Below are 55,930 nucleotides of genomic sequence, written 5' to 3'. Positions count from 1 at the left end.
CTGACGATCGGCATTCTCGCGCGCGACCTTCAATGTAAGGGCGGCTTCGTCGCTGCTGTTGACCAGATCGAGATCGGCTGCGGTAAGGCGGCTGCCTTCGGCCATGATCACGGCGCGCTTCATGCGGTTTTCCAGTTCGCGCACATTGCCCGGCCATGGCCAATCGGAGATGGCGGCGATTGCATCAGGGGTAAGACCCTTGAAATCCCGTCCATTTTCACGCGCAAAGCGGGTAAGGAAATACTGCGCCAGCAGCACGGCATCACCGGGCCGTTCCTTCAGCCCGGGGATGCGCACAACGATTTCGGCAAGGCGGTAGAACAGATCTTCACGGAAGCGCCCTTCGGCGATCATCGCGTCCAGATCCTGGTGGGTGGCGCACACGATGCGCACATCAACCGGGATGGTCTTGCGGCCGCCCACCCGTTCAATCACGCGTTCCTGCAGGAAGCGCAGCAGTTTCACCTGCAGCGGCAGTGGAATATCCCCCACTTCATCCAGGAACAGCGTCCCGCCTTCGGCCATCTCGATCTTGCCGGGCTGGGTTTTCACGGCGCCGGTGAAGGCGCCTTTTTCATAACCGAACAATTCCGATTCCAGCAGATTCTCCGGAATGGCGGCGCAATTGATCGCCACGAATGCCTCGCCTGCCCGTGCCGAGGCGTTGTGCAGCCCCTTGGCCAGCAGTTCCTTGCCAGTACCCGATGCGCCCAGCAGCATCACCGAGACATTGGCCGTGGCAACGCGCTCCACCATGCGGGCCACCTTGATCATCTCGGGCGCAGCCGTGACGATGCCACCCAGCACCCTGTCACCCGTGTTGCCGGCTTCGGCGAGACGACGGTTTTCCGCTTCCAGTTCCGCCACATGATAGGCACGGCGCACGATCAGGCCGAGTTCATCAATGTCGACCGGCTTGTGATAGAAATCGAAGGCGCCCATGGCGATGGCGCGCCGCGCGCTTTCGCGGGCGCCGTGACCGGAAGCGACGATCACCTTGGTGTTGGGGCGCGTGGCCAGGATGATTTCCAGCGTGGCAAAGCCTTCCGACACGCCATCGGGATCGGGCGGCAGGCCCAGATCCAGCGTCACCACCGCCGGCTGATGCGTCCGCAACGCCTCCAGCGCGGCCTCACGGTCACCGGCCAGGATCACCTCCTGGTCCTCGTAACTCCACTTCAACTGGCGCTGCAGGCCGGCATCATCTTCCACCACCAGCAGTTTTGGCTTTTCACTCACGCCTGTCCCCCTTGCACCATCAGCGCGGGATCGCCGCCTGCGCCCCCGCCTGCGCCCCCACCTGCTCCATTGCCAGCAAGCGGCAGGGTGATGGTGAAGCTTGTGCCTTCGCCTTCACGGCTGGCCACGTCAAGCCGTCCGCCGTGGGCGCGGGCAATCTCCCGCGCTTCATAGGCGCCGATGCCAAAGCCGCCGGCCTTTGTCGAGGTGAACGGCTGGAACAGTTCCTGCCTGATGAATCGGGCCGACATGCCGTGGCCGCGATCGGCAAGGGCGACAACCAGTTCGGTGCCCGCCACCGCCACGTCGAAGCGGATCGGCGCGCCGGCCGGGGAGGCATCGATGGCATTTTGCAGCAGATGCGCGAACATCTGTTCCAACCGCGTGGCATCGCCGGAGACCATTGCGCGATCAGCCTTGTCGTCCAGTTGCAGGGTAAGGGCGGGCCAGACGCCAGCCCGCGACTTCACCAGCAGGCCAAGCAGACTGGCGATAGGCACTGGTGCATCGGCGGCCGGCAAACCCGTGGCGCGCTGCGACAGCCACGACAACAGGGCGTTCATCTTGCCCACCGATTCCTTCAGGGTTGTCACCATGTCGGCACGGAATTCCGGGTTGTCGGCGTGGCGTTCGGCATTGCGGGCCAGCAGGCTGAGCTGGCTGACCAGATTCTTGATATCGTGCAGGATGAAGGCAAAACGGCGGTTGAACTCCTCGAACCGGCGCGCTTCATCGAGGGCGGACTGGCCACGGCTTTCGGCGACATAGCTGCCAACCTGCCGGCCCAGTGTTTTGAGCAATTCCTCGTCTTCCCAGCCCAGCCGGCGCGGCACCAGGCTGCGGCCGATCAACAGCACACCGGCCAGCGCATCGCGGTTGAAGGCCGGCAGCACCAGCCAATAGCGCCGGTCCGCCGCCAGCCAGGCCGGAAGCTCTGGCGCATCGGGCAGTTCACGATCGCGCACCATTTCAAGATCGAGCAGCCGATCCTGCCGCAGCCAGTCCACCAACGGACTGTCCATGACCAGCGATTCAGGTGGGCGGTCGGCCATCTGCCAGGTGGCACCCGGGTTCAGGCGATCATCATCGGGCACCAGCAGCCAGCCGCCGCGCGCTTCCAGCACGCTGGCCACGGCCTGCACCACGCGTTCGGGCAACCCTTGCGCATCGCCCGGCGCCGAAACCGTGGCGATGAAGCGCAGCCACTCGTTGCGGTAGTCATAGCGGTAGCGATAGAAATTGCGCGCGATCGCGACCCGCAGCCAGGCCCGGAACCGATCCGAAACCAGGATCACCGCGGCCAGCATGATGGTGGCAAACATGAAGCTGACCTGCAGCAGCGTGCCCCAATTGCCGCCCACCAGCTTCAGCGCATAGGCCAGCAGCGACATGGCGATCAGGTAGAAACCAACGCCGGAGAAGGCGACGGTCTGGAAGGCAACGTTGCGCGATACCCGCGCGCCGCGCACCCAGGCGTCGCGCGTGGCAAACAGGAACAGCAGCACCAGCAGCGCATTCACGGCACCGCGGATATTGAAGAGATCGACCGAGGCGGGCGGCAGCAGGAAGGCCAGCGTGTAAAAATTCAGGTCATAGAGGAACAGGCCAGCCAAGCCGATGGCGAGCAGGCGGATGCCGGACAGCTGGCCACCCCGTGACGCGATGTAGAGATTGTGGCTGAGCACCAGACCGGTAACCGACGCCGCAATGCGGATCACCAGGAACAGGCTGGCCACCACATCGCCTTCACCCACAAGGGCGCTTTGCCCGGCGCCCGCAACATCGATGACGAACTGCAGGGTGAGGACGAAGCCGAGAATGCCGCCAACCCAGAAGGCCGAGCGACCCTCGCCCTCGCCGCCCAGCCATGATGGCCGCAGCAGATAGAGCAGGACGCCGATCCAGGCCCCCACCTTCAGGGTTTGCAGCCGCGAGATCCAGGGTTGCAGGCCGGGATCAATCAGCATGGTCGCAGCGAATGTACCCGCCCACAGCGCGGTTACCAACGCGGCGCCAGCCAGCAACAGATTGATGCCGCGGCGCTGCTTGGTGAGGGCGGCGAAAAACAGACCAACATAGGCGATCAACGCCAGCAAATGGCTGAGCAGGCCGACTTCGGTGAGCGCGATCACGCCGGCCCTCCGTGCGAACTGGTCTGAACTCCTGTCACGATCTGCCCCCGCACACGACTGGCCGCAGCCTATCGCCATGCGCGCCAAAGCGCCACCCCGTCCACGACGGCTGATCACTGTGATAGTGGTGATCATCTATCTTGTAATAAGCATGTATGCTATTTTCGAACCATGAACTCACTTGCCGCCACAGTGGAGCCGATCATCGCTCCCTTTGCCGCGCCCGATACGATCGGCGTGCTGGTTTCCGATGTGACTCGCCTGCTGCGCCGCCGGTTTGATGCCCAGGCGCGCTCCATCGGCGTTTCCCGCGCGCAGTGGCGGGTGCTGATTGCACTGGCCCGGGCAGAAGGCATCAACCAGGTTGGATTGGCCGAACATCTTGATGTGGAAACCATCACCGTTGGCCGCATGGTCGATCGGCTGGAAGACGCCGGGCTGGTGGAACGCCGGGCCGATCCCGCCGATCGCCGGGCCTGGCGGCTGTTCCTCACACCGCGGGCGCATCCGATCCTGAATGAACTGCAGGCGGTGGCGGTGGGTGTCCGCGCCGAAATGCTGGCCGGGTTGAGCGCCGATGAGGAAGCGGCCCTGCAGGGGCTGCTGCTGCGCCTGCGCGGTAATCTGGACATGCGCGAAGGATCGGCGACATGAACCAGCGCATCGATCCGCCGGTAGCGAGCACCACGTCTCCCTCTCGCTGGCGCAACCGCGTGGCCATGCTGTCCGTGCCGCTGCTGGTTGTGGCGGCCGGGCTGTGGCTGTGGTTTTCAGGACTGGGCCAGGTGACGACCGACAACGCCTATGTGCGGGTCGACAAGCTGGCGATTTCCAGTGACGTCACCAGCCGGGTGCGGCGGGTGTTCGTGGCCGAAAACCAGCCGGTGAAGCGCGGCCAGGTGGTGATCGAGCTGGTCGACACCCCGTTCCGCATCGCGCTGGCCCAGGCCGAAGCCCGGTTGGCCGATGCGCGCCGCCAGGTGCGCGGTCTGCGCAACGATACCGGTGGCAGCGCCGCCGATGTGGCGGCCAAGCGCGAGGCGCTGGATTTTGCTCTCACCGAAATGGAACGCCAGCAGACCTTGCTCGACCGCGGCTTTGCCACCCGCGCCCGGTTGCAGCAGGCACAATATGCCGTGGCCAATGCCCGCGCCGAACTGAACCGCGCCCTTTCTGACGACGCAGCCGCCCGCACCGCCGCCAATGGCGTGCAGGACGTGGAGCAGCACCCACTGGTGATGACGGCGGCTGCCGTGCGCGACAAGGCGGCGTTCGAGCTGGCGCGGACCAAGCTGATCTCGCCGGCCAATGGTATCGCCACCCAGACCAGCCGGGTGCTGCCGGGCCAGGTGATGGTGCAGGGCGTCGCCGCCTTCAGCGTGATGGTGACCGACAGCGCCTATGTCGAAGCCAATTTCAAGGAAACCGAGCTGCAGGACATGCGCGTGGGCCAGCATGCCGAGGTGCTGCTGGATGCCTTCCCCGATCACGTGCTGCGCGGCCATGTGGACTCAATCGGGGTGGGCACCGGCAGCGAATTTTCGGTGCTGCCGGCACAGAATGCCACCGGCAACTGGGTGAAGGTGGTGCAGCGCGTCCCGGTGCGCATCAAGCTGGATGGCAAGCCACCAGTGCCATTGATTGCCGGCCTTTCGGCTGAAGTGAAGGTGATCACCAAGTGAGCAGCGCTGCCCCGGTTGCGGCGCCTGCATCCGGAGCCTCGCCGGTCACCGTCACCCTGGTGGTGATGCTGGGCAGCTTCATGACCATCCTCGATTCCACCATCGCCAACGTGGCGCTGCCGCACATGCAGCCCAGCCTGAACGCCGCGGCCGACAGCATCACCTGGGTGCTGACCAGCTATATCGTCGCCACCGCCATTGCCACGCCGCTCACCGGCTGGCTTTCGGCGCGCATCGGTCGGCGCATCCTATTCCTGTGGAGTGTCGCGGCCTTCACCGCCGCCTCGGTGCTGTGCGGCATTGCCAGCAGCCTGGAAGAGATGGTGCTGTTCCGCATGATCCAGGGCGCCGCCGGTGCCTTCATCGCGCCGCTGGGCCAGGCCTATCTTCTGGATGTGTGGCCGCCCGAAAAACACGGGCCGGCCATGGCCTGGTGGGGGGTTGGCATCATGGTCGGGCCGATCCTGGGCCCGGTGATCGGCGGCTGGCTCACCGACAGTTTCGATTGGCGCTGGGTGTTCCTGATCAACCTGCCGTTCGGCATCATGTGCCTGACCTGGGCGGCGGCCATCTTGCCGGAACCGCAGCTCGAACAACGGCGCTTCGACATGACCGGCTTTGCCCTGCTCGCCGTGGGCATGGCGGCGCTGCAACTCGGCCTTGATCGCGGCCAGCAGCTGGACTGGCTGGAAAGCTGGGAAGTGCGGGCCGAATTCGGCATCGCCATCGCCGGCCTGTGGGCCTTTGGCGTGCACGCGCTGGCCACGCCGGGCGGCATCATTGATCGCGAACTGCTCACCGATCGCAACGCGCTCACCGGCATGGTTTTCATCACGCTGGTGGGCTTCCTGCTGGTCGCCACCACCGCGCTGCTGCCAACAATGCTGCAAACGCTGTATGGCTATCCGGTGGTATCGGCTGGCGCGCTGATGATGCCGCGCGGCATCGGCATGATGATGGCGATGATGGCAGCCGGGCAACTGGTCGGGCGCGGCGTTGATCCGCGGCTGATGCTGACGGCCGGCTTCACCATCACGGGTGCCGCCTTGTGGGGCATGAGCCTGTTTTCCCCGTCTCAGGGCGCACAGCCGTTCGTGATCACCGGGTTTTTCCAGGGCGCCGGCTTGGGTCTGATCTTTGTGCCATTGAACACGATGGCCTTTGCCAGCCTGCCGATGCGTCTGCGAGCCGATGCCTCGGCCATCTACATGCTGCTGCGGAACATCGGCGGTTCGATCGGGATCAGCCTGGCGGTCGCCCTGCTGGAACGCCAGACCCAGACCGCGCACGCCGATCTGGGCGGCGGCATCACTCCGTTCAACCTGCCCTGGGCCGATCCGGCCACCCTGGCGGCAGCCGGTGCCGGCAGCGTGGTCGCCATGCTGGATGGCGCGGTGAACAAGCAGGCATTGATGATTGCCTATATCGATGTCTATCGGGCCATGGCATTCATGGCCTTTGCCATGCTGCCACTACTGCTGGTGTTGCGCCGGCCGCAGCGGCCCGCATCAAAGGCCGACGTGGTGCATCTGCCCGAGTGACCACTCAGACTGGCGGCGGCGTGAGCCCCACCAGTTTCATCACCACCACTTGGCTTTGCATCACCACCAGCCACCACAGGCAGGCCCGGCCAATGCGGCCCCAACGCTGCCCGGCCATCAGCAGCGATGTGGCCAGCGCCGGCACCACAAAGCCCACCCAGATCACCCAGGCGGTGGCGATGGCCATCACCCACGGCGGGGCACGCGGCGGTGCCAGGATCAGCGCGCCGGCCAATATGGCGCACAGCCAGGCCGTGGCCAACAGCGCCACCAGCCAGCCGGCAATACCCTTGGGCCGATCGACGAACTGGGCAATCAGCAGGCCCAGCAGGGTGGCCAGCGCAATCGGGATGGCGTTGATAACGATATAGATCATTGCGCCAGCTTGCCGGCTTTCGCGCCCCATGCAAGGGAAAGCCGGCTATCGGAGGACTGAGAATGAGCGATTTGCCCCCCCTGCTTTTGGGCCGATTGAACCATGTCGGCATCGCCTGCGTTTCGATTGATGATGCCGTGGCCATGTATGGCCGCTTGTTCGGCGCGACCGTTTCGCGGGCCGCATTCGATCTGCCGGCGCAAGGCGTGCGCGTCGCCTTCATCGATGTCGCCAACAGCCAGCTGGAGCTGATCGAACCGCTAGGCGACGACAGTCCCATCCACGGCTTCCTGAAGAAGAACCCCAATGGCGGGCAGCATCATGTGTGTTTCGAGGTGAAGGACATCATTGCCGCGCGCGATGCGATGCGGGCGCGCGGCGCGACCGTGCTGGGCACCGGCGAGCCGCGCATGGGCGCCCACGGCGTGCCGGTGATCTTTGTCCACCCGCGCGATACCGGCGGGGTGCTGGTGGAGTTGATGCAGGAACCGCCGGAAGGCCATCACTGACAAGGAAAAGGCCGGAGCATTGCTCCGGCCTTTCCAGTCGCGGGTTGTGGGGCAGCCAGAGCCGCCTCGCATCAATCCTTCTTGCGGCCGCTCAGCAGCCAGCCAACCACGAAGCCCAGCGCAATGCCGGCACCCAGCGCGGCGAGCGGCTGTTCCTGCACCGTGGTGCGCACCTTGGCGGTGCCTTCTTCGGCAACCTTCTGGGCGCGTTCCTTGACTTCGCGTGCCTTTTCCGGGGCAGCGTCGGCCAGTTCACGTGCCTTGGCGGCGGCCTTGTCATAGGCGGCGTTGGCGGCATCCTTGGCCTTGCCGATCGCCTTGTCGGCCTCGGCCTTCAGACGATCCATCTTGCTGGCAGCGGTTTCGGCCAAATCATGCGCGGAATCGGAGGCGGTGGTGACGATGTCGTTGATGTCTTCAGCCATGATCGGGGCTCCTTCTGGATGACTCGGGAAATGTGTGCTGCCTGAAGGTAATGCGCGCGCTGCCCGATTTAAAGTCCGTATTATCCCCCTCAATCACTCATCGGTCGTGACCCGGCCACGGCCTGCCTTGACGCCAGACCGCGTGGCCTTCGCCACCAGCCGGCGCTGTTTGGATCCCAGCGTGGGCCGGGTGAGGCGGCGGAACACCGGGCGCACGCAGGCCTGTTCCACCATTTCGGCCAGGCGGGCGCGGGCATCATCACGGTTGCGCGGCTGATCGCGAAAACGATTGGCGGTGATGACGATCACGCCATCACCCGTGGCCTTGCGGCCAGCGATGCGCAGCAGGCGCTGCTTCACCGGTTCGGTCAGGCTGGGAGAGTTCACCACGTCAAAGCGCAGCTGCACCGCCGAGGAGACCTTGTTGACGTTCTGGCCGCCCGGCCCGCTGGCGCGGACGAACGATTCTTCCAGTTCGTCTTCGGGGATGGAAACGGCCATGCTGCGCTTTACCGAATCAGCAGAGGCAATTCCATGATCATCGTTCACCATCTGAACAACAGCCGTTCGCAGCGCATCCTGTGGCTGCTGGAAGAACTGGGCACCCCCTACGAGATCAGGCATTACAACCGCGATGCCGTGACCAATCTGGCGCCGCCGGAACTGAAGGCCGTGCATCCGCTGGGCAAGAGCCCGGTGATTGAAGCCGATGGCAAGATCATCTTTGAAAGCGGCGCCATCACCGACTGGATCATACGCAAACACGGGCAAGGCCGCTTCATGCCGGCGCCGGGGACGGCGGCTCATGAGGATTATCTGATGTGGCTGCATTTCGCCGAAGGTTCGGCGATGACGCCGTTTCTGCTGGCGCTCTACACGGCCCGGTTGGGCGAAGCCGCCGCGCCGCTGACGCCGCGCATCCAGGAACAGATTGGCGCGCACGTTGCCTATTTCAGCCAGTGCCTGGGGGAAAACGACTGGCTGGTGAACAATGAGCTCAGTGGTGCGGACATCATGATGAGCTTCATCGCCGAAATCGCCACCATGCAGGGCCTGGGTGCGCATTTCCCCAACGTGGCAGCCTATGCCAAGCGGCTGCAATCACGCCCGGCGTGGATCAAGGCCGCCGAGCAGACGGAGCCCTATAATTTCCGCATTGCTGGCTGACGCGTCGCCAGCAGATTGAGCGCCAGGCCGCCGATGATCAGCGCGGCGGCCAGCAGCTTCCACGACGGCAGCGGTTCACCAAGGAAAAGCGCGGTGGAGGCCATGCCGAACACCGGCACCAGCAGCGACGTGGGCGCGACGCTGGTGGCGGGATAGCGCGCCAGCAGCCATCCCCAGGCGCCATAGCCGAACAGCGTGTTGCCCACCGCCTGCCATGCCACCGCCGCCCAGATGGCGGGCGTGGTAGCCTGCAGGGCGGTCTCGATTGCCGGCCAGCCTTCGAACCACAGTGCCAGCCCGGCCAGCGGCGGCACCGCGAACAGCGATGACCAGGTGATGAAGCCCAGCATGTCCACCTTGCCGGCGGCGCGCTGGGCCATGTTGCCCAGGCTCCAGCCAAAGGCAGCGCCCAGCACGAGCGCGATGCCCACGATGGTGACCTCACCGCCGGTGTGGCCGGCTATCACCGCGACGCCGCCAATCGCCAGTGCCAGCGCGCCATATTGCAGTGGTTTCAGCCGTTCGCCGCTGGTCATCATGGCCATGGCGATGGTGAAGACGACCTGGCTCTGCACAATCAGGCTGGCGAGGCCGGCGGCGATATAGCCGTTAATTGCGATGAACAGCAGGCCGAACTGGCCGACGCCGATGGCGACGCCATAGCCGGCGAGGATGCGCCACGAAACGGCAGGCCGGCGCACGAAGAAGATAAGCGGGAACACCACCGCGGCAAAGCGCAGGGTGGCAAACAGCAAGGGCGGCAGGCTGTGCAGCGTGGCGCCGATGATGGCGAAATTGCTGCCCCACACCATCACCACCGCCAGCGCCAGCAGCAGGGCGCGGGGGCTGAGCGCGGTGCTGCTCATCGCGGTTTGGCGAGGAGGTGATAGGCCGCCGCCGCCACCAGCAGTGCCACGGCCACATTGGCCGCCAGCGGCCGCGCCGTGCCATCATACATGGCCGCGGCCAGCGCCGATGCGGCAGCTCCCATACCGAAGTTGATGCCGCCCATCAGGCCGGAAATCGCCCCGGCCCGCAGCGGATCGACATTCAGCGCCCCGGCCGAAGCATTGGCGGCAATGAGCCCGTTCGAGGAAAGCGCAACAAACACCAGCGGCAGAAACACCATGAGCGGCGCATCGGCCTGCGCTGCCAGCCATAGCGCCACCCCGGCCACGGCAGCGCCAATCGTGGCCCAGGCCAATATGGCATCGGGTGACCGCCGACGCAGCAGCGCACGGTTGATCTGGCTTGATCCCACCACGCCCACGGCGATCACGGCGAACACCAGCCCGAACTGGCTTTCGGAAAAGCCCCACACATTCACCACCAGATCGGGCGAGGCAGCGATATAGCTGAACAGGGTGGCGCCATTGGCCGCGCCAACCAGCAGATAGCCGATCAACCGCCGATGCTGCAGCAGCCTGGCATAGGCGGCCAGCACATTGTGCCCGCGCGCGGCAGCGGCTGTGGCTTCGGAACGGCTTTCGTCGAGCCGCCAGGCGACAGCGGCGGAAATGGCGAAACCAATGCCGACAAAGACATAGAACACCGCATGCCAGCCGGCAGCAGCCGCAATCCAGCCGCCCACCGTGGGTGCCAGCAAGGGCGCAATCGCGAGCACCAGCATCAACAGGCTGAAAATGCGGGCGGAATCGCGGTGGTCATACCGATCACGCACAATGGCGCGACAGGTGACCATGCCGGCACAGCAGCCAAGCGCCTGGAAGAAGCGCCCGATCACAAGCGCTTCGATGTTCGGTGCCAGCGCACAGGCAACGCTGGCGAGCACGTAGACGGCACAGCCGATCAGGATGGTCGGCCGCCGCCCGATCCGGTCTGACAACGGGCCGAAGAACAATTGCCCGAGCGCCATACCGACGAAGAAGGTGGACAGCGTAAGCTGCACCGCCGCCGCCGATGTACCGTAATCGCGGGCGATGGCCGGCAAGGTGGGCAGATAGAGATCGATTGTCACCGCGCCAAAAGCGGTCAGCGATCCCAGCAGCAGGATTTCACCCAGACTGGGCTGGCGGGAGGCAGGGGGCGCATGCACGCGCCGGGCTTTAGGGGGTGCGGGCCATCCGGTCGAGGGGAAGTTCACCCGGCCTTGCAGCCGCGCCAGTGCGCCGCAAGTGTTTGCGTCCACGCCTCTGCCCCGTTATCAATGCCGGCAAGGCGCAGCCGGAAATCGCGGTATCCGTCATGGTTGGGAATGGGCAACCGCGCTTCGATTATGTGGCCGGCGGCGGCGTCTATCATCAACGTGCCCGCCTTGCCGCCTAGCGCCGGGCCTTCGAGGCGGGACAGCAGCGCAGGCCGGCCCATCCACTGCGTATCGGCCAGGAACCGGCCGTCCAGCGCGCCAAGGTCAGCCAGCGTTGGCCCCTGCGGCCCGATCAGCAACAACGGCAGCCCGATGCGGAAATCGGCGCGCCGGTCCTGCCGGTTGGCGAGCCAGAGGGTCAGGCTGGCAAAATCGAAATCATAAAGATGCCAAGGCCTGGTGCCGACCGCAGTCGCCAGCCTCAGCTCCCCTTCGGGCAGGGCGGCGCGGGCGGTGATCTGGCCGCTGCCGTCCTCCTTGAACCACGCAAACGCCTGCTGCCGGCCATCACGGCCCAACTGGCCGCCAACGAGCTCGCTGGCCTGGCCGCTGACGGGATCGATCCGCGCCGTCACCAGTGCCGCCCGGGTGCAGCGCGCTCGCGCCTTCATCACGGCCAGCTCGCCGAGCGCCGGCACATGGACATGCACGGCCTCTGCCAGGCTGCCGTCGTCATTGCTGCGGCTATAATGCCAGGTGCGGCCCACCTGTCCTGCGGCGGGCGATGCCAGCAGCAGAAGCAGCACGGCGGCGCGGATCACGCCCTTGCGGCGCCCTCATCGACGGCGTTGATGCTGTTGTGGCGCAGTGCATCGAGCACGCTGCGCACGATGGCGGCAGCGTCCAGCCCGGCTTCGGCATATTGCTTGGCCGGGTTGTCGTGATCCTGATAGAGATCGGGCAGGCGCAGCGTGCGAACCTTGAGGCCGGCATCGGTCAACCCTTCATCGCTGGCCAGCGTCAGCACATGGCTGCCAAAGCCGCCGATGGCGCCTTCCTCGATGGTGATCAGCACGTCGTGCGTGGCCGCCAGCTTGCGGATCAGCGCCATGTCGAGCGGTTTGGCAAAGCGCATGTCGGCCACGGTGGTAGGCAGGCCGCGCGCGTCCAGCGTGTCGGCTGCAGCCAGCGCTTCGGCGAGGCGGGTGCCGAGCGACAGGATGGCGACCTTGCTGCCTTGCCGCACGATGCGACCCTTGCCGATTTCAAGGCGGGTGCGGGTTTCCGGAATGGCAACGCCGGTGCCTTCGCCGCGCGGGTAACGCAGCGCGATCGGGCTGCTGTCATGCAGGGCGGCGGTGTGCACCATATCGGCCAGTTCGGCTTCGTCGCTGGCCGCCATCACCACCATGTTGGGCAGGGTGGAAAGATAGGCGACATCGAACGAACCGGCGTGGGTCGCACCATCGGCACCAACCAGCCCGGCGCGATCGATCGCGAAGCGCACAGGCAGATTCTGCAGCGCCACATCATGCACGACCTGATCATAGGCGCGCTGCAGGAAGGTGGAATAGATGGCGCAGAACGGACGCATGCCCTGCGCGGCAAGGCCGGCGGCGAAGGTCACGGCGTGCTGTTCGGCGATGCCAACGTCGAAGCTGCGGTCCGGGAAGGCCTTGGCAAAGCGGTCAACGCCGGTGCCCGACGGCATCGCAGCGGTGATGGCGACGATGTTGGGATCGCGCTTGGCTTCCTCGATCAGCATGTCGCCGAACACGTTCTGATAGGCCGGCGCCTTGGGCTGCGCCTTGTGCTGGGTGCCCGAAACCACATCGAACTTCACCACGCCATGATATTTGTCAGCACTGGCTTCGGCCGGACCATAGCCCTTGCCCTTTTGCGTGACGACATGGATCAGCATCGGGCCTTCGGCGGCGTCGCGGACATTCTCCAGAACGGGGAGGAGGTGATCGAGATTGTGGCCATCGATCGGGCCGACATAATAAAAGCCCAGTTCTTCAAACAGCGTGCCGCCACCCTGGGCGAACCCGCGGGCATATTCATCGATGCGCGCGGCCGCCTTCTGCAGCGGCGGCGGCAGCACCTTGCCGGAAACCTGCTTCAGATATTCGCGCAGTTCCAGGAACTTGCGACCCGAAAGCAGGCGCGACAGATAGGATGAAAGCGCCCCCACCGGCGGCGCGATCGACATGTCGTTATCGTTCAGGATCACCACCAGCCGGTTGCCGGCTTCGCGGGCATTGTTCATCGCCTCATAGGCCATGCCGGCCGACATGGCGCCGTCGCCGATCACGGCAATGCCCTTGCCCGGCTTGTTCATCATCTTGTTGGCAACGGCAAAACCCAGCGCTGCCGAGATGGAGGTGCTGCTGTGCGCGGCGCCGAACGGATCATACTCGCTCTCGGTGCGCTTGGTGAAGCCGCTGAGGCCGCCGCCCTGGCGCAGGGTGCGAATCCGGTCGCGGCGGCCGGTGATGATCTTGTGCGGATAGGCCTGATGGCCAACGTCCCACACCAATTTGTCGTCCGGCGTGTTGAACACATAGTGGAGCGCCACGGTCAGCTCGACGACGCCAAGGCCGGCACCGAGGTGGCCGCCCGTCACGGAGACGGCATGGATCATTTCCTGCCGCAGTTCATCGGCCAGCTGCCGCAACTGCCCGGGTTCCAGCCGGCGCAGATCCGCCGGAATGTTGACCTGGTCGAGAAGCGGGGTTTCAAGCGTCATGAGAACGGCTCGCAGTGGCTGAATCTTAAGGGATTGCCCTTAGCGATTATGGCAGTGCCTGTCACCCGGACTGTCAGCCCCGTATGACAGATTCGTTGCCGCACCACGGCATGTACCTGATTTCACGCACAATTGGCGCAGATGCCGCGCACTTCGATCACCGGGCGCACCGGGGTGAAGCCGGCGGCCCGAGCGGCCGCCCGCACATCACCCGTGATGCGATCATCATCAACATGAGTCGCCCCGCCGCAGCGGTCACACACCAGGAAAATGCAATCGTGCGGGCAATCGGGGTGGACATTGGCGATAAAGGCGTTGGCGCTTTCGACCCGGCTGGCCACGTTGTTGGCCACGAACAGATCCAGGATGCGATAGACGCTGTTAGCGGCAATGCGGCGACCGCTGGCCGTGGAGACCGCATCGGTCACATCATAGGCCGAAACCGGCCGATCATATCCGGCCAGCGCGGCAAACACGGTTGCGCGCAGCGGCGTCCATTGCTCGCCGGCGCCTTTCAGGCGGGCCTGGGCGGCGGCGGCGAGATCGGCCCGGCTGTGATGCTGGCCATGGCTGTGGTCGGGATGTGCCATGATCTGCATATCGGGCTTTGCGGCCCGCCATGCAATACGGTGGCTGCTTCAAGCGACGCGGAGCGCCTTCATGTTCTGCCAGTGCGCAAACGCCAGGATCGCCACGCCGGCCACCGAGACGAGCATTTCGGCAACGGCGCCATGTTCGACAGCCAGCGAAATCGCCATCACCGCCAGACCGACAACACCCATCATCCCGATGTCGCTGCGGCCATGCCGGCGCCAACCGCGCCAAAGCGCCACGGCCGCCAACGGCATGGCCAGCATCAGGCCGATGAAGTGGACGCGATGATCCAGCCAGTCACCCGTGAGCGCGAACACGGTCAGCAGCACGAACCCGGCCATGCAATGCAGCAGGCAAAGACCCGACAGGCCGATGGCGATTCGATCGAGGAGGCTGCTGGGGGACGGCACGTGATTGGTGTTACATTATTACATCCTTGTCGACAACCCCCCTTGGGCTGGCCAAGCTCCGAACGGCGGGCGCGTTGCCATGCAAACTGCCGGCCGCTAGGACAGCTTTGTTCCCTGATCTGGAGATTGCCCGATGCGCGCCCTTGTTGCCCTGCTGCTTGCCAGCGTTGCCGCCCCGACGCTGGCTGCGCCGGATCTGGCGATGGTGGCGCGGATCACCGATGAAGCCATGAACCGTGGTGAAGTGGTGGAAACCGTCGCCTATCTGACCGACCGGATCGGGCCGCGCATGACCAATTCGCCCGGCATGCGCGTCGCCGAACGCTGGACGCAGGACAAGTTCAAGGGCTGGGGCCTGACCAACGTGCGCACCGAAGGCTTTGATTTCGGACGGGGATGGTCGATCGAGCGGGCCAGCGTCGTGATGCAATCGCCCCGCCAGTTGCGCATGCGCACCCTGCCCGTGGCCTGGACGCCGGGCACGCCGGCTGGCGGCATCACTGCGCCGGTGGTGGTCGCACCGCTGAGCAAGCCGAGCCACTTTGCCGAATGGGCCGGCAAGCTGAAGGGCAAGATCGTCGCCGTCAGCCTCCCGCGCCCACCGGCCGATGCCACCAAGCCGGGCTTTGTGCGGATGGACGACAAGGCGATCGGCGAACTCGATGAGTATCAGCAGCCGGTGACCGCGGCCGACGATGGGGACGGCTGGTTCAAGTTCATCCAGTTCGGCAAGCAGCTCGACGAGTTCCTGGCCAAGGAAGGCGCCGTGGGCTGGGTGCGCATGAGTTACCGCGACAACGGCCTGCTGCATGGCGAGGGCTATCAGCACCGCGACACGCCCAAGCTGCCGGGCCTGGAACTGACGGCCGAGGATTATCGCCGGCTGGCACGGCTGGCCAAGCAGGGCGAGGTGGTGCTGACCATCGATTCGCAGGTGAAGTTCGACGACAGCGATCCCAATGGTTACAACGTGTTGGCCGATATTCCCGGCAGCGACGCCAAGGCGGGTTACGTGATGGCCGGCGCCCACCTTGATAGCTGGGTGGCCGCCGATGGCGCTGCCGACAATGGCGCCGGTTCGGCGGTGGTGATGGAGGCCGCGCGCATCCTGGCGGCGCTGAAGGTGAAGCCGAAACGCACGATCCGCTTTGCGCTGTGGTCGGGTGAGGAACAGGGCCTCTATGGCTCGGCCAACTATATCGAACGCCACTTCGCCAGGCGTCCGGCCAACCCCGATCCGATCAAGGCCCGGCTGAGCTATGATTTCAAGCTGGGCCAGTATCCGATCGAAAAGAAGGCCGATTACAATCTGTTGGCGGCCTATTTCAACATGGATAACGGCGGCGGCAAGTTCCGCGGCATCCATGCCGAAGGCAATTTCGCGGCCGTTCCCATCCTGCAGGAATGGCTGTCGCCCTTTGCCAGCATGGGTGCCAGCACAGTCGTCGCCAGCCCGACCGGCGGCACCGATCATGAATTCATGCAGGCCATCGGCCTGCCCGCGTTCCAGTTCATCCAGGATCCGCTGGATTATGGCACGACCGTGCATCACAGCAGCGTCGACACCTTCGATCACCTGCGCCCGCAAGATCTGCGTCAGGCATCGGTGATCCTGGCCTCATTGCTGTGGGAAGCCGCCAATGCCGACAAGCCGCTTCCGGCCAAGCCGTTGCCAAACAAGCCGAAAATGACTGATCCCTTCCGTTATGAGGATCCCGACAAGAAGGATTGATGCGGCATCAGGTGGGGTTGGCCACGGGCGGCTTTCGGCCTAGGGAGGCGGCCATGGCCTCCCTTGCCGCCTCCCTGCCCCGTTCCGATGCCCGCCCGCGCGCGGTTGCGTCGTGGCTGCTCGGCATTGCTTTGCTGGTATTCGCTATGGTCGTGGTTGGCGGCATCACGCGGCTGACGGAGAGCGGTTTGTCGATCACCCGCTGGGATGTGGTATCAGGCACGCTGCCGCCGTTGACAGAAAGCGAATGGTTGCAGCAGTTTACGCTGTATCAGCAATCCAGCCAGTATCAGTTGATGAACCGCGGCATGAGCCTGACCGAGTTCAAGGGCATTTTCTTCTGGGAATATGTCCACCGCCTGCTGGGCCGCCTCATCGGCCTGGCCTTTGCGCTGCCGCTGCTGTGGTTCTGGATTCGCCGCCAGATTCCAGCTGGTTACAAGCCGCGCCTGCTCGCCCTGTTTGCGTTGGGCGGCCTGCAGGGCGCCATCGGCTGGTGGATGGTCGCCTCTGGCCTTGTCGATCGCACCGAGGTGGCGCCGGAACGGCTGGCGGTGCATTTGTCCAATGCTTTGATCATCATGGCCGGCTGTATCTGGACCGGGCTTGATCTCATCGACGGCGATGCGCCCCGCCATGATCGTCCCCGTGCCTGGGTGTGGCCGCTCACCATATTGCTCAGCCTCCAGATCGTCTGGGGCGCCTTCACCGCCGGCTTGCGCGCCGGCCATGCCAGCGACACCTGGCCGCTGATGTTCGGCGTGCTGGTGCCCGACGGGATCCTGGGCAGCGCCATCGACGCGGTCAGCGATCCGGTGAGCGTGCAGTTCATCCACCGCAGCCTGGCCTGGATTGCCGCCGGCGGTGTGCTGGCGGTGGCCGCGCAGTTGTGGCGCGCGGGCGGCGGGGTCCGGGCGCTGGCGATGGGTGGCGTTGTGCTGGCGCAGTTCGTGCTGGGCGTTTCCGTCATCCTGAATCACGTGCCGGTCTGGCTCGGCGTCGCGCACCAAGCCGGCGCGGCGCTGCTGGTGGCAGCCATGGTCTGGGCGGCGCACTGGTCAAGAAGGGGTCCTGCATGACCGCGAAGAATGTGCTCGGCGGGCCGCTCGTCCCCTGCTCGCTGGAACCGCTGACCGGCTGGTATCGCGACGGCTGCTGCAACACGGATGCAGCCGATATCGGCCTGCACACCGTGTGCGCTGTGATGACCGATGAGTTCCTCGCCTTCAGCAAATCCGCTGGCAACGATCTGTCCACGCCGCGCCCGGAATATGGCTTTCCCGGCCTGAACCCCGGCGACCGCTGGTGCCTGTGCGCCCGCCGCTGGGAAGATGCCCGCGTGGCCGGCTTCGCGCCGGAAGTGGTGCTGGAAGCCACCCACGAGACGACTCTGGAAGTGACCATGTTGGGCCACCTCCAGGCCCACGCCGTGTGATCATCCCGTGGGACGGCGCGGACTTCGCCGGCGCCAAGCTGGCGGCGCTGGTTGACGACCACATCCTGACCTACCGCCGCGACACGAAGCCCAACATCCCCTGGCCCGGCCTGATCGATCTGCCCGGTGGCGGCCGCGAGGGCGATGAAAGCCCGGCAGCTTGCGTCCTGCGCGAACTCCACGAGGAATTCGGTCTGCACTTGCCCGAATCCCGCCTCTGGTGGGCCCGCCCCTTTCCGGCGATGGATGCGCGCAGTGGTTCCTTGGGCCGCACCGGCTGGTTCCTCGCCGTCACGATCACCCATGCCGAAATCGCCGCCATCCGCTTCGGCGATGAAGGCCACAGCCCGCAACTGCTTGGGGTGGCGGATTTTCTGGCCGCCAGCGACGCGATTGCGCCGCTGCAACAGCGCCTGCGGCTGGTGCTGGAAACGCCGCGAAACGGCGCGGTGCTATAATACCACAGGCCAAAAACCCCGGTTTTTCCTTGACCTGCGCGGGGCTTTGCACGATACGCCGGCTCGACGCCGGGGCCAAAACCTCGGCCGTTTCGCATTTTGAAGAATGGAATCAACGCCATGCTCTCCCGGACCACCGCCTCGGCCAAACCGGCCGACATTGAAAAGAAGTGGCTGCTGATCGATGCCGAAGGCCTCGTCGTTGGCCGTCTCGCCTCGATCATCGCCAACCGCCTGCGCGGCAAGCACAAGACTAATTACACCCCGCACGTCGATTGCGGTGACAACGTGATTGTCATCAACGCAGACAAGGTGCGCTTCACCGGCAAGAAGACCACGGACAAGGTTTACTATCGCCACACCGGTCACCCGGGCGGCATCAAGGAAACCACTCCGGCCAAGATCCTGGAAGGTCGCTATCCGGAACGCGTGCTGATCAAGGCCGTGGAACGCATGGTGCCGCGCGGCCCGCTGGGTCGCGATCAGATGCGCAACCTGCGCGTGTTTGCCGGTGCCGAGCATCCGCATGTCGCCCAGTCGCCGGAAGTGCTCGACGTCAAGTCGATGAACCGCAAAAACACCACGCTTGCTGGTTGAGGAATAGAGAATGTCTGACAATCGCCAGTCCCTTTCCGACCTCGGCACCATGGATGCCGACGCTCCGGTCAACACTGCCCACACCGGTGGTGGCGGCCCGCCCGCCCCGCTGCGTGAGCAGGAAATCGATGCGCAGGGCCGCGCCTATGCCACCGGCAAGCGCAAGAACGCCATCGCCCGCGTGTGGCTGAAGCCCGGCACCGGCAAGATCACGGTCAACGGCCGCGATCAGACGGTGTATTTCGCCCGTCCGTCGCTGCGCCTGGTGATCAACCAGCCGTTCGACGTGGCCGAACGCCGCGACCAGTATGACGTGGTCTGCACCGTGGTTGGTGGTGGCCTTTCAGGCCAGGCCGGCGCCGTGAAGCACGGCATCGCCCAGGCGCTGACCAAGTATGAGCCCGTTCTGCGCACCCCGGTGAAGCAGGCCGGCTTCCTGACCCGCGATCCGCGCGTTGTCGAACGCAAGAAGTACGGCAAGGCCAAGGCCCGCCGCAGCTTCCAGTTCAGCAAGCGCTGATCCGGATTACCGGTTCAAGATCAACGCCGGGGCAGAAATGCCCCGGCGTTTTTCGTTGTTCGGCAAACACTTCATCGCAGCGAGGCGACCATTCATCAACAAGGCGGACCTGAATCGGGGGCGTTCATCTGCGCTTAAGATAGAAACATTACATGCATGTAATCTTCGCAGCCAAGGAGTATTACATGCGAGTAAGTGCCCCCCTGATCCTCGCCCTCTCCCTTGCCAGTGCCATGCCTGCACTGGCGCAAACCGCCTTTGATGGCCCCTACATCGGCGCCATGGTCGGCCTGCAGGCCCACAGCCAGAACCGCGTCCTCACCGAAGGCACCGCGGGCTTCCTGGGTCTGCCCAGCAGCGTCCGTCCCGATTTTCAGGATCTGCGCTTTGAAGATGGCTGGCAGGGCAGCGCCGTTGCCGGTTACAATTTCAGCAGCGGCAAGATCGTCTATGGCGTGGAAGGTGATTTCACCATCGGCAACGTGAAGGGCGCCAACAGCTTTGTCGGCGCGTCGATCCCGGGCCTGGCGCCGCAGGGCCTGACCACCAACATCAACAGCCGGCTTGGCAATCGCGGCTCGCTGCGGGCGCGGCTGGGTTACAGCTTTGGCGACAAGCTGTTGGCCTATACCACCGCCGGTATCGCCGTGGGTGACACCCGCGCCCAGGCGGCGGTGCTGGTGAACGGCGCCCCCACAGTTGGCTGGTCCGGCGAAGCGGAAGCGACCCAGACCGGTTACACCGTTGGCGGCGGCCTGGAGCACAAGCTGTCGAAGACGATCGGTCTGCGCGCCGAATATCTGTTCACCGATTTCGGCACGCACCGCGTGACCGCCACCGGCAACGCGGCCGTGCGCGGCATCGCGGCGCTGAACGGCATCGATTATGTGGCCGCCGTGCCCAATCGCGGTGGCGCGGCCCGGGTGGGTGTCACCATCGGGTTCTGATCACCCGCGACGCATAGCCCCGGTTGGCCATGGCCAACCGGGGCTTCTCTTCCCCTTTCGGCGCGCCACTGGCACAAGGCGCGCCATGATTCGCAGCCTTATCTCCTTCGTTCTTGCCCTGCTGGCCCTGCCGGCGCTGGCCGCCCCGATCAGTGACCAGCCGCACACGCGGGTGGAACTGATCGCGCAGAGCAGTGCGCCCGCCCCCGGCAAGCCGTTGCAACTGGGCATCGTGCTCACGCCCAAGGCCGGCTGGCACACCTATTGGCTGAACCCCGGCGATGCCGGTGCGCCGACGCGGGCTGAATGGCGCCTGCCGGCCGGTGTGTCGGCTCCGCCAGAACTGCAATATCCGGTGCCGGGCACGCTGGTCGTGTCGGAGCTGATGAACCATGTCTACGAGAAGCGGAACATATTGCTGACGGAACTGGCGGTGCCCGCGGGCCTTGCCGCGGGCACCGCCTTCCCGATCGAAGTGCAGGTCGATTGGCTGGTGTGCAGCCACGAACAATGCGTGCCGGAATCAGCCACCCTGTCGCTACCGTTGGTGGTGGGCGACGGCGCCGATGATGCCACCATGGCGCCGCAGATCGCCGAAGGCCGCGCCGCCCTGCCGCGCGCGCTCGCCGCCGCCGCGACCTGGGCGAAAGCCGGCACGCGTTTCGTGCTGAGCGTGCCGATGGCCGGCCTCGACAAGGTGAAGAGCGCCTGGTTCTTCCCCGCCGGCGATGCCGTGATCACCCATGTGACGCCGCAGAAGGTCACGATTGCGGGCGATGCGCTGCGCATCGAGACGGATGCCGGCACCCCCGGCCCTGAAGGCGAAGTGACCGGCGTGCTGCGCGTCGAGATGGCCGGTGAAGCGCCGATGGGCTTTGCCATCACCGCCAAGGAAGGCAGTGTGCCCGGCCCCGGCGCGGCGTTGGCGGCCACCGCCGCCGGTGGCGACAGCGGCAGTGATGGCGGCCCCGGCCTGCCACTGATCCTCTTGGGCGCGGTGCTGGGCGGCCTGATCCTCAATGTCATGCCCTGCGTGTTCCCGATCCTGTCCTTGAAGGCGCTGGCGTTGGCCAAGGGCAATGTCGGCCCGGCTGAAGCCCGCACGGAGGCGCTGGCCTATACCGCCGGCGTCGTGCTGGTTGTCACAGCGCTGGGCGGCCTGGTGCTGGCCCTGCGCGCCGCCGGCAGCCAGGTCGGCTGGGCCTTCCAGTTGCAGGATCCGCGCGTGATCGCCTTCCTGCTGCTGCTGGTTACCGGCATCGCGCTGAACCTTGCAGGCCTGTTCGAAGTCACGCTGACCACCGGCAATCTGGGGCAGGAGAAAGCCCGTTCCGGCGGCGCATCAGGCGCGTTCTTCACCGGCGCGCTCGCAGCCTTCGTCGCCACTCCCTGCACCGGCCCGTTCATGGCCGGCGCGCTGGGCGCGGCGCTGGTGCTGCCCACGGTGCAGGCGCTTTCCGTCTTCGCCGGCCTTGGCCTTGGCCTCGCCCTGCCCTTCCTGCTGATCGGCTTCAGCCCCGCGCTGCGCCGCCGCCTGCCCAAGCCGGGTGCGTGGATGGTCCGCCTGCGCGCCATCCTCTCCGTCCCGATGTTCCTCACTGCGCTGGCACTGGCCTGGGTGCTGGGGCAGCAGGTGGGCGTCAACGGCATGGCGATGGGCCTTGCCGGCACGCTGATCTTTGGCCTGTTCCTGTGGTGGCTGGGCAGCCGCCAGCATGGCGGCAAATCGCTGGCCATCCCCGGCATTGCCAGCCTCGCCACCATCGTCGCCGCCGTGCTGCTGGTGCCCACCGCCGCCCCGGAAGGCGCCGCGAAAGCCACGACCTCCGCCGCCAGCGAATTGAACGCCGTGAAATATACGCCGGCCGCGCTCGCCGAACTCCGTGGCGCGAACAAGCCAGTCTTCCTCTACATGACCGCCGATTGGTGCCTCACCTGCAAGGTCAACGAAAAGGGCGCCATGGCCGATGCGGCGGTGGCGGACTATTTCAAGGCCAAGGGCATCACCGTGATGGAAGGCGACTGGACCCGCAACGATCCCGCCATCTCCACCTGGCTCGCCGAACACAAGCGGGCTGGGGTGCCGGTCTATGTCTATTACGACCCCGCCGGCGGCGAGACGGAGCTGCCGCAGATACTGACGGTGGACGCGCTGACCACGTTAAAGGTGTAAAAAGGCCTCCGGCGGGCAGGGTCGCAGACCCTGCACCCGTTCGATGGCCCAATGCTGACCGTCCGAGGTGCAGCACGTCAAACCATGACCGTCATCCCGGCGAAAGCCGGGACCCATCTCCTGCACGTCTTCACTGTGGAACATTGGGGAGATGGGCCCCGGCTTTCGCCGGGGTGACGTCCGGGAAGGAAAGCACCGCCCGAAAACGAAAGTGGGTGCAGGGGCTCAGCCCCTGCCCGCTGGAGGCCCACTTTTCTAGGCCAGCGTCAACGAAACCGACACCGGCCGGTGATCGCTCGTCTCCCCTACCTTTCGAGGCCGCATCGCGTTCACTCGTTCGTGGATGGCATGTTCCACCAGGCCGGCGCCGCCGCGGATGCGGGGGAGCTGGTCTTTCACGACGAGGCGCTGGGTGAACATGATGTGATCGAGCAGCAGGTGGGGATCGCGGGTGGGGTCCACCGGGTCCTTGCCGGAGAGCTTGTAGCTCCAGCGCAGGCCCGCTCCGCTGCCAGTGACGGGCGTGCCATAATCGAAAAGTGCGTGATTGAGGAAGCGTTCGGCTTCGAAGATGCTGCCCTGCAAATTGCCGATCAGATCGAAATAGAGGTGCTTGCGCTCGAACACTTCGCGGCCCGGCCCGTCGTTCAGATCGCCCATCACCATAACGGCCGGATTGGCATCCTGGGCGAAGCGGGCGTCGATATATTTGCGGATGTTCTCGGCTTCGGTGGCCAGCTTGATGCGGTCGTTCATCACTTCCTTCAGATAGGGTTCGGTGAATGTGGTGCGGGCTTCATCTTCCCAGATGCCGGTTCGGGTGCTGTTGAGCTTGGAGCGCAGGTGCGCGCCGATCAGTTCGACGCGCAGGCCGGCGATGGTGGCGACCAGCACCTGCGGCTGGCGAACATGGTTCCAGGCGCCGGCCTTGCGTTCGGCCCAATAATAGAGGCCCCATTTGCCATCGTCACGCGCCTGATCGGCGGCATCGGCATATTGGCTGGCGGCGAAGCGGCGCCAGATCTTCGGATCCTGCAGTTCCGCCTGCAGATTGAGCGACGCCTTGACCAGGAACCAGATCCACTGGCCGCCGGTGATCGGATTATCCGGATAGCCATACAGCTTGCACAGCGCCTTGCGCGGGTTGTTCGGCAGTTTGGCCAGTGCCTCGGCGGTACCGGGGATGGTGGGCACGACATAGGGCACGTGCAGCGTGGCCGCCCATTGCTGCAGCAGCGGCAGATCGGGCGTGGCTTCGGTGATGCACAATATATCCGGGTCCATCTGCGCGATCTGTTCGCGGATGAACGGCAGCCGCGCCGCATCCTTGCCGCCCGGCGCAATCGCGTCGTGCATGTGCTTGATGTTCCAGCTGGTGATCTTGAATTGCGCCATGGCCGCATCATCCCCGGTTGCGGCAGGCCTGTTGGCGCTGCCGGTGGTGCGACCCATGGGATGAGTGTCGCTGTTCGCTGGTCAGCTGGCAAGTGTGGTTGAGGCCTCAAACTTCACCAGCAAAGCCCAGCACGCGCAGCGCGCCATCGGGCAACGGGCGTTGCAGGGTGGCGGCTTCGGCCCAATCGGCGGTGAGCCAGCGGCGCTGCTCATCGGTCGTGGTGAGGATCACCGGCATGGCCTTGGGGTGATGCGGCGCGACATCGGCGTTGGGTTCGCAAGTGAGGAAGCCGAACAGGGTGAGCGTCACCTCGCCTTCGGCCTTCTTGCGCACGCCGGTCCAGCGGGTGGCGAGGCCGGCGAAGCAAGCCAGCGGATCGTCTGTGGCCGGCGCGAACCACAAAGGCTGGAAGCCCTGATCCGTCTTCACATGCTCGGCGAACGCCGTGAACGGCACCAGGCAGCGATAGGCCGGCGCCAGCCAGCGGCGCCAGTGGGGGGAGGCGGTGTTGCGGATGTTGGTGATACCGCGATCCACCGTCTTGCCTTCCAGCGCAAAGGCCGGGCTTGGCATGCCCCAGCGCGCCAGGCAGAGGCTTGGGCCAGCAGTGTCGCCGCGGGCCAGGCCGATGATCGGCGCTTCGGCATCGGGATAGAGGCCGCTCAGTACCGGCAGATTGCCCAGATTATCCTGCACCGCGCCCAATTCCAGCGTGCGCGCCAGATCGCGCAGGGCCTGCTGACCCTTGGTGAGCGCATAGAGATTGCACATGGCCAGCCCCTTTCAGCGCCCATCAAACCCGGCGGGCACGGATTGGCAAGACACCCTGCGGGCGGGGATTGGCAAGTGGCCCTGCGGCCCGGCGGAAACATTCGCCGGGCCGCAGGGTGAAAGCGCCTGAAGCGGGCGGCTTCCGGTCCGCACGGTTCAGGGCCTTGGTGGCTGCCGCATGCAGGGGTGCGGGGCAGGCACCAATGGTGGGATGGGCTGCTCAGAGCGGCGGAGGCGCCAGAGTCCACATCCACAAGATCGTGGCCAGTGTGCCAACAACCCCCAGGCCAAGGCGGCGGGCAACGCGATCCCTGCCCGGTGCCGGCGGTGGCCCGAGGCCCAGCGCGGCGCCACTGTTGGGGACCGGCGCATCAAACGCCGAACGCCGGCGCACGGAAAACAACAGATCGGACCGCGTTGCAGTGGAGTGCAGCGGCGAACCGGGGCGCCGCACCGGAGACGATGAACCACGATGGACTGGCACGGCGACACCTCAACCCTTGATGACAGGGTGAAATGTGCCACAGGCCCCGGCCGCCAGCGCGGCAGAGCCGGTCCATCATGGAGGGTTCAGCTGCGGTTTCCGAACCAGATTGGAGGAAGTCGCTGCGCCCACGGTGCCGCCGCTTCCAACTGGAACGCCAGATCCAGCAGCCGCGCATCATCGCCGCGCCGGCCGGCGAAATGCATGCCCAGCGGCAGCCCGTTGGTGGCTTGCATGATCGGTACGCTCATTGCCGCGGCACCCGCCATGTTCTGCACCGGTGTGTAGGCCACCAGCCGCATCATGTCGGCCACCACATCGGCCGGCGGGCGGCTGTGTGACAGATACCCAATCGGCACCGCATGGCGGCTGAGCACCGGAGTGAGCAGCACATCGTGATCGCGGAAACTGGCATCATAGGCGGCGCGATAGGCCAGCAGCCGGCCGATCAGCGCCTGGAAATCGGCTGGCGACAAGGCGGCGCCCTGTGCGGCCAGGTGGCGGGTGAGCGGCTCCAGCTGGGCAACGCCATCGGCCCCCATCGCCTTGCTGACGAAGCCCACCGACTGCGCCGCGCTGAACGCCCAGAAGCTGAGGAAATCCCGGCCGAAATCTGCCGCGTTGAACGGCCAGCTGGCATCGGAAACATTGTGGCCCATGCCGGTGAGCAGCGTGCGGGTGCGGGCGATGCCGGCCAGCACTTCCTGATCCGGCTGGCTGCCATCGGCGGTCACCGTGATCACCCCGATGCGCAAGCGTTCCCCCACCGGGCCGGCCAGACGCGGCACGGCAGCACCCAGCCCATCGGCACCGGGCGCCTGCAGCGCCGCCATGGTGAGCGCAGCATCACGCACGGACCGGGTGAGCACATGATCCACCGCAATCTCGCCGGGATCATCCGCCGTCTTCTGCCCCGCCATGCGGCCGCGGCTGGGCTTGAAACCGAACAGGCCGGTGAGCGCCGCCGGAATGCGGATCGAGCCGCCGCCATAATTGGCATGGGCAATCGGCACCACGCCGGCCGCCACTGCCGCCGCACTGCCGCCCGACGAACCACCGGGAGAGAAATCCGGATTCCACGGGTTGCGGGTGGCGCCGTGCGACAAGGGCTCGGTCACGCACATCAGGCCGAATTCCGGCGTTGCCGTCTTGCCGAGCGGCAGGGTGTTCATCTGGGCAAAGGCATCGACAAAGCGTTCGTTGGCGGTGGCCGGGGGTGCTTTCTCAAACGCGCGGCTACCGTTGCGGGTGGGCCAGCCCTTGTAGTCGTTCAGATCCTTGATGAAGGTCGGGATCACCGGCTTGCGGTCGTCCGTGGGCAGCGCACTGATCGCCCGCGGCCGATCGATCAGAACGGCAAAGTTCAGCTTGGCCTGCGCCGCTTCGGCCCGCTCCAGCGCCGCCAACACCGTCTCGCGCGCGCTCGCGTCCCCACTGCGGATGCGCGCGGCGAGACCCATGGCATCATCGGGCGCAGCCGCGGCCGCACGCGCCGGCACGGCCGTCGCTGCCACGGCGCCGGCCAGCAGATGCCGGCGGTTCAGGGTGAAATCGGCCATGGCTGTGCTTCCCTTGTCGTTTCACCAAGGTTGGCATGGGAGCGATGGACGGGGAAGAGGAAAGAAACAAACTCCGGCGGGCAGGGGCTGAGCCCTGCACCCACTTTTGTTTCAGTGCGCGAATGGCCGGAGGGCAGAGGCCACGCCCCTACCCGCCTGCGATCAGTTCAGATCAGGCCGAAACCGTCTGGCGACGGCGGCGCGCGGCGGCACCAACAAGGCCGAAGCCGGCGATCAGCATCGCCCAGCTCGCCGGTTCGGGAACGCCCGGGGCACCGATGGTCAGGCCAGACCAGTTTTCCACATTGTTGGTCGTCAGGGTCAGGCTGGTGAACTTGCCCTTGAACTGGATCACGCCGTGCGCTTCACCGGCACTGATGGTGTTGCCGTTGATGGTGAAGACACCATTGCCCCAAAAGCCCCGGCCCTGATCGACAAGGCTGAAGGGCGCGCCGAAGGTCCAGTTGGTCTGGATACCGCCCTGGCCCAGGCTGATGATGGCGATGTAGGGGTCGCGCACCGCCTTGGAGAAATTGATGGTGTGCACCACACCATTGCCCGACGGCGCGACGAAATCATTGTTGGTGGGCAGGTTGGACAGCGCATCATAGGCCGCCCATGGGTTACCGCCGGTGCGCCAGTAATCGGTTCCGCCTGAAACCTGGAAGGTGTGGAACGGGCCGTTCATGGTGACAGTGCCACCGGCGAAGGAGCCGGTGGCGGTGCCGCCGGCAACGCTGGTCCAGTCGGTCCATTGAATTGCGGCACTGGCTGATGTCGACATCAGCGCGGCCACGGCGACGGCAAGAACCCCACTGCGCATAACAAACCCCCTCAAAAAGCCACCAATCGGCAACCAACGCGCGAGTCGCACGCCCGATGCCGAGAAGTTAACCTTTTCTTAGCAAATTATGCAAGATTGAATCCGCAGGAGCCGGGGGACCACCGGCAGCAAGGGCGGATACGGGAAAAGAGGAGGACACGAGCCTCCGGCGGGCAGGGTCGCAGACCCTGCACCCGTTCTATTCAGCGTGCGCTTGTCAGCAGCGCGTGAGTCATGATGGCGCGAGCTGGCATCCACTGCGCCGCAATTGGTGCGAGCACCACGGTGGATGCTGGCCTGCGCCAGCATGACGACGGTGTTTTGGCCAAGGAGCAACCCGACATCCAACGGGTGCAGGGTCTGCGACCCTGCCCGCCGGAGGCTGTTCTTCTACTTCCGCTTGAACACCTGTTTCCCGGCCAGCCAGGTGGCCGTCACCTTGATCTTCCACAGATCGCCTTCCGGCGCCGTGAACGGATCGCGTTCCAGGGTGATGAAATCGGCATATTTGCCCGGTTCCAGCGTGCCCACCTTGGTTTCATTGTGGCCGGCGCGGGCGGCCCAGGTGGTGAAACCGGCGAAGGCATCGGCCATGCTGACCTTTTCCCACGGGCGCCAGCCGCCGGCGGGCAGGCCATCGCGCGATTGGCGCGTCACGGCGGCGTGCAGGCCGAACATGGGATCGGGCGGTTCGACCGGGAAATCGCTGCCGAAGGCCAGTTCGGCGCCGGATTTCTTGATCTGCTGCCAGGCATAGGCGCCGCCCAGCCGGCCTTCACCCAGCCGCGCTTCGGCCATGCCCTTGTCGGACGTGGCGTGGGTGGGCTGCATGGAGGCAATGACCTTCAGGCTGGCAAAGCGGCCGAGATCGGCCATGTCGACAATCTGGGCATGTTCGTTGCGGTGGCGGCGAGCCAGACGCTCGGTCAGCGGCACGGCGGCAAAGCCATCCATCGTGGAACGGTTGGCCTGATCACCGATGGCGTGGACATTGACCTGGAAGCCTTCCTTCGACGCTTCGGTGATATAGGTCTTCAGCTTGTCGGCCGGGGTGATTTCCAGCCCGCGCGTGTTCGGCATATCGCTGTAGGGCGCGATCAGATAGGCGCCGCGACTGCCGAGTGCGCCATCGGAAACCAGCTTCATCGATTGCATGGCGATGAGGTCATCATGGCTCCACGGGATCGGACCGACCGGCGCGATCGCCTTGCGGTTGTCGGGGCCGCCGGCCATCGCATAGATGCGCGCGGTCAGCTTGCCCGCCTTGGCAAAGCGGACGTAGCGATCCCAGGTCGGCTTATCCATGCCGGCATCATGGGCGCCAGTGAGGCCGACTTCGGCCATGGTTTCAAGGGACTTTTCCAGCACCAGATCCAACCGCTTCTCGTCGTCATCGGGGATGACGCGGGTGATCAGCGCCATGGCCTTGTCCACGAACACACCGGTGGGATTGCCGGCGGCATCGCGGATGATCTCGCCGCCATCGGGGGCCTTGGAATCACGGGTGATGCCGGCGGCTTTCAGGGCGGCCGTGTTGGCCCATCCGGCGTGGCCATCAACGCGCGTGAACCAGGCTGGGCGGTCACCGGTGACTTCATCCAGTTCGGCAGCGGTGGGGAACCGGTTGATCAATTTGCCATCGGCGTACCAACGTTCCTGATTCCAGCCGCGCCCCATGATCCAGCCGGCAGCGGGAATGCCCGCCTTGATGCGGCCCAGCGCTTCGGGGATGGAGGCGGTGTCGCGCAGATTGACGATCAGCTTCAGCTCGCCCAACCGCATCACATGGCCATGGGCATCGATCAGGCCCGGCCACAGCGTGGCGCCGGCCATGTCCACCTTGGCGCCGGCGGGCAGCGCGGTGCCAGCCTTCAGCGTGGCTTTCACCTTACCGGCGTCGTCCACCACCAGCGTCGCAAAACGCTGCAATTCGCCCTGGCTGTCGAGCGTGTAGCCATTGGCATTGGTGTAGAGCGTGTCGGCAAACCCCGGCGTGGCGGTGGCGAGCAGTGCGGCAAGGATCAGTTTCTTCATTTCGGGTTTTCCCCTGTTTTCAAAGGTCTTTGGCCATGAACACCCAGTGCGGGAACATGATTTCCGGTACTTCCACTTCCGGATAGGCCGAAATGCACTTGAATCCCAGCCGCTCATAAAGGCCAATCGCGGTTTCCAGCGTGGGCGACGTATCGATGAACATGGTGCGATAGCCAAAGTCGCGCGCGTCGGCGATCAGCCGCTCGACGAGGCGGCGGCCCAGCCCCTGCCCCTTGGCAATATCGCGCACATAAACGCGCTTCATCTCGCACACGCCGTCCCGCACGCGGCGCACACCGCCCATACCGATTGGCTGGCCGTCCTGTTCCAGAATGTAGAAACAGCTTTCCGGCGGACCGGGGCCGAGCGTCTTCGGCAAGGCCGCAGGCAGATAGGCGCGGATATCGCCGTCGGGGAAAATGTCGGCCAATGTGATGGCAAAGCGCGCAGCAACGCCGGAGAACACGAAGTGCAGATATTCGGCGTTGAGATCGATCAGCAGCACTTCGTCATCCGGCAGGCGCGCAGAGCGCCAGGTGATGCTCACCGCACCAGCCGCCGGATCAGGCTGGACGTGTCCTGCCGCGCGCCGCCCATGCCCTGCACATCGGCATAGAATTGATCGACCAGCGCGCCCATCGGCAGCGGCACGCCCAGCCGGCGGGCTTCGTCCAGCGCCAGGCCAAGATCCTTGCGCATCCAGTCCACCGCGAAACCGAAATCGAACTGACCGAGCGTCATGGTGCGGGCGCGGTTGTCCATCTGCCAGCTCTGGGCGGCACCCTTGGAGATGACGTCCACCACCGCATCCATGTCCAGCCCGGCCTTCATGCCCAGCGCCAGGCCTTCGGACAGGCCCTGCAAGATACCGGCGATGCACAGCTGGTTGACCATCTTGGTGAGCTGGCCGGAACCGGCCGGGCCCATGTGGCCGATGCGCTGGGCATAGGCGCTCATCACCGGTTCGGCGGCGGCAAAGGCCACATCCGTGCCGCCGACCATGATGGTGAGCTTGCCATTCTCCGCGCCGGCCTGGCCGCCCGAAACCGGCGCATCCACCACGTGCAGGCCGCGCGTTTCGCCTTCGGTGGCCAACCGGCGGGCGATGGCGGCCGAAACCGTGGTGTGATCGATGAACAGCGCGCCGGGCGCCATGGCGGCGAAGGCGCCATCGGGGCCCAGCGTAACCGCTTCCAGATCGGCATCGGCACCCACGCAGGCGATCACCACATCGGCGCCTTGCGCTGCCGCCGCCGGTGTGGGCGCGGCGCGGCCACCATGGGCAGCGACCCAGGCGGCGGCCTTTTCGGCGGTGCGGTTGTAAACGGTGAGGCTGTGGCCAGCGGCAGCAAGGTGGCGTGCCATCGGCCCACCCATCACACCCAGCCCCAGATATGCGATCTTCTTGCCCATGCGCCGGCCTTAACGCCAGCAGGGCAGGTGCGCAATCAGGAGGCGGTTGGCGCGGCCGGCAGGAATAACGACACCACGTCGCGGGCCAGCCGCGCCGGGCGCATGGTGGCGACATCGATGCAGCACCAGGTGCTCTTCACTTCGGCGATCACCTGCTCGCCGCGCTTGAACATGGTGGTGAAAAAAGCGCGGGCGCCCTGCACGCCTTCGGCAACCACGCTGGCCACAACATCATCTTCCAGAAACGCCGGCGCCCGGTAACTGATGTTGTGGTTCAGCGCGACCCACAGATGATTGGCCACCGCATCGGCCGGCGCGGTATTCTGCCAATAGGCCACCACCGCATCCTGCACCCAACGCAGGTAAACGGCGTTGTTGACATGGCCCATGTGGTCAATGTCTGCCGGCGCCACTGCTACGTCATGCCGGTACATCGAACACGAATCCCTTTGCAATAAACATGATGAATTGCTCATGTTTGGGCCGACTGGTCAAGGCTTGACGGCGACCGGTGCCCGGTTCCATGCGGTGAACGGATGGCCCAGCCGCTCCCTTTCCGCCGCCAGCCGGTGCAGGCCCGCGCTCGCGCCCGCGTCGATCTGATCCTCGCCACCGCTGCTGACATGGTGGCCGAAGCCGGCACCGGGTCGCTGAACACCAATCACCTTGCCGCGCGGGCCGGGATTCCGGTGGGCAGCGTCTATCAGTTCTTTCCGGACAAGACCGCGCTGCTCACCGCCCTGGCGCAAGCCCAGGTGGCCGCCTTCGAAGCGACGCTGGTGATGCCGGCCGATCCCGATCCGGCCAACTGGAACCTTGGCGAAGAAGTGCGACGCGGCGTCTCGGCACTGGCGGCGTTCATGACGGCGCACCCGGCCTATCCGCAGCTTTATCTGGCGGCGCGCGCTGGCGGCGGGCCGGCGGCCAGCATGCTGGAAGGCGGCGCCGCGCATTTCGCCGCCATCTTTGCTGCGCGTGCGCCCCAGATCGCACCGGCCGATCGTGATCGTCACGCCCATATCGTGGTGGAAACCGCCCAGGCGCTGCTAGCGCTGGCCGCGGCCGGGCCAGACCGGGCCACGGCGCTGCCCATCACCACGCGCGAAGTGATCGAACTGATCGCCCGCTATCTCGCCCCCTTCTACGGGTAGCGCAGCCCGCCCTGCGGCGTTATGGAGCAGGGATGAACGCTACCGCTCCCGTTTCGCCGGCCCCGCTGCCGATCTGCCTTGCCGATGTGGAGGCTGCTGCGCTGGCCATTGCCGGCAAGGTGATCCGCACGCCGTGCCTGAAATCGGAAACGTTGAGCGCGATGACCGGCGCGCAGGTGTGGCTGAAGTTCGAAAACCTGCAGTTTACCGCCGCCTACAAGGAACGCGGCGCGCTCAACCGCCTGCTGACGCTGACCGCCGAGGAACGCGCCCGGGGCGTGATCGCAGCGTCCGCCGGCAACCATGCACAAGGCCTGGCCTATCACGCCCGCCGGCTGGGCATCCCGGCCACCATCGTGATGCCGCGCTTCACGCCGATCGTGAAGGTGCAGCAGACCGAAAGCCACGATGCCAATGTCGTGCTGTTCGGCGAGAAATATGATGATGCCAGTGCTCACGCGCTGGAACTGGCCGCCAAGAAGGGGCTGGTCTACGTCCACCCGTTCGATGATGCCAAGGTGATGGCCGGCCAGGGCACCGTTGGCCTGGAAATGCTGGAAGACGTGCCGGAACTCGATACGCTGGTCGTCCCCATCGGCGGCGGCGGGCTGATTTCGGGCATCGCCACCGTCGCCAAGGCGCAGGATCGCGAGATCAGCGTGATCGGCGTGCAGGCGGAGCTTTACCCGTCGATGTATGCCGCGATGAAGGGCCAGAGCGCCACCTGCGATGGCGACACGCTGGCCGAAGGCATCGCCGTCAAGAACCCCGGCAAGCTCACCCAGGAAGTGGTGCGCGCGCTGGTGGATGATATCGTGCTGGTGGGTGAACGCGATCTGGAACGCGCCGTTTCCCTGCTGCTCGGCATCGAAAAGACCGTGGTGGAAGGCGCTGGCGCTGCTGGTCTGGCCGCCCTGCTCGCCCACCCGCGCCGCTTCAAGGGCGCCAAGGTTGGCCTGGTGCTGTGCGGCGGCAATATCGATACGCGCCTGCTCGCCAACGTGCTGCTGCGCGATCTGGCCCGCTCCGGCCGGCTGGCGCGCCTGCGCATCCGCCTGAAGGATCGGCCGGGGCAATTATTCGAAGTCGCCCGCATCTTCGATCAGCAACAGGTCAACATCCTGGAAGTCTATCACCAGCGCGTGTTCACCAACCTGCCGGCCAAGGGCCTGATCACCGATATCGAATGCGAAACCCGCGACCGCGATCACCTCGATCGGCTGGTGGAAGCCCTGCGCGCCGCCGGATACGAAACAAGGATGGTCGAAGCGGACTGATCTGGCGTTGGACGGACTCGCCAGCCGCGCAAAGCGTTGATAGGTTCGCCGTTATGGGGGGAACAGTCGCAGGCGAGGGCCTTCACGGGTGACGGACCAAAGTTATCGATTTCCGCGTTTCTTCGTGACGGCCCCTTCGGCCTGCCCCTATCTGCCGGGGCGGACCGAACGCAAGGTGTTCGCCGAACTGAAGGGCGATGACGCGCCGGCCATGGCCGAAGCCCTGGGCCGCATCGGTTTCCGCCGCAGCCAGAATGTTGTCTATCGGCCCAGCTGCGATGGCTGCAACGCCTGCATCTCCGTCCGCGTCCCCGCCAGCCGTTTCAAACCCGGCCGCAGCCAGAAGAAACTGCTCGCCCAACACGCCGATCTGGATGTGCATGCCTGCGAACCCTGGGCCACCGAAGAACAATGGGCCCTGCTCCGCCGCTACCTCGCCGCCCGCCACCCCGATGGCGGCATGGCCGCAATGGACGCCCATGATTTCTCCGACATGGTGGAACAATCGCCCGTTGATACCGTGATGGTGGAATATCGCGAACGGACCACGGATGGCCGCCTCGGCCGCCTCATCGGCTGCTGCCTCACCGACAAGCAAACCGACGGCCTGTCGATGATCTACAGCTTCTACGATCCCGATCTGGCCTCGCGGCCCGGCATGGGCAATTTCATCATCATGGACCACATCACCCGCGCCGCCCGCGCCGGGCTGGCCTTCGTGTATCTGGGCTACTGGATCGAAGGCTGTTCGCGCATGGCCTACAAGACGAAATTCCGCCCGGTGGAAGCACTGATCGGCGGCCAGTGGCGGGAAGTGGAATGAAGCGCGGATAATCCCGCCCGTCCCCGCACCTTATTTGCCCATCACCGGAACATGACCCTGCCGGGCGCGTTGTCATCGCATCGCCCCAGCAGAAGGCCTTTTGCCATGTCCAAGCCCACGAATTCATCGCCGCCAACCGTCAGAACCGGGACTGGTGGCGAACCGCACCAGATTGCCGGTTCCGACCAACCGGTGCTGACCACCAATCACGGCATGATGATCTCCGACGATCACAACAGCCTGCGCGCCGGCCCGCGTGGGGCGCTGTTGCTGGAAGACATGGTGCTGCGTGAGAAGCTGTTCCATTTCGATCATGAGCGCATCCCTGAGCGCGTTGTCCACGCCCGTGGGTTGGCCGCGCACGGCTATTTCGAGCTGACTGACAGCCTGGCCGAACTGACCATGGCGCAGGTGCTGGGGGAGGTGGGCCACCGCACGCCGGTGTTCGTGCGGTTTTCCACCGTGGCCGGCAATCGCGGCTCGGCCGATCTGGCGCGCGATGTGCGCGGCTTTGCGGTGAAATTCTACACCAAGGAAGGCAATTGGGATCTGGTGGGCAACAATATCCCGGTGTTCTTCATCCAGGATGCGATGAAGTTCCCCGATCTCGCCCACGCCGTGAAGGAAGAGCCTGATCGCGGCTTTCCGCAGGCCGCTTCGGCGCACGATACGTTCTGGGACTGGATCGCGATGACCCCCGAAGCCATGCACATGGTGATGTGGCAGATGTCTGATCGCACCATCCCGCGTTCGGTGCGGATGATGCGGGGTTTTGGCGTGCACAGTTTCCGGCTGGTCAATGCTGCGGGCCAATCCACCTTCGTCAAATTCCACTGGACGCCCAAATTGGGCCTGCAATCGGTGGTGTGGGATGAAGCGGTGAAGATCAACGGTGCCGATCCGGATTACCACCGCCGTGATCTGTATAATGCCATTGAATCAGGCGATTTTCCCGAATGGGAACTGGGCGTGCAGCTGTTCAGCGAGGAAGACGCCGCTGGTTTCGATTTCGATCATCTCGACGCCACCAAGTTGATCCCCGAAGAAATCGTGCCGCTGCGCGTGGTCGGCCGGCTGGTGCTGGATCGCAATCCGGCCAATGTGTTTGATGAAACCGAACAAGTGGCCTTCTGCACCCAGAATCTGGTGCCGGGCCTTGATTTCTCCGATGATCCGCTGCTGCATGGCCGCAATTTCTCCTATCTCGACACCCAGCTCAGCCGGCTCGGCTCGACCAATTTCCACCAGATCCCGATCAACGCGCCGAAATGCCCGTTCACCAACATGCAGCGCGACGGCCATATGCAGATGCAGGTCCACCCGCAGCGCGTCACCTACACGCCCAGCCTGCTCGATCCCTCCGGCCCGCGCGAAAGCCCCACCCAGGGCTTTCGCAGCTTTCCCGCCGCCTTGATGGGCACCAAGCAGCGCGAACGCTCTGCCACGTTCAGCGATCACTACAGCCAGGCCCGCCTGTTCTTCGAAAGCCAGAGCGTGCCGGAACAGGATCATATGGTCGCCGCGCTGGTGTTCGAGCTTTCAAAGGTGGAGGCCGATATCGTGCGCGACACCATGCTGGGCCATCTGGTGGTGATCGATGCCGATCTGGGCAACCGCGTCGCCGCTGGCCTGGGCCACAGCGAACCCACCACCGCCGCCACCCCTGCCGTGGCCCCGCGCACCGATCTCGCCCCCGCCCCAAGCCTCAGCATGCTGGCGCGCGGCGTGCCACCGCTCACCGGTCGCCAGATCGGCGCCCTGGTGACAGACGGTGCCGCCGCCGGTGCCATAACATCATTGCTGAAGGCCGCCCGCGGCGCCGGCGCCAAGGTGAAAATCATCTGCCCCACCATCGGCGGCGTAACGCTGGACGATGGCACCCGCCTGAAGGCCGATCACCAACTCGCCGGCGGCCCATCGGTGCTGTTCGACGCCGTGACCGTCCTAGCCTCCGAAGCTGGCACCACCGCCCTGCTCGGCGATGCCGCCGCGGTGGCCTGGGTGCACGATGCGTTCGCCCACCTGAAAGTGATCGGCGTGACACAGGCCGCCATGCCCCTGCTTGCGGCCGCTGGCATCATGGAAGATGAGGGCATTTGTGATCTCGACTCCGGTGCCGGAGTCTTCATCGAAACCGCTTCCGCCGGCCGCATCTGGGCCCGCGAACCCTATGTGCGCCCGGTGTATTGAAGGCGGGTTCAAACGGGCGGAATCAGCCGGTCCAACATCCCCGTCGCCAGTGCGGCCTTCACATGATCGATGAACGCCCGCAGCTTGGGGAGCACCTGGGCATGGCCGGGGTAGTGGAGAAAGAGCCCGGGGCTGGAGGGGCAGAGGGGGCTCATGACGATTTCGAGGGTGCCGGCGGCAAGATCGTCGAGCACGAGCGGTTCGCTGACTTGCGCAAGGCCAAGGCCGCGGCGGGCCAGCGCGAGGACGGCGGCATTGTCGCTGACGATGACGCGGCCTTTTGCCGGCACGTCGATGCTGCGGTTGCCGTCCATCACCCGCCAGGGGAACAGGTTGCTGCTGCCGCTGATGCGCTGGCGGATGCAGTTGTGAGACTTGAGATCTGCGATTGACTGCGGCCGGCCGTGGCGGGCGAAATAGTCCGGTGTGCCGACGATGACGAAGCGGAAGGGTGGCGTAAGGCGCACACTGATCATGTCCGCTTCCAGCAGTTCGCCGGTGCGGATGCCGGCGTCGTGCCCGCTGGCGGCGAGATCGATGATGGCGTCTTCGCCGGCCACTTCCACGTCCACATCCGGATATTTGTCGCAGAAATCGGCAATGATCGGTTCGATCAGGATGGGCACCACGGCGCGCGGCATGTTGAGCCGCAGCAGCCCGGCCGGGCGTTCGCCGTAGGTGCGTGCGCCTTCCCACGCGCTTACCAGGCTGGCGAAGGCGGGGGCGGCCTGGGCGTGGAACAGCGCGCCGGCTTCGGTGAGGCCGACGGAGCGCGTGGTGCGGATGAAGAGCGGCACGCCGATGCGGTCTTCCAGCTGGCGCACGGTCTGGCTGATGGCCGATGGCGACACGCCCAGATCCTCGGCGGCTTCACGGAAGGAGCGTCGCTCCGCCACGCGCAGGAAGGCTTCGAGGCCATCAAGCAGGTTCCGCGGAATTGTGTAGCTGTGCTTCATGGGGTGACAATCATTGCGTGGATTAACTTGGGTCTGAGTGTGACTTAAAACCCAGTCATCGGCAAGCCACTGCCGCCGAGCACTGAAAGGACCCAGACCATGATCGCACGTTCCACCATCGACCGCCTGACCATCGCCGCCCTGATGCTGACCGCCACCCTGCCCTTCGCCGCGATCACCCCGGCGCAGGCGGCGACCGCCACCAGCTGCGCCGTCGAAGCCCAGCAGCTGCGCACGGAAATCAGCACGGCCCAGCCGCAGCATGCGGCCAAGGTGCTGCGTACCGTGAAAACGGCCGAGATGATCTGTGCCGAAGGCAATCGCCACGAAGCCACGAAGAAGTTCGCCGCCGCCCGTGAACAGCTGGCCACCACTGTCCAGCTCGCCGATCGGCGTTGATACAAGCCCGCCGGCCGCCCTCCCGCCGGCAGGTCTTGCGGCGGCCACCCAGACCCCGGGTGGCCGCCGTTTTTTTGGTTACAGCCCGGCCCGCGCCACCAGCCACGCGGTGGAGGGATCGAAGCTCAGATCCTCGCCCGCCAGCAGGGCATTGGCCAGTTCCTTGCCCAGCTCCACGCCCCATTGATCGAACGGGTTGATGCCGAGCAGCACGGCGGCCGTGAAGGTGCGGTGTTCGTAAAAGGCGATGAGCGCACCCAGCGTGGCCGGATCGAGGCGATCGAGCAGCAGGGTGGAGGATGGCCGGTTGCCACTGAACGTCTTGGCGTGGGCCAGCGCTTCGTCGCCGCCCGAAAGCGCCAGCGCCGCCTCGAAACTGCGGCCCTTCAACAGCGCGGCGCCTTGCGCGAAGCAATTGGCCAGCAATTGGCGATGGTGGGTGGCGGGCAGATCATGGGCCGGTTCCAGCACCGCCACGAACTCGACCGGGCCCACGCACGTGCCTTGGTGGATCAACTGGAAAACGGCATGCTGCGCATCGGTGCCGGTGCCGCCCCAGGTGATGGCGGCCGTTGGCCCGGCCAGCGGGCTGCCGTCGCGGCCAACACTCTTGCCGTTCGATTCCATTTCCAGCTGCTGCAGATAGGAGGGCAGCAGCCGCAGCCGTTCATCATAGGCAAACACGCCCCGCGTCTGCTGGCCCTGGCCGTGGGCGGCCCACACATCGGCGAGCGCGGCGAGCACCGGCAGGTTGCGATCCAGCGGGGTATCACGGAAATGCGCGTCCATCGCGGCGGCGCCGGCGCGCAACTGGCTGAGCGCCTCCGGCCCGCAACGAATGGCGAGCGGCAGGCCGACGGCAGACCACAGCGAATAGCGCCCGCCCACCGACTCGGCGAAGGGCAGCACATGGCCGGCGCCCCACGCGGCGGCACGATCAGGCCGGGCGGTGATGGCGATACAGTCGGAGCGGCGACCGGCCAGCTGTTCCAGCGCGGTTTCGGCGTTGATCATGGTTTCAGCCGTCGTGAAGGTTTTCGAGACGACCACCAGCCGCGTTGTTGCCGGCTGGCAGGCGGCCAGTGCGCGGTGCAGCGCCTCGCCATCGATGTTGGAGACGACATGGATGCGCGGACCATCGCCATCGCGGCCAAGCGCATCGTTGAGCAACGCCGGCCCCAATGCCGAACCGCCGATGCCGATCAGGATCACGTCACTCACGCCCTCAGCGCGCAACTGGGTGGCGATCCGCGCCACATCTGCGGCGGCAGCCTGGGCAACGGCCACATTCGCGGCATTGCCGACGCCGCGCTCGGCCGTGTGAGTGGCGGCGCGGCCTTCGCTTGGGTTCACCACCTCGCCGCCCAACAGCCGCGCCCGCCAGCCGGGCAGATCGGCGGCCGTGCAGGCGGCGAGCAGTTGATCCAGCAGCGGCAGCGGCAGCGCGAGGCGGGACAGGTCCAGCGCCAGGCCGCAGGCGCTTGCAGACAGGCGGGCCAGCCGGTCTGGTTCCATCGCGAACAGGGCACGAATATCGACCGGGGCAGCTCCGGCAGCGCGGATGGCAGCAAGATGATCCATGCGCGCTGTTTTCCGGCCTTGGGCGTGCGAAGTCCAGCCCTGTTGCGGCCAAAGGCTTGACCGGGTGGTGCAATCGGCCCACGGCGAAGCCGATGACTCGAAAGCGCAAGGCAATGCCCGATCCGGGGCCCGGCCCCGAACTGGCCCGTGCCGACCGGATGGAACGGCTGGCGGCCTTTGCACGTGATGTGCTGGGCCATGAATTTGCCGATCTGGCGCTGCTCGATCGCGCGCTCACCCATGGCAGCGCCACCCGCCAGGCCGGCGCCAGTTACCAGCGGCTGGAATTCCTGGGCGATCGCGTGCTTGGCTGCGTGGTCGCCGGCCTGCTCTATGGCCAGCATGATGAAGCCGAAGGCCGATTGACGGCGCGGCTGCACGCCATGGTGGAAGGCCCGGCCAACGCCCGCGTGGCGCGCGGCTGGAACGCCGGGCCACTTATCGCGATGGAACCGGTGAGCCGCGGCAAGGGCTTGGCCGACAGTGACAATGTGCTGGGCGATGTGGCCGAAGCGGTTACGGCGGCGGTGTTCATCGATGGCGGCTGGACGGCGGCCTCGGCGTTTGTCACGCGCCACTGGGGCCCGATGATGCAGGCCGAACAGCCGTTCCTGAACGATCCCAAGAGCGCCCTGCAGCAATGGGCGCTGAAACGCCGGCTGGGCATGCCGGATTATCTGGTGGTAAACCGCGATGGCCCCGATCACGCGCCGGTGTTCACCGTGGAAGTGACGGTGCGCGGCGCCCCGCCGGCCAGCGCCACCGGCAAATCCCGGCAAGAGGCCGAAAAGGCCGCCGCCACCCTGTTGTTGAAAAGCCTTGAAGCATGACCAGTGAACTGACCCCCATCACCACCCGCTGCGGCACCATCGCCGTTGTTGGCGCGCCCAACGCGGGCAAATCCACCTTGGTCAACGCGCTGGTGGGTCAGAAGGTCGCCATCGTCTCGCCCAAGGTGCAGACGACGCGGCAGCGGCTGGTGGGCATCGCCATCCATGAGAGTGCGCAGATGCTGCTGGTGGATACGCCCGGTATCTTTGCCCCTCGCCGCCGGCTGGACCGCGCCATGGTGAAGGCGGCCTGGGATGGCGCGACTGATGCCGAGGTGATCGTGCTGGTGATCGATGCCAAGGCCGGGCTGAAAGGCGATGTGCCCGAGATCATCGCCACCTTGGCCAATCGCCGTGAACCGAAACTGCTGGTGCTCAACAAGGTTGATATCTGCGTGAAGGAGCGGCTGCTCGATCTGGCCAGCCGCTGCAACGAGCTGGCAAAGTTCGAGGAGATCTTCTTCATCAGCGCCAGCACCGGGGATGGCGTTACCGAACTGAAGGCGGCGCTGGCCGCACGCCTGCCGCTGAGCCCGTGGCATTATCCGGAAGACCAGTTGAGCGATGCCACCACCCGCCTGATGGCGACCGAACTGACGCGTGAGCAGCTGTATCTGCAGCTGCACGCCGAGCTGCCCTACGCCGCCACCGTTGAAACCGAAAAGTGGGAGGAACGGCGCGACGGCAGCGTCGCCATCCACCAGCAGATCATTATCGAGCGGGACAGCCAGAAAGCCATCGTGCTGGGCAAGGGCGGCAGCCGCATCAAGGAAATCGGCGCGACGTCGCGGGCCAACATTGCCGACCTGCTGGGCCGCAAGGTCCACCTGTTCCTGCACATCAAGGTGCGCGCCGATTGGGGGGATGACCGCAGCCTCTACAGCGCAGTCGGCCTCGATTTCGTCGACTGACCGGCATGAAAAGGCCCGGCCGCAGGGAAACTGCGACCGGGCCAATTCAAACCTTTACTGCTGCGATCAGGCGGTCGCCGACAGGCCGAGCTGCTTGCGGCGGCGCATGGTGGCGCCGACCAGGCCGAAACCGGCGATCAACATCGCCCAGCTGGCCGGTTCAGGCACGCCGCCCAGCGGATCAAGCGGGCCATCGCCGACAATGCCGACGCCCGAGCCGCCGTTCAGGCCACCAACCGTATTGATGCTCTGGTAGCGGACCACGAAGCGATCAAGCTGGATCGCCGACTGGGCCTGGGCGAACAGCAGCGTGAAGGTGTTGTTCGGGAAGGCGCCATTGGGGATGGCCTGGCCGATCGACAGGCCGCCACCACCGCCGCCAGCGCAGTTGCCGCCAGTGTCGCGGAAGCAGACTTCCACGTTGATGCCGTTGGAAATGCTGGAACCGATGCTCTTCAGATCGAACATGCCGGACGCCGAAGCATCCGCCACGTTGGGATCGACATTGAAGCCGAACGACACGAGGCGCGAATTCGTCACCGAGCCGCCCGATGTGTTGGCCAGATTGTCGATCGTGAAGGTCCAGCCGGTCCAGTTGGTCGTGCCATTGCCGCCGTTGCGGCTGGACAGGCGGAAGGTGGCCGCACCGTCAAGGCCGGGCTGCTGCACATCGTTGGCATAGCCGTCACCAAAGCTCAGCGACACGCTGTCGTTGAGCGCGGCGAACGAAGCTGGCGTGGAGGGCACCGATACCGCCGCAGCGGCCGGGGCTGCAACCAAGGCAGCAGCGAAAGCGAAAGCAAAGTTGTTCATACTTATTACCCCGTTACTAACGAAAACAACTTCTATCCGGATTCGGGTCTGAATCAAGTGTAAATTTACGGTTAACAACAGTAACGCGTGGATTTTCCGGGCGTGCCGCTATGATGGCGGCCATGATCCGCGTTGAACCGGCATTGGTGGTGGCCCTTGCTCCCCACGGCGAACATGCCGTGGTGGCGCGATTCCTGTCGGCAGATCAGGGGCTTGTGGCGGCTTACGTGCAGGGCGGACGCGGACGCAAGCTGCGGCCGGTGCTGCAGATCGGCAACCGTGTGGCGCTTGATCTGGTCACCAAGGGGGCCGGGCAATTGGCCTTTGCCACCGTCCACCCGCTCGGCACCAACATGGCGATGCTGCATGGGCCGGCCGCACTGGCGCTGGTCGATTATCTGGCCAGCCTGGCCGCCGCCACCCTGCCCGAAGGCGAAGCCCAGCCGCGACTGTTTCCGCTGTTCGATGCGCTGTTCGGCGGCGCGGCAGCGGGCGCCCTGGCGGTAGATGTGGGCCCGGCGCTGGTGCGGCTGGAACTGGCGCTGTTGGCGGAACTTGGCCTCGGCCTGGATCTGGCCAGTTGCGCCGCCACCGGCGCTACCGAAGATCTCGCCTTCGCATCGCCCAAATCCCGCCAGGCGGTCAGCCGCGGCGCCGGGCTGCCATGGGCGGCGAAATTGTTGCCCCTGCCCGGTTTCCTGCTGGGCGTGGTCGGGAGCGGGGGCCAGACCGATGCCGCCGCCATTGCCGACGGCCTGGCGCTGACCGGGCACTTCCTTGCCCGCGAGGTGCTGCAAGGCGGCGTGGCAGCCAAACGCACCTGGACGGCGCGGGAACGGCTTGTATCGCTGTTGCTGCGCTGAGGGCGCTTGCCGGCAACCGCCACCGCCGCTAACCCATCGCCATGGCCAGCCTTCCCCCCGAGAGCGACAATATCATCGAAGCCCCGTTCGGCGCCGCGCTGGGCGATCGCTATCTCGTCTATGCCCTCTCCACCATCACCGCGCGATCATTGCCCGATCTGCGCGACGGCCTGAAGCCCGTGCACCGCCGCCTGCTGTGGGCGATGCGACTGCTGAAGCTGAACCCCGATCAGGGCTACAAGAAATGCGCCCGCGTTGTTGGCGACGTTATCGGCAAATATCACCCGCACGGGGACCAGTCGGTCTATGACGCGATGGTGCGCCTGGCCCAGAGTTTCGCGCTCAGGGTGCCGCTGGTCGATGGCCAGGGCAATTTCGGCAATATCGACGGCGATAACGCGGCCGCCATGCGCTATACCGAAGCGCGGCTGACCGATGCCGCCATCCGCCTGATGGACGGGCTGGACGAGGAATCCGTCCCCTTCCGCACCACCTATAATGGCGAAGAGGAAGAGCCGGAGGTGTTCCCCGGCCTGTTCCCCAACCTGCTGGTCAATGGCGCGGCCGGCATCGCCGTCGGCATGGCGACCAGCATCCCGCCGCACAACCCGGTCGAAATCGTGGATGCCGCCCTGCACCTGCTGCGCGCGCCTGACGCGGCCGACACCGAACTGCTGCAGTTCGTCACCGGGCCGGATTTTCCCACTGGCGGCGTGCTGGTCGAACCGCGCGCCAGCATTGCGGAATCCTACCTGACGGGCCGCGGCAGTTTCCGCCTGCGCGCGCGCTGGAGCGTGGAAGACCAGGGCCGCGGCACCTGGACCATCATCATCAGCGAGATCCCCTACCAGGTGCTGAAGGGCAAATTGATCGAGCAGCTGGCCGAACTGATCACCGAGAAGAAGCTGCCCATCCTGGCCGACGTGGCCGACGAGAGCGACGAGCAGTTGCGCATCGTCATCACGCCGAAATCGCGCAACGTCGATGCCGACGTGCTGATGGAAAGCCTGTTCAAGCTGACCGATCTGGAAGTGCGGATTCCGCTCAACATGAACGTGCTGGATGAAGGCCGGCCGGGCGTGCTGGGGCTGAAGCCGGTGATCGCCAAGTGGTTGGTGCATCAGCGCGAAGTGCTGGTCGCCCGCTCCCGCTATCGCCTTGGCCGCATCGATGCGCGGCTGGAAGTGCTGGGCGGGCTGCTCAAGGCCTATCTGAACCTGGATGAAGTGATCCGCATCATCCGCGAGGCCGATGATGCCAAGGAAGAGCTGATCGCGGCCTTCGATCTGACCGCGGTGCAGGCCGAAGCCATTCTCAACATGCGGCTGCGCAGCTTGCGGCGGCTTGAAGAGATCGAGATCACCCGCGAGAACAAGGCGCTCACCGAAGAAGCCAAGGGGCTGCGCGGGCTGATCGATAGTGAGGCGCAGCAAACCGAACGACTGGCCACCGATCTCGCTTCGCTGCGCACCGCCTATGGCCCCGCCACCCTGCTCGGCCGCCGCCGCACCAGCATCGCCGATGCGCCGCAGGTGAAGTTCGTGCCGATCGAGGCGATGATCGAGAAGGAACCGCTGACCATCATCTGTTCGGCCAAGGGCTGGATTCGCGCGATGAAGGGCCATGTCGATCTGGCCAGCACCGAAGCGCTGAAGTTCAAGGAAGGCGACGGGCCGGCCTACGCCTTCCACGCCTCCACCACCGATCGCCTGGTGCTGGCGGCCAGCGATGGCCGTTTCTACACGCTCTCTCCCGATCGCCTGCCCGGCGGGCGCGGCCTGGGCGAGCCGTTGCGCCTGATGATCGATCTGGCGGAAGGGACAGAGATTGTCAGCCTGTTCACACACCAGCCCGATCGCCGCCTGCTACTCGTGGCCAGCGATGGTCGCGGTTTCCAGATCGACAGCGCCGAGCTGCTGGCGGAAACCCGCAAGGGCAAGGTGATCATGTCGCCCAAGGGCGATGCGCGGCTGGCCATTGTGCGCTGGATCTCCCCGGCTGACGACATGGTGGCGGTGATCGGCGAGAACCGCAAACTGCTGGTCTTCCCGCTGGAAGAACTGCCGCAGATGCAGAAAGGCCAGGGCGTCGCGCTGCAGAAATACAAGGATGGCGGCATGAGCGACGTGCGCACATTCGTGATGGCGGAAGGGCTGAGCTGGCCAATGGGCGGCGACAGTGGCCGCACCCGCACGGAAGCCGACCTGACGTTCTGGAAGGGCGCCCGCGCCAGCGCCGGGCGGATGCCACCCAACGGCTTCCCACGCGACAACAAGTTCACCGCCTGAGCACTCGCCAGCACCGCCAGGCCGGGGTAAGGATGGTGCCATGATCGGTGTCATCCTTATTGCTGTGCTGAACGTCGCCATGTTCGCCTGGTTTTTCTACCTGGCGGCCAAGGATCCATCGAACGTGTTCAAGCGCCGCCGCCCGCCCTCGGGCGAGGATACCAGTGGCACGCCCACAGGTGCTCGCAGTGAACAAGGCGGCGAACAGCCGCCGGTGCAGGGTTGAACGGACATGGTGGTTGTCATCCTCATCCTGCTGTCCCTGGGCGTCGCCGGCTTCATCATGGTCAGCGACGCGCGCAAGAACGACAGCTTCAAGCGGCTGGAACAGCGGGCCAGCGATGGCACCGTTGTGGACAGCAGCAGTGACGGCGATGGCGGCGGTGATGGCGATGGTGGCGGCGGGGGCGATTGACCCCGGCAGGCGCCCGGCCGTGAACGGCGGCTGAGACGATGACAGCGATCATCATCATCGTTGTGGTGATTGCCCTGTTCCTGCTGTTTGGTGCCCGCGCCAGCCAGGCGGCACCGCGCCCGCCCCTGCCCCGCCCTCCTCTGTCGCCCCGCGATATTCCGCCTGATCCGATCATCGATCCCGCTCTTGATCCATTGATCGAACCCTGGGCGAATGATGTGCCAGAGCGGCTGCGTTCCGACGAATTGATCAGCGATGACACGCCGTTCGCACCCGGTGGCGGTGACTTTGGCGGCGGCGGCGCCAGCGGAGACTGGGACGACGACAGCAGCGATGACAGCGGCAGCAGCGACGACTGATTCCGCTTGCCCGTTCGCTTCGAATCGATATAATTATGATATCGTATTTAAATCGAGGAGATCAATGTGACGACCCATGATCCGGCGCGCCAGCCCAGCCTTGAGCGGGCCGGCGTTGGCAGCAATGGCATTGCCATGCTGTTCCTGTTGCTGATCAATCTGGTGACGTTGGGTGCGGCCTTGCTGGCGCTGGTCGGCGGCGGTGGGCCGCTGGCAGTGTTGGGCGTGATCGCGCTGTCGCTCACCTTCGCTTTCATCGCCACCGGCTTCTACATGCTGCAGCCCAATGAGGGTGCGGCCATCACCCTGTTCGGCGACTACAAAGGCACCGATCGGGTGAACGGCCTGCGCTGGACCTGGCCGTGGATGGGCAAGCAGAAGATCAGCCTGCGCGCCAACAACCTGATTTCGCAGCAGATCAAGGTGAATGATCTGCGCGGCAACCCGATCGAGATCGCCGCCCAGCTGGTGTGGCGTGTTACCGATACGGCGCAGGCGCTGTTCGACGTTGATGATTATCGCGGCTTCGTCACCGCCCAGGTGGAAGTGGCGGTGCGCACCATCGGCGCGCGTTACCCTTATGATGATTTCGAGCACAAGGAGATCACCCTGCGCGGCGATCACGATCGTGTGTCGGGCGAACTGCGCGCCGAACTGATCAACCGGCTCAGCGTTGCCGGCATCACGGTGGATGAGTGCGGCTTCACCCACCTCGCCTATGCCCCCGAAATCGCCGGTGCCATGCTGCGCCGCCAGCAGGCAGCCGCCGTGGTCGCTGCGCGCGAAACCCTGGTGGCGGGCGCGGTAGGCATGGTCGAAATGGCGCTGGCGCAGTTGAGCGAGAAGAACGTCGTCGAGCTGGATGATGAGCGCAAGGCGGCCATGGTCTCCAACCTGATGGTGGTGCTGTGCGGCGAGCGCGAGACCCAGCCCATCGTCAACGCAGGCAGCCTCTATTGACGCTGCGATGACGGCGAAAAAGGCCTTTCCCCTGCGGCTCGATCCAGCCCTCCACGAGGCGCTGGAACGGGCCGCAGCGGCTGATTTGCGCAGCCTCAATGCGCAGATCGAAGTGCTGTTGCGTGAGGCGCTGGCCAAGCGCGGCGTGAAGGTGGCGGTGACGCCGGGGCCAAAGCGCGGGCGCCCCCCCGCATCTGAACAGCCTCAGGACTGAGCGGCAGCGTCCAGCAGCGCGGCGACCGTTTCCCTATCGTTGGGGAAACCCGCCGCCACCCAGGCGCGTTCGAACGCACCCAATCGCTTTGCCACTTCCGGCCCGGGCGCGACGCCGCGGGCGATGATGTCCTTGCCTGTCGCCGGTGGGCGGGGGCGGTGCCAGCCAATCAATGGAACAGCAGCCATCGCATCACCGGCAATCAGTAACCGGTCGATCACCGCCTCGCCGCCATGCGCGTAAGCCGCCTCCCAGTGCGGCGCCGAACCTGCCGGTTGCACCGCCGCCACCAGCCGGATGCGCTGGACATTGGAGAGCTTCAGCCGCGCGCCAACCTCCGCCGCCACGCGCGTCTCACCCGCCGGCAGCAACGCCGCCAGCCGGCGTTCCCAGGCGGGCGGCAGACCAGCTGCGGCTTCGGCCACCATGGTCTGTACCAGCACCGGCAAACGGTCAGGGCTGAGTTCCGGCAATACTGGGCGGAAAATGCCGGCCTCCAGCATCAGCGCCAGCGTCGCCACCGGATCGGGCAGCGCCAGCAGCAGCCGCAATTCCATCGCGATACGCTCGCGGCTCAGCGCCATCAGATCATTGGCGCGGGCGGTACAGGCCGCCAGCCCATCGGCATCCACCACGGCGGCAAACCGCGCGGAAAAGCGGAAGAAGCGCAAGATGCGCAAATGATCCTCGGCAATGCGCTGCAGCGGATCGCCGATGAAGCGCACGTGGCGCGCCGACAGATCATCCAGCCCGCCCCAATAATCATGCAGCGCGCCGCCCGGCAGATCGGCATAGAGCGCGTTCACCGTGAAATCGCGCCGCGCCGCATCCTCGCGCCAGTCATCGGTGAAGGCGACCTGCGCGTGGCGGCCAAAGCTTTGCACGTCGCGGCGCAGCGTGGTGACTTCGGCGACCAAATCATGCCCCACCACCGTGACCGTGCCATGCGCGATGCCAGTGGGCACGGCTTTCAGGCCGGCGGCCTTCACGCGCTTCATCACCTCATCCGGCGCAAACCGCGTCGCCAGATCGATATCGGCCCCACCCAGCCCGAGCAGCCCGTCGCGCACCGCGCCGCCGACCAGCCTTGTCTCACCCGTTGCTGCATCAAGCGCACCCAGCAGCGCGACGCCGGCCGGCGTGGCGGCCCAGGGTTGGGCTGGCAAATGATCGGGCAGGCTCACAGCGTTTCCAGTCGGCGCGACAGGGCGACGATCATGCCGGCGGTGGCGCCCCAGATATAATGGCGATCATGGCGGATCGACCAGTAATGCCGCGTCTGGCCCTGCCACTGGCCGCTCTGACGCAGATGGTTGGCCGGATCGAGAACATGAGCGAGCGGCACATGGAACAATTCGTCCACTTCATCCGGATGAGCGCGCAGGGTGAGGCCGGGCGGCACCACCCCCACCACCGGCGTCACCAGATAGCCGGTGCCGGTACGATAGGGATCAAGCGTGCCCAGCACCTCCACATGCCGGCGCGGCAGGGCGACTTCTTCCTCCGCCTCACGCAGCGCGGCCGCCACGGCATCGGCATCCTCGGCATCCTGGCGGCCGCCGGGAAAGGCGACCTGGCCAGGGTGGCGCTTCAGATTCGCGGTGCGGCGGGTGAAGAGCAGCTGCGGCGCGGCTTCATCGGAAATTGCCATCAGCACGGAGGCTGGCGTGAGCGCATCAGCCGGCGGCGGGCCGGCGCGGTCCAGATCCCAATCGCCATGTGGGCGCGGGGTGAACGGCCCGCTGAGCAGGGAGCGCACGCGATCAAGCGGCATCGTCAATGCCCTGCATGAACGGGAAGAAGGCGCCGTCGCTCCACAAGCCGGGAGGCTCACCACCTTCGGCCAGCGCCAGATCGGCCAGGCGATAGAAGGTGGCGCGGTTGACGAGCGCATGGAGCCCGCCCCGCACGTGCAGATAAGGGCGCGGGGTGCCGTCGCCACCGATCTGCACGTCCAGCATGTTGTACGGCCCGGCGGCAACCACATCATCCGTGTTCAGGCGGAACAGGATGCGCCTTGCCTCGCCTTCACCTTCCCAATCGGCATCCACCGCGATGAACGGCGCATCCTCCACATCGATGTCCAGCTTCTCCACCGGCGTCACCAGCACATGGCTGCCATCGGTTTCCCGGCGCAGGATGGAGGAAAACAGCTTCACCAGTTCCTTGCGGCCAATGGGTGAGCCAGCGTGGAACCAGGTGCCATCGGCAGCGATCCGCATGTCGCTGTGGCCGCAATGGCTAGGGTGCCATTTTTCCACGGGCAACCGCTTGCCGGCCCGCGACAGGGCCAGCAATTCGGCAAAGCGATCAGCAGGAGATTCGGTGCTCACGGCCCCTAGATAGGGCAAGAAGCGGTTCAGGCAACCTTGGCGGTGCGGGGCGGGTTGCCGCTGGTGGCGGCTTCCACCCAGGCGATGCGTGGCAGGCCGGTGGTGGGCCCGCGCAGCAACAGCCGATCATGATCGACTGGGCCGGGCAGTTCCCAGTGCCGCGTTGCCGCCGCCGAGAAACCGAAGCGGCCATAGAAAGGCGCATCGCCGATGAGCAGCACCGGCGGACTGTCTGCTGCGTCCAGCGCGGCAAGGCTGGTGCGCATCAGGGCCGAGGCAATGCCCTGCCCTTCGCGCGCGGCCGCCACCGCAACCGGGCCGAGCAGGATCATCGGCAACCGCGCGCCGCCCACGCTCTTCAGTCGGATCGGCCAGCATTGCAGGCTGCCCACCAGCGTATCGCCGTCCATGGCCCCATCAACGGCAACGAACGAGAAATCGCCCAGCACGTCGGCGCGATCACGCAGGCGATAGGCCGTGCGCTTGTGGCGCGCCGGGCCGAATCGATCGTCGAGCAGGGAGTCGATGGCAGGCTGGTGCGCGGGCGCCAGCGGAAGGATGGTGATCACGGAAACGACGGCTTTCTGCAGAACGGGACGACAAACGCAAACGGGCACTGCACCATCAGGGGCGCAGTGTCAGATTCGTCGGCCAAGTCGCAGCAGATGCGTCATGATCGGCTTTCTATCAGCCGGTCGATGAACACGCAATGGATCGATGAGTGGACTCAGTGCAGGCGGCGGTCGAGGCCGGCGATGGCCTCGTCGGTCAGCCGGGTCTGCAGGTCCTTGTCGGCGCGGGCGGCGATGATCGCGGCGGCGGCCTTGGTCACCTGGGCGGCAACTTCCGCCTTCAGTTCCGCTGTTGCGGTGCGTTCGGCAGCGGCGATTCGGCTGGCAGCAGCGGCCGTGCGGCGCGCAATGGCGTCGCTGGCAGCGGCTTCGCTGGCCTTCACCAGATCAGCAGCTTCGGTCTGCGCGCGGGCGCGGATGGCGGCGGCTTCCGATTCGGCGGCGGCCTTGGCGGCCTGCGCATCGGCCAGCAGCTTTTCGGCTTCGGCGCGCAGCACGGCGGCTTCATCCAGCTGCTTCTTCACGCCGGCAATCCGGTCATCCAGCGCCTTGGCGATCAGCGACGGCGCCTTGAACACCACCACGGCCAGCACGATGAAGATGGCAACGCCGGTATAGACCCAGCCTTCGGCACCAACGCTGAGCAGCGTCGGTTCGGCGTGATGGCCCCCATCGGCGACGGTGCCGGCAACAGTTTCAGCGGTGTGGATCTGTTCTTCAGCCATGATCGATCCTTAGCGGGCCGCGATCGCTGCCGACACGTCGGCAGGGGTGATCTCGATGCCCACCAGCTTGGCAATGGCTTCGCTGGTCAGTTCGGCAACAGTGGTTTCGAGGCCGGCGCGGGCACTGCCCAGCGCCAATTCCAGCGAGGCCGCAGCCGCTTCGGCATCCGCTTCAAGGCGGGCGCCAAGCGCCTTCAACTGGGTGTCGCTGGCCTTGGCCGCCGTTTCACGGGCCTGGGCCACCGCCGCCTGGGCGGCATCGCGGGCCGCCTTCATGGCGGTTTCATGATCAGCGCGCAGCGTATCGGCCGCGCCCTTGGCTGCTTCGGCCCGATCCAGATCACTGCCGACCTGCGCTTCACGCGCATCGATCACCTTGCCCACCTTGGGCAAAGTTGGCCGCACCACAGCGAAATAGAGCAGCGTGAAGATCACGCCGAACCAGAACAGCTGCGATACGAAACTGGCAGGATCAAATTGTGGCACGGATCATCCCCGGCTTTTCAGCGGTAAAAGGCTGGCGCCCGGTGGTTACCACCGGGCACCAGAGCCGAAATCAGCCGAACGCCAGCGCCAGCGCGACAACGGCGGCGATAAGGCCCAAAGCTTCGGTCACGGCGAAGCCGAAGATCAGGCGGGCGCCGAGCTTGTCGGCAGCGGCCGGATTGCGCAGCGCGCCCTGCAGGAACATCCCGAAGATGAGGCCGACGCCGATGGCGGCGAAACCAGCACCCATGGCGGCCAGGCCGGCGCCGATCAGCTTGTAAGCAGCAACAGTTTCCATTGTTCGTCCTCTACGGTGATCTAGTGGTTGGATTGATTAGTGAAGATTGACGGCGTCGTTGAGATAGATGCTGGCCAGCAGCGCGAACACATAGGCCTGCACGACGGCGATCAGCAGTTCCAGCGCGGTGAGCGCCACGTTGACGCCCAGCGGAATGATCCCCAGCCCGATATTGACCGCGCCCAGCGACACCACGAACCCGCCAAACACCTTCATCAGCACGTGGCCGGCGGTCATGTTGGCAAACAGTCGGATAGCCAGCGTGAACGGGCGCGACAGGAACGACAGGAATTCGATCGCAGCCACCAGCGGCGCCACGAACAGCGGCGTGCCTTCCGGCAGGAACAGCGAGAAGAAGTGCAGGCCGTGGCGGGCAAAGCCGACGATCACCACCAGAATGAAGACGATCATGGCCAGGCCGAAGGTGACGGCGATGTGGCTGGTGGGAGTGAAGCTGTGCACGAACGGCACCATGCCGATCAGGTTGCACGACAACACGAAGATGAAGACAGCAAAGATCAAGGGAGCGTAGCGCAGGCCATCCTTGCCGACATTTTCGCGCAGCATGTCGCGAATGAAATCATAAAGCAGCTCGACGGCGGCCTGCATCCGGCCCGGCACCAGCTGCGGGCGGGCGGTGCCGATGAACAGGAAGGCCGAAACCGCCAGCAGCGTGATCAGCATCCACAGCGAGCTGTTCGTGAACGACAAATCAAACCCGCCCGCGTTCAGCGGGACGATGGTTTCGATCTTGAACTGCTCCATCGGGTTGGCCACGGCCGTTTATTCCTCGTCCCGTTTGGCGGACTCTTTGTCCATCCGCTTCTGCCGGCGCAGCGACTGGGTAAGACCCGTCACAAACCCCAACAACAACATCGTGATCAGACCCCAGGGGCCGGTTCCGGCCTGCCGGTCGATGAACCAGCCGATGAAACCGCCTGCCAGCATGGCGCCGATGAATTCCGACGCCGCCTGCCAGCCCTGATTTTCCTGCAGCTTGGCGCCATCCTTCCGGCTCGGTTCCGCCGCCCGGGCCGCAGCAATGCGGCGCGCGAGGCTATCCTCGTCGGTGGGTGGTTTGGCCAAGGCGCAAATCCCTGTGATCCTACTGCCTGTCGCATATGACAGACGGCCCCGCCAGCGATGCCGACAAGACTTGGCGCGCGTCCTAGATGCGGGGGGTGGGCCTGTCAACCGTTGTGCAGTGCAACCTTGGTGCAATTGCGAGCGTTGTGACAGTTACGCCATGGCCACCAGTCTCTCGGCGGTCTGCAGGTCAACGCTCACCAACTGGCTCACGCCGGGCTCGCCCATGGTGACGCCGAACAGGCGGTGCATGCGGCTCATCGAAACGGCGTTGTGGGTGACGATCAGGAATCGGGTGGCTGTCTCAGCCGCCATCCGGTCGAGCAGGTCGCAGAAACGTTCCACGTTGGCATCATCCAGCGGCGCATCGACTTCGTCGAGCACGCAGATCGGGGCGGGATTGGAAAGGAACAGCGCGAAGATCAGCGCCGTGGCGGTGAGCGCCTGTTCGCCGCCCGACAACAGCGTGAGCGATTGCAACTTCTTGCCCGGCGGCTGCGCCATGATCTCGAGGCCGGCTTCGAGTGGATCATCGGATTCGATCAGCGCCAGTTGCGCCTCACCGCCGCCGAACAGATCAGAGAAGAGCGTGCGGAAATGGCCATCCACAGCGGTGAAGGCCGCCTGCAGCCGCTGTCGGCCTTCGCGGTTGAGGCTGCCGATGGAGCCGCGCAGGCGGGCGATGGCGGTATCGAGCTCGGCCTTCTCCGAGGCGGTCAGCAGGGCCTGCTCTTCCAGCTCCTTCAGTTCGATATCGGCGCGCAGGTTGACTGGGCCCAGCCGGTCGCGCTCGGCGGTGAGACCATCGAGTGCTTCCGCCAGCGCAGCCGGATCGCCGGGTTCGATGCCGAAGCCGAAGCGGCCGGGCAGCAGTGGTGGCGGGCACTGGAACCGCTCCCCGCACAGGCGTTCCAGTTCGAGCCGGGCGGCATCCTGATGCTCGGCCTCGGCGCGGGCGGTGGCACGCAGTTCGCGGGCTTCGCCCACATCAGCGTCAGCAGCGCGGGCGCGGGCAGAAACGGCGTTCAGGGCGGATTCGGCGGCAGCCAGCCGATCCGCAGCCGCAGCACGGGCGGCGTCTGCCGTTTGCGTGGTGGACGCCAGGCCAGCCAGATCGGTGGCAATGGCGCGGGTGCGGGCGGCGAGCCCGGCGCGTTCATCCTCGGCGGCTTCTCGGCGGTTGGCGAGTTCGCTGCGCTGGCCGGCGCTGGCATCGGTCCGGCGCTGCCAATCCACCTGTTCGGCCAGAATCGCGGTACGGCGGCGGGCGGCAGTGTCGGCATCGCGGCCAGCCGTGTCCACGGCGGCGCGTGCGGTGGCCAGCGCGGTGCGGGCGGTGTCATTCCCGGTTCGGGCCGCAGCCAGCGCCGTTGACAGGCCGGCGAGTGCATCGGCCGCCGGCACGGCAGCACACGCCGTCTCGGCTTCGGCGGCCAGCCGCTCCCGGTCGGCCTGGCCTTGCGCGGCGGCGGTCTTCAGGCTGGCTTCCTCGCCGGCGGCGCGGGCCGCGGCCGTTTCGGCCTGCGCCAGCCGGCCGCGCGCTTCGCCGAGCAATCGGGCTGCCGCATCGCGGGCCTGGCGCGCCGTCCGTTCGGCGGCAGCGGCGGCGCTCGCGGCGGCTTCGGCATCGCGCTGGCGGGTGGTGGCGGCCTCAACCGCAGTGGCCGTGGCCTGACGCTCGGTCTCCAGTTCGGCAGCACGGCGGCGGGCGCGCAGGCGAGCAGCGGCGGCATCGGTGCGGCCACCGGCGTCCACCAGCCCGTCCCATCGCCACAATTTGCCATCCCGGCTCACCAGCCGCTGTCCGGGCTTCAATGCGGCCAGCAACGCCGCATCGGGCGCGGCATCGACAACGCCAGTTTGTGCCAGCCGGCGCCCCAATTCGGGCGGCGCCTGCACCTGGCCAGCAAGCGACGTGACGCCAGCCGGCAACGCCGGATCATCAGCGGCCGCACTGCCGGCAAAGCGGCGCGGTGCCGTCGAATCGGCAGGGCCAGCCTCCATATCCTCGCCAAGCGCGGCAGCCAGCGCGGCCTCATAGCCGGCGGCAACCACCAAGCGATCGGCAATGCGCGGGGTCTTGCCCTGATCGGCGGCGAGGCGGCGGGCCAGCGCCTGCGCTTCGGCCTCGAGGCTGGCCAGCGTGGCGCGGGCAGCAGCCAGCGCGGCGGCGGCCTCGCTGCGCGCGATTTCGGCGGCGGGGCGGGCCGCTTCGGAATCGGCGACACCGGTTTCGCAGGCGGCAACATCGGCCTGGGCCTTGGCGACGGCGGCGCGGAACGGCTCCAGATCCGGCGCCGGCGCCAACCGTGCCAGCCGATCGGCCAGGCTCTTTGCTTCGGCCTCGGCCCGGGCAGCGCGGGCGGTGGCGGCGGCGGCGGCATCGCCGGCGGCACGGGCGGCCGCCGCCGCAGCGGCATGGGCGGCCATCGCATCGGAGAGGGCGGTTTCGGCGGCCAGCGCGGCGGCTTGCGCCAGCGTCAGCCGCTCGGCCAGCGCCGGGCGTTCTGCCGCCAGCGCCGCCAGGCGTTCAGCCAGCGCCGCATCTTCAGCCGCCAGCCGCCCGCCAGCGGCAGCGGCATCATCGGCCAGCGCCGCTTCGCGCGCCGCATCGCGATCAATGCTGGCAATGCTGGCGGCCAGCGCGGCATCGCGGCGGGCCAGTTCCTGGGCTTCGGCGTCCAGCAGTGCACGGCGCTGGCGCAGCGCCTGAGCGGCGGCGGCGGCTTCGGCTTCGGCCTGACGCAGCGTCGGCAGGGCAGCATTGGCATCGGCGGCTTCGGCGGTGAGTTGCGCTGCCAGCCGTGTACGTTCGGCGGCCAAGGTTTCGGCGGCCACGGCGGCCTTGCGGGCGCGTTCGCTCAACGCCACAGCGGTGTGCCAGCGGGCGTGGATCAGCGCGGCTTCGCCATGGCGGATGCGATCAGACAGGCTGCGATAGCGCTCCGCCGATTTGGCCTGACGGCGCAACGTATTGGCCTGCGTCTCCAGCCCACGGATCACGTCGTCCAGCCGCGTCACATTGGCTTCGGCGGCGCGCAGGCGAATCTCCGCCTCGCGCCGGCGCACGGCAAGCCCAGCGATGCCGGCGGCTTCTTCCAGCAACTGGCGGCGTTCGGCCGGCTTGGCGGCGATGATGGCGCTGATGCGGCCCTGGCCGACGATCGCCGGGCTGTGCGCGCCGGTG

The 55,930-nt window shown here is 66.0% G+C and carries 59 protein-coding genes (1 of these 59 cut by a window edge); 27 read left to right on the top strand and 32 right to left on the bottom strand.

What is annotated here, in order from left to right:
* Together prsR and prsK are read right to left on the bottom strand one after the other, a co-directional pair.
* A protein-coding gene (gene prsR, locus RT662_RS03145) for a PEP-CTERM-box response regulator transcription factor (RefSeq protein ID WP_313669080.1) crosses the window boundary here: on the bottom strand, positions 1-1,239 show its 5' portion. 123 nt of this gene lie to the left of the window's left edge; the window shows 1,239 of its 1,362 coding nt (coding positions 1-1,239); the start codon lies at positions 1,237-1,239; its stop codon lies beyond the left edge, outside the window.
* On the bottom strand, positions 1,236-3,371 hold the full coding sequence (gene prsK / locus RT662_RS03140) for an XrtA/PEP-CTERM system histidine kinase PrsK (RefSeq protein WP_313669079.1): 2,136 nt from the start codon (positions 3,369-3,371) through the stop codon (positions 1,236-1,238). Before prsK ends, prsR begins: the two co-directional genes overlap by 4 nt.
* 171 nt (positions 3,372-3,542) lie before the next feature.
* On the opposite strand from prsK, the gene RT662_RS03135 reads away from it, so the two are divergent.
* From RT662_RS03135 to RT662_RS03125, 3 genes are read left to right on the top strand one after another with little or no spacing between them, the layout of a single operon-like run.
* Entirely contained in the window at positions 3,543-4,025 is a 483-nt protein-coding gene (locus RT662_RS03135) for a MarR family transcriptional regulator (protein WP_313669077.1), read from the top strand.
* Positions 4,022-5,053, top strand: a complete 1,032-nt coding sequence (locus tag RT662_RS03130; protein WP_313669076.1) for an HlyD family secretion protein — start codon at positions 4,022-4,024, stop codon at positions 5,051-5,053. Before RT662_RS03135 ends, RT662_RS03130 begins: the two co-directional genes overlap by 4 nt.
* A complete protein-coding gene (locus RT662_RS03125) occupies positions 5,050-6,594 on the top strand; it encodes a DHA2 family efflux MFS transporter permease subunit (RefSeq protein ID WP_313669075.1) in 1,545 nt (514 codons plus the stop codon). The genes RT662_RS03130 and RT662_RS03125 overlap by 4 nt, the downstream gene beginning before the upstream one ends.
* A gap of 4 nt (positions 6,595-6,598) precedes the next feature.
* Here RT662_RS03125 and RT662_RS03120 read toward each other — a convergent pair whose 3' ends face one another.
* Complete coding sequence (locus tag RT662_RS03120; protein WP_313669074.1) at positions 6,599-6,970, bottom strand: hypothetical protein; 372 nt, start codon at positions 6,968-6,970, stop codon at positions 6,599-6,601.
* A gap of 62 nt (positions 6,971-7,032) precedes the next feature.
* Between RT662_RS03120 and mce the strand changes: the two genes are divergently transcribed.
* The gene (mce, locus tag RT662_RS03115; protein WP_303781322.1) at positions 7,033-7,479 is read left to right on the top strand and encodes a methylmalonyl-CoA epimerase; all 447 of its coding nucleotides are present in this window, start codon (positions 7,033-7,035) and stop codon (positions 7,477-7,479) included.
* A 71-nt stretch (positions 7,480-7,550) separates the two neighbouring features.
* On the opposite strand, the gene RT662_RS03110 is transcribed toward mce, so the two are convergent.
* Positions 7,551-7,904, bottom strand: coding sequence for a hypothetical protein (locus RT662_RS03110; RefSeq protein ID WP_313669069.1), 354 nt, complete (start codon positions 7,902-7,904; stop codon positions 7,551-7,553).
* Positions 7,905-7,997: 93 nt separating this feature from the next.
* On the bottom strand, positions 7,998-8,405 hold the full coding sequence (gene arfB, locus RT662_RS03105) for an alternative ribosome rescue aminoacyl-tRNA hydrolase ArfB (RefSeq protein WP_313669068.1): 408 nt from the start codon (positions 8,403-8,405) through the stop codon (positions 7,998-8,000).
* Between the two features lie 33 nt (positions 8,406-8,438).
* On the opposite strand from arfB, the gene RT662_RS03100 reads away from it, so the two are divergent.
* Entirely contained in the window at positions 8,439-9,071 is a 633-nt protein-coding gene (locus tag RT662_RS03100; RefSeq protein ID WP_313669066.1) for a glutathione S-transferase family protein, read from the top strand.
* On the opposite strand, the gene RT662_RS03095 is transcribed toward RT662_RS03100, so the two are convergent.
* The 6 genes from RT662_RS03095 to RT662_RS03070 form a co-directional block, all read right to left on the bottom strand.
* Entirely contained in the window at positions 9,047-9,937 is an 891-nt protein-coding gene (locus RT662_RS03095; protein WP_313669064.1) for an EamA family transporter, read from the bottom strand. The genes RT662_RS03100 and RT662_RS03095 overlap by 25 nt on opposite strands.
* Positions 9,934-11,127 carry a multidrug effflux MFS transporter gene (locus RT662_RS03090; protein WP_313669062.1) on the bottom strand — a complete coding sequence of 398 codons (1,194 nt, stop codon included), beginning with the start codon at positions 11,125-11,127 and terminating at the stop codon, positions 9,934-9,936. Before RT662_RS03090 ends, RT662_RS03095 begins: the two co-directional genes overlap by 4 nt.
* Before the next feature lie 44 nt (positions 11,128-11,171).
* Positions 11,172-11,939 (bottom strand): hypothetical protein, encoded by a 768-nt coding sequence (locus RT662_RS03085; protein ID WP_313669060.1) that lies wholly within the window; start codon positions 11,937-11,939, stop codon positions 11,172-11,174.
* Complete coding sequence (dxs, locus tag RT662_RS03080; protein ID WP_313669058.1) at positions 11,936-13,867, bottom strand: 1-deoxy-D-xylulose-5-phosphate synthase; 1,932 nt, start codon at positions 13,865-13,867, stop codon at positions 11,936-11,938. The genes RT662_RS03085 and dxs overlap by 4 nt, the downstream gene beginning before the upstream one ends.
* Before the next feature lie 122 nt (positions 13,868-13,989).
* Entirely contained in the window at positions 13,990-14,457 is a 468-nt protein-coding gene (locus RT662_RS03075) for a transcriptional repressor (protein ID WP_313669057.1), read from the bottom strand.
* 48 nt (positions 14,458-14,505) lie between these two features.
* Positions 14,506-14,871: a MerC domain-containing protein gene (locus tag RT662_RS03070; RefSeq protein ID WP_313669056.1), complete on the bottom strand. Its 366-nt coding sequence runs from the start codon at positions 14,869-14,871 to the stop codon at positions 14,506-14,508.
* A 133-nt stretch (positions 14,872-15,004) separates the two neighbouring features.
* Here RT662_RS03070 and RT662_RS03065 point away from each other — a divergent pair, with 133 nt between their 5' ends.
* The 8 genes from RT662_RS03065 (at position 15,005) to RT662_RS03030 (ending at position 22,733) form a co-directional block, all read left to right on the top strand.
* Positions 15,005-16,603: a M20/M25/M40 family metallo-hydrolase gene (locus tag RT662_RS03065; protein ID WP_313669054.1), complete on the top strand. Its 1,599-nt coding sequence runs from the start codon at positions 15,005-15,007 to the stop codon at positions 16,601-16,603.
* 53 nt (positions 16,604-16,656) lie between these two features.
* On the top strand, positions 16,657-17,682 hold the full coding sequence (locus tag RT662_RS03060) for a COX15/CtaA family protein (protein ID WP_313669052.1): 1,026 nt from the start codon (positions 16,657-16,659) through the stop codon (positions 17,680-17,682).
* Complete coding sequence (locus RT662_RS03055) at positions 17,679-18,038, top strand: DUF2237 domain-containing protein (protein WP_313669050.1); 360 nt, start codon at positions 17,679-17,681, stop codon at positions 18,036-18,038. The genes RT662_RS03060 and RT662_RS03055 overlap by 4 nt, the downstream gene beginning before the upstream one ends.
* Positions 18,035-18,496 (top strand): NUDIX hydrolase, encoded by a 462-nt coding sequence (locus tag RT662_RS03050; RefSeq protein ID WP_313669049.1) that lies wholly within the window; start codon positions 18,035-18,037, stop codon positions 18,494-18,496. The genes RT662_RS03055 and RT662_RS03050 overlap by 4 nt, the downstream gene beginning before the upstream one ends.
* Positions 18,497-18,616: 120 nt before the next feature.
* Positions 18,617-19,093, top strand: coding sequence for a 50S ribosomal protein L13 (rplM, locus tag RT662_RS03045; RefSeq protein WP_313669048.1), 477 nt, complete (start codon positions 18,617-18,619; stop codon positions 19,091-19,093).
* 10 nt (positions 19,094-19,103) lie between these two features.
* A complete protein-coding gene (gene rpsI / locus RT662_RS03040; RefSeq protein WP_313669047.1) occupies positions 19,104-19,613 on the top strand; it encodes a 30S ribosomal protein S9 in 510 nt (169 codons plus the stop codon).
* A gap of 185 nt (positions 19,614-19,798) precedes the next feature.
* Positions 19,799-20,560 (top strand): outer membrane beta-barrel protein, encoded by a 762-nt coding sequence (locus RT662_RS03035; RefSeq protein WP_313669046.1) that lies wholly within the window; start codon positions 19,799-19,801, stop codon positions 20,558-20,560.
* An 85-nt stretch (positions 20,561-20,645) separates the two neighbouring features.
* Positions 20,646-22,733, top strand: coding sequence for a thioredoxin family protein (locus RT662_RS03030; protein WP_313669045.1), 2,088 nt, complete (start codon positions 20,646-20,648; stop codon positions 22,731-22,733).
* 255 nt (positions 22,734-22,988) lie between these two features.
* Here the strand turns inward: RT662_RS03030 and RT662_RS03025 are convergent, their stop codons facing one another.
* From RT662_RS03025 to RT662_RS02990, 8 genes are all read right to left on the bottom strand, one after another.
* Positions 22,989-24,185, bottom strand: coding sequence for a hypothetical protein (locus RT662_RS03025; protein WP_313669044.1), 1,197 nt, complete (start codon positions 24,183-24,185; stop codon positions 22,989-22,991).
* Between the two features lie 49 nt (positions 24,186-24,234).
* Complete coding sequence (locus RT662_RS03020; protein WP_313669043.1) at positions 24,235-24,900, bottom strand: SOS response-associated peptidase family protein; 666 nt, start codon at positions 24,898-24,900, stop codon at positions 24,235-24,237.
* 570 nt (positions 24,901-25,470) lie between these two features.
* Positions 25,471-26,943, bottom strand: a complete 1,473-nt coding sequence (locus RT662_RS03015) for an amidase family protein (RefSeq protein ID WP_313669042.1) — start codon at positions 26,941-26,943, stop codon at positions 25,471-25,473.
* A gap of 172 nt (positions 26,944-27,115) precedes the next feature.
* Positions 27,116-27,766 (bottom strand): PEPxxWA-CTERM sorting domain-containing protein, encoded by a 651-nt coding sequence (locus RT662_RS03010; protein ID WP_313669041.1) that lies wholly within the window; start codon positions 27,764-27,766, stop codon positions 27,116-27,118.
* A gap of 390 nt (positions 27,767-28,156) precedes the next feature.
* A complete protein-coding gene (locus RT662_RS03005; RefSeq protein WP_313669040.1) occupies positions 28,157-29,800 on the bottom strand; it encodes an amidohydrolase family protein in 1,644 nt (547 codons plus the stop codon).
* Between the two features lie 19 nt (positions 29,801-29,819).
* Positions 29,820-30,347, bottom strand: a complete 528-nt coding sequence (locus RT662_RS03000) for a GNAT family N-acetyltransferase (protein WP_313669039.1) — start codon at positions 30,345-30,347, stop codon at positions 29,820-29,822.
* On the bottom strand, positions 30,344-31,213 hold the full coding sequence (locus RT662_RS02995) for an NAD(P)-dependent oxidoreductase (RefSeq protein WP_313669038.1): 870 nt from the start codon (positions 31,211-31,213) through the stop codon (positions 30,344-30,346). The genes RT662_RS03000 and RT662_RS02995 overlap by 4 nt, the downstream gene beginning before the upstream one ends.
* Before the next feature lie 35 nt (positions 31,214-31,248).
* On the bottom strand, positions 31,249-31,647 hold the full coding sequence (locus tag RT662_RS02990) for a thioesterase family protein (protein WP_313669037.1): 399 nt from the start codon (positions 31,645-31,647) through the stop codon (positions 31,249-31,251).
* Between the two features lie 102 nt (positions 31,648-31,749).
* Between RT662_RS02990 and RT662_RS02985 the strand changes: the two genes are divergently transcribed.
* The 4 genes from RT662_RS02985 to RT662_RS02970 all read left to right on the top strand — a co-directional run bounded on the left by RT662_RS02985 (position 31,750) and on the right by RT662_RS02970 (position 36,654).
* Positions 31,750-32,364 carry a TetR/AcrR family transcriptional regulator gene (locus RT662_RS02985; RefSeq protein ID WP_313669035.1) on the top strand — a complete coding sequence of 205 codons (615 nt, stop codon included), beginning with the start codon at positions 31,750-31,752 and terminating at the stop codon, positions 32,362-32,364.
* 32 nt (positions 32,365-32,396) lie between these two features.
* On the top strand, positions 32,397-33,641 hold the full coding sequence (locus RT662_RS02980; protein ID WP_313669033.1) for a threonine ammonia-lyase: 1,245 nt from the start codon (positions 32,397-32,399) through the stop codon (positions 33,639-33,641).
* Positions 33,642-33,729: 88 nt separating this feature from the next.
* Positions 33,730-34,464: an arginyltransferase gene (locus tag RT662_RS02975; protein ID WP_313669031.1), complete on the top strand. Its 735-nt coding sequence runs from the start codon at positions 33,730-33,732 to the stop codon at positions 34,462-34,464.
* A 105-nt stretch (positions 34,465-34,569) separates the two neighbouring features.
* Positions 34,570-36,654 carry a catalase gene (locus RT662_RS02970; RefSeq protein WP_313669029.1) on the top strand — a complete coding sequence of 695 codons (2,085 nt, stop codon included), beginning with the start codon at positions 34,570-34,572 and terminating at the stop codon, positions 36,652-36,654.
* A gap of 8 nt (positions 36,655-36,662) precedes the next feature.
* Here the strand turns inward: RT662_RS02970 and RT662_RS02965 are convergent, their stop codons facing one another.
* Positions 36,663-37,610 carry a LysR family transcriptional regulator gene (locus tag RT662_RS02965; protein ID WP_313669027.1) on the bottom strand — a complete coding sequence of 316 codons (948 nt, stop codon included), beginning with the start codon at positions 37,608-37,610 and terminating at the stop codon, positions 36,663-36,665.
* A gap of 99 nt (positions 37,611-37,709) precedes the next feature.
* Between RT662_RS02965 and RT662_RS02960 the strand changes: the two genes are divergently transcribed.
* The gene (locus tag RT662_RS02960) at positions 37,710-38,009 is read left to right on the top strand and encodes a hypothetical protein (protein WP_313669026.1); all 300 of its coding nucleotides are present in this window, start codon (positions 37,710-37,712) and stop codon (positions 38,007-38,009) included.
* A 78-nt stretch (positions 38,010-38,087) separates the two neighbouring features.
* On the opposite strand, the gene pgi is transcribed toward RT662_RS02960, so the two are convergent.
* A complete protein-coding gene (gene pgi / locus RT662_RS02955) occupies positions 38,088-39,590 on the bottom strand; it encodes a glucose-6-phosphate isomerase (RefSeq protein WP_313669024.1) in 1,503 nt (500 codons plus the stop codon).
* Between the two features lie 92 nt (positions 39,591-39,682).
* Here pgi and rnc point away from each other — a divergent pair, with 92 nt between their 5' ends.
* Positions 39,683-40,420: a ribonuclease III gene (rnc, locus tag RT662_RS02950; protein WP_313669022.1), complete on the top strand. Its 738-nt coding sequence runs from the start codon at positions 39,683-39,685 to the stop codon at positions 40,418-40,420.
* On the top strand, positions 40,417-41,331 hold the full coding sequence (gene era, locus RT662_RS02945) for a GTPase Era (protein WP_313669020.1): 915 nt from the start codon (positions 40,417-40,419) through the stop codon (positions 41,329-41,331). The genes rnc and era overlap by 4 nt, the downstream gene beginning before the upstream one ends.
* A 66-nt stretch (positions 41,332-41,397) precedes the next feature.
* Here era and RT662_RS02940 read toward each other — a convergent pair whose 3' ends face one another.
* Positions 41,398-42,144 carry a cistern family PEP-CTERM protein gene (locus RT662_RS02940; protein ID WP_313669019.1) on the bottom strand — a complete coding sequence of 249 codons (747 nt, stop codon included), beginning with the start codon at positions 42,142-42,144 and terminating at the stop codon, positions 41,398-41,400.
* A 122-nt stretch (positions 42,145-42,266) separates the two neighbouring features.
* Between RT662_RS02940 and recO the strand changes: the two genes are divergently transcribed.
* The 7 genes from recO to RT662_RS02905 all read left to right on the top strand — a co-directional run bounded on the left by recO (position 42,267) and on the right by RT662_RS02905 (position 47,243).
* The gene (gene recO, locus RT662_RS02935) at positions 42,267-43,007 is read left to right on the top strand and encodes a DNA repair protein RecO (protein WP_313669017.1); all 741 of its coding nucleotides are present in this window, start codon (positions 42,267-42,269) and stop codon (positions 43,005-43,007) included.
* A 41-nt stretch (positions 43,008-43,048) separates the two neighbouring features.
* Positions 43,049-45,295 (top strand): DNA topoisomerase IV subunit A, encoded by a 2,247-nt coding sequence (gene parC, locus RT662_RS02930; protein ID WP_313669016.1) that lies wholly within the window; start codon positions 43,049-43,051, stop codon positions 45,293-45,295.
* A gap of 40 nt (positions 45,296-45,335) precedes the next feature.
* The gene (locus RT662_RS02925; RefSeq protein ID WP_313669015.1) at positions 45,336-45,521 is read left to right on the top strand and encodes a hypothetical protein; all 186 of its coding nucleotides are present in this window, start codon (positions 45,336-45,338) and stop codon (positions 45,519-45,521) included.
* 6 nt (positions 45,522-45,527) lie between these two features.
* Positions 45,528-45,710 carry a hypothetical protein gene (locus RT662_RS02920; RefSeq protein WP_313669013.1) on the top strand — a complete coding sequence of 61 codons (183 nt, stop codon included), beginning with the start codon at positions 45,528-45,530 and terminating at the stop codon, positions 45,708-45,710.
* Between the two features lie 38 nt (positions 45,711-45,748).
* Positions 45,749-46,069 carry a hypothetical protein gene (locus RT662_RS02915; RefSeq protein WP_313669012.1) on the top strand — a complete coding sequence of 107 codons (321 nt, stop codon included), beginning with the start codon at positions 45,749-45,751 and terminating at the stop codon, positions 46,067-46,069.
* Between the two features lie 66 nt (positions 46,070-46,135).
* Positions 46,136-47,029 (top strand): SPFH domain-containing protein, encoded by an 894-nt coding sequence (locus tag RT662_RS02910; RefSeq protein WP_313669011.1) that lies wholly within the window; start codon positions 46,136-46,138, stop codon positions 47,027-47,029.
* A 7-nt stretch (positions 47,030-47,036) separates the two neighbouring features.
* On the top strand, positions 47,037-47,243 hold the full coding sequence (locus RT662_RS02905) for a toxin-antitoxin system HicB family antitoxin (RefSeq protein ID WP_313669009.1): 207 nt from the start codon (positions 47,037-47,039) through the stop codon (positions 47,241-47,243).
* Here RT662_RS02905 and RT662_RS02900 read toward each other — a convergent pair.
* The 10 genes from RT662_RS02900 to RT662_RS02855 form a co-directional block, all read right to left on the bottom strand.
* Positions 47,234-48,427, bottom strand: a complete 1,194-nt coding sequence (locus RT662_RS02900; protein WP_313669007.1) for a CCA tRNA nucleotidyltransferase — start codon at positions 48,425-48,427, stop codon at positions 47,234-47,236. The two genes, RT662_RS02905 and RT662_RS02900, sit on opposite strands and share 10 nt — an antisense overlap.
* Positions 48,424-49,017 carry a CoA pyrophosphatase gene (locus RT662_RS02895; RefSeq protein WP_313669006.1) on the bottom strand — a complete coding sequence of 198 codons (594 nt, stop codon included), beginning with the start codon at positions 49,015-49,017 and terminating at the stop codon, positions 48,424-48,426. The genes RT662_RS02900 and RT662_RS02895 overlap by 4 nt, the downstream gene beginning before the upstream one ends.
* Positions 49,007-49,576, bottom strand: a complete 570-nt coding sequence (locus tag RT662_RS02890; RefSeq protein ID WP_409530131.1) for a DUF1285 domain-containing protein — start codon at positions 49,574-49,576, stop codon at positions 49,007-49,009. The genes RT662_RS02895 and RT662_RS02890 overlap by 11 nt, the downstream gene beginning before the upstream one ends.
* Positions 49,577-49,602: 26 nt before the next feature.
* Positions 49,603-50,145: an N-acetyltransferase gene (locus RT662_RS02885; protein ID WP_313669005.1), complete on the bottom strand. Its 543-nt coding sequence runs from the start codon at positions 50,143-50,145 to the stop codon at positions 49,603-49,605.
* Between the two features lie 158 nt (positions 50,146-50,303).
* Positions 50,304-50,873, bottom strand: coding sequence for a hypothetical protein (locus RT662_RS02880; protein ID WP_313669003.1), 570 nt, complete (start codon positions 50,871-50,873; stop codon positions 50,304-50,306).
* A gap of 9 nt (positions 50,874-50,882) precedes the next feature.
* On the bottom strand, positions 50,883-51,359 hold the full coding sequence (locus tag RT662_RS02875) for a hypothetical protein (RefSeq protein ID WP_313669001.1): 477 nt from the start codon (positions 51,357-51,359) through the stop codon (positions 50,883-50,885).
* Positions 51,360-51,429: 70 nt separating this feature from the next.
* A complete protein-coding gene (locus RT662_RS02870; protein WP_022679853.1) occupies positions 51,430-51,657 on the bottom strand; it encodes a F0F1 ATP synthase subunit C in 228 nt (75 codons plus the stop codon).
* A gap of 36 nt (positions 51,658-51,693) precedes the next feature.
* Positions 51,694-52,422: a F0F1 ATP synthase subunit A gene (locus RT662_RS02865; RefSeq protein WP_040605451.1), complete on the bottom strand. Its 729-nt coding sequence runs from the start codon at positions 52,420-52,422 to the stop codon at positions 51,694-51,696.
* Positions 52,423-52,440: 18 nt separating this feature from the next.
* Complete coding sequence (locus RT662_RS02860) at positions 52,441-52,743, bottom strand: AtpZ/AtpI family protein (RefSeq protein WP_303780142.1); 303 nt, start codon at positions 52,741-52,743, stop codon at positions 52,441-52,443.
* Positions 52,744-52,896: 153 nt separating this feature from the next.
* The coding region (locus RT662_RS02855; RefSeq protein ID WP_313668996.1) for a chromosome segregation protein at positions 52,897-55,930 on the bottom strand (3,034 nt) is incomplete at its 5' end.

The sequence above is a fragment of the Sandarakinorhabdus sp. genome (genome assembly GCF_032115815.1).
In the GTDB taxonomy this organism is placed as follows: Bacteria; Pseudomonadota; Alphaproteobacteria; order Sphingomonadales; family Sphingomonadaceae; genus Sandarakinorhabdus.
This window is presented reverse-complemented; position numbering and strand designations above follow the sequence as displayed.

Bases quoted from the DNA above. Each gene is read 5' to 3' on its own strand.
- RT662_RS03025 (WP_313669044.1), bottom strand. From the start codon at position 24,185: ATGGGTCGCACCACCGGCAGCGCCAACAGGCCTGCCGCAACCGGGGAT.
- RT662_RS02990 (WP_313669037.1), bottom strand. From the start codon at position 31,647: ATGTACCGGCATGACGTAGCAGTGGCGCCGGCAGACATTGACCACATG.
- RT662_RS02980 (WP_313669033.1), top strand. From the start codon at position 32,397: ATGAACGCTACCGCTCCCGTTTCGCCGGCCCCGCTGCCGATCTGCCTT.
- RT662_RS02925 (WP_313669015.1), top strand. From the start codon at position 45,336: ATGATCGGTGTCATCCTTATTGCTGTGCTGAACGTCGCCATGTTCGCC.
- RT662_RS02895 (WP_313669006.1), bottom strand. From the start codon at position 49,017: ATGCCGCTTGATCGCGTGCGCTCCCTGCTCAGCGGGCCGTTCACCCCG.
- RT662_RS02865 (WP_040605451.1), bottom strand. From the start codon at position 52,422: ATGGAGCAGTTCAAGATCGAAACCATCGTCCCGCTGAACGCGGGCGGG.
- RT662_RS03055 (WP_313669050.1), top strand. From the start codon at position 17,679: ATGACCGCGAAGAATGTGCTCGGCGGGCCGCTCGTCCCCTGCTCGCTG.
- mce (WP_303781322.1), top strand. From the start codon at position 7,033: ATGAGCGATTTGCCCCCCCTGCTTTTGGGCCGATTGAACCATGTCGGC.
- RT662_RS03005 (WP_313669040.1), bottom strand. From the start codon at position 29,800: ATGAAGAAACTGATCCTTGCCGCACTGCTCGCCACCGCCACGCCGGGG.
- pgi (WP_313669024.1), bottom strand. From the start codon at position 39,590: ATGGATCATCTTGCTGCCATCCGCGCTGCCGGAGCTGCCCCGGTCGAT.
- RT662_RS02940 (WP_313669019.1), bottom strand. From the start codon at position 42,144: ATGAACAACTTTGCTTTCGCTTTCGCTGCTGCCTTGGTTGCAGCCCCG.
- RT662_RS03100 (WP_313669066.1), top strand. From the start codon at position 8,439: ATGATCATCGTTCACCATCTGAACAACAGCCGTTCGCAGCGCATCCTG.
- RT662_RS02970 (WP_313669029.1), top strand. From the start codon at position 34,570: ATGTCCAAGCCCACGAATTCATCGCCGCCAACCGTCAGAACCGGGACT.
- RT662_RS03135 (WP_313669077.1), top strand. From the start codon at position 3,543: ATGAACTCACTTGCCGCCACAGTGGAGCCGATCATCGCTCCCTTTGCC.
- RT662_RS03130 (WP_313669076.1), top strand. From the start codon at position 4,022: ATGAACCAGCGCATCGATCCGCCGGTAGCGAGCACCACGTCTCCCTCT.
- RT662_RS03020 (WP_313669043.1), bottom strand. From the start codon at position 24,900: ATGTGCAATCTCTATGCGCTCACCAAGGGTCAGCAGGCCCTGCGCGAT.
- RT662_RS02870 (WP_022679853.1), bottom strand. From the start codon at position 51,657: ATGGAAACTGTTGCTGCTTACAAGCTGATCGGCGCCGGCCTGGCCGCC.
- RT662_RS02985 (WP_313669035.1), top strand. From the start codon at position 31,750: ATGGCCCAGCCGCTCCCTTTCCGCCGCCAGCCGGTGCAGGCCCGCGCT.
- RT662_RS03120 (WP_313669074.1), bottom strand. From the start codon at position 6,970: ATGATCTATATCGTTATCAACGCCATCCCGATTGCGCTGGCCACCCTG.
- RT662_RS03110 (WP_313669069.1), bottom strand. From the start codon at position 7,904: ATGGCTGAAGACATCAACGACATCGTCACCACCGCCTCCGATTCCGCG.
- rplM (WP_313669048.1), top strand. From the start codon at position 18,617: ATGCTCTCCCGGACCACCGCCTCGGCCAAACCGGCCGACATTGAAAAG.
- era (WP_313669020.1), top strand. From the start codon at position 40,417: ATGACCAGTGAACTGACCCCCATCACCACCCGCTGCGGCACCATCGCC.
- RT662_RS02965 (WP_313669027.1), bottom strand. From the start codon at position 37,610: ATGAAGCACAGCTACACAATTCCGCGGAACCTGCTTGATGGCCTCGAA.
- recO (WP_313669017.1), top strand. From the start codon at position 42,267: ATGATCCGCGTTGAACCGGCATTGGTGGTGGCCCTTGCTCCCCACGGC.
- arfB (WP_313669068.1), bottom strand. From the start codon at position 8,405: ATGGCCGTTTCCATCCCCGAAGACGAACTGGAAGAATCGTTCGTCCGC.
- RT662_RS03015 (WP_313669042.1), bottom strand. From the start codon at position 26,943: ATGGCCGATTTCACCCTGAACCGCCGGCATCTGCTGGCCGGCGCCGTG.
- dxs (WP_313669058.1), bottom strand. From the start codon at position 13,867: ATGACGCTTGAAACCCCGCTTCTCGACCAGGTCAACATTCCGGCGGAT.
- RT662_RS02995 (WP_313669038.1), bottom strand. From the start codon at position 31,213: ATGGGCAAGAAGATCGCATATCTGGGGCTGGGTGTGATGGGTGGGCCG.
- RT662_RS02905 (WP_313669009.1), top strand. From the start codon at position 47,037: ATGACGGCGAAAAAGGCCTTTCCCCTGCGGCTCGATCCAGCCCTCCAC.
- RT662_RS03060 (WP_313669052.1), top strand. From the start codon at position 16,657: ATGGCCTCCCTTGCCGCCTCCCTGCCCCGTTCCGATGCCCGCCCGCGC.
- RT662_RS03035 (WP_313669046.1), top strand. From the start codon at position 19,799: ATGCGAGTAAGTGCCCCCCTGATCCTCGCCCTCTCCCTTGCCAGTGCC.
- parC (WP_313669016.1), top strand. From the start codon at position 43,049: ATGGCCAGCCTTCCCCCCGAGAGCGACAATATCATCGAAGCCCCGTTC.
- RT662_RS02915 (WP_313669012.1), top strand. From the start codon at position 45,749: ATGACAGCGATCATCATCATCGTTGTGGTGATTGCCCTGTTCCTGCTG.
- rpsI (WP_313669047.1), top strand. From the start codon at position 19,104: ATGTCTGACAATCGCCAGTCCCTTTCCGACCTCGGCACCATGGATGCC.
- rnc (WP_313669022.1), top strand. From the start codon at position 39,683: ATGACTCGAAAGCGCAAGGCAATGCCCGATCCGGGGCCCGGCCCCGAA.
- RT662_RS03030 (WP_313669045.1), top strand. From the start codon at position 20,646: ATGATTCGCAGCCTTATCTCCTTCGTTCTTGCCCTGCTGGCCCTGCCG.
- RT662_RS02960 (WP_313669026.1), top strand. From the start codon at position 37,710: ATGATCGCACGTTCCACCATCGACCGCCTGACCATCGCCGCCCTGATG.
- RT662_RS03065 (WP_313669054.1), top strand. From the start codon at position 15,005: ATGCGCGCCCTTGTTGCCCTGCTGCTTGCCAGCGTTGCCGCCCCGACG.
- RT662_RS02880 (WP_313669003.1), bottom strand. From the start codon at position 50,873: ATGGCTGAAGAACAGATCCACACCGCTGAAACTGTTGCCGGCACCGTC.
- RT662_RS03095 (WP_313669064.1), bottom strand. From the start codon at position 9,937: ATGAGCAGCACCGCGCTCAGCCCCCGCGCCCTGCTGCTGGCGCTGGCG.
- RT662_RS02920 (WP_313669013.1), top strand. From the start codon at position 45,528: ATGGTGGTTGTCATCCTCATCCTGCTGTCCCTGGGCGTCGCCGGCTTC.
- RT662_RS03010 (WP_313669041.1), bottom strand. From the start codon at position 27,766: ATGCGCAGTGGGGTTCTTGCCGTCGCCGTGGCCGCGCTGATGTCGACA.
- RT662_RS03075 (WP_313669057.1), bottom strand. From the start codon at position 14,457: ATGGCACATCCCGACCACAGCCATGGCCAGCATCACAGCCGGGCCGAT.